We start from the raw sequence: 57254 nt of genomic DNA, 5'->3' as shown, positions 1-57254 counted from the left end.
AGCCGGTTGCGGCCGTATTTCTCGAATTCGGCCTCGCTGCCGTTGGCTTCCGGACCGCCCGCGCAGAACGTGCACTTGTCCATCTTGCCGCGCACGCCGAAGGTGCCGGTCGACGGGAACTGCGGCGCGCCGAACGGGCACGCATACGAGCAGTAGCCGCAGCCGATGCAGACGTCCTTGTCGTGCAGCACCACGCCGTCGTCGGTGCGGTAGAAGCAGTCGACCGGGCAGACCGCCATGCAGGGCGCGTCCGAGCAGTGCATGCAGGCCACCGAGATCGATTTCTCCGCGCCCTGCACGCCGTCGTTGACCGTCACCACACGGCGCCGGTTGACGCCCCACGGTACCTCATGCTCGTTCTTGCAAGCGGTGACGCAGCTGTTGCACTCGATGCAGCGCTCGGCGTCACAGATGAATTTCATGCGTGCCATTGTGTTCCCCTTACGCGAAGCGCTCGATCTGGCAGACCGTCGTCTTGGTTTCCTGCATCATCGTCACCGCGTCATAGCCATACGTGGTCGCCGTGTTGACCGCCTCGCCCCGCACGATCGGATGCGCACCGTCCGGGTAGTAGTCCAGCATGTCCTTGCCCTGCCACCAGCCCGAGAAGTGGAACGGGATGAAGGCGGTATCCGGGCCGACGCGCTCGGTCACCAGCGCGCGCACCTTCAGCGTGGCGCCGGTCGGCGTCTTGACCCAGCAGTAGTCGCCGTTGCGGATGCCGCGTGCGGAGGCCGCGCGCGGATTGATCTCGACGAAGTTCTCCTGCTGCAGCTCGGCCAGCCACGGGTTCGAACGCGTTTCCTCGCCGCCGCCCTCGTATTCGACCAGACGGCCGGAGGTCAGGACGATCGGGAACTTCTCGTGGACCTTGTTCTCGATGTTGCGCTGCTGCACGGTCTTGTACAGCGTCGGCAGGCGCCAGAACGCCATCTTGTCGTCGTGGGTCGGATACTTGGCGACCATGTCCGGACGGGTCGAGTACAGCGGCTCGCGGTGCTGCGGAATCGGATCCGGGAAGTTCCACACGACGGCACGCGCCTTGGCGTTGCCGAACGGGTGGCAGCCGTGCACCTTCAGCACGACGCGCTGGATGCCGCCCGACAGGTCGGTCTTCCAGTTCTTGCCCTCGGCCGCCTGCTTCTCGGCATCGGTGAGGTCGTCCCACCAGCCCAGCTTCTTCAGCAGCACGTGGTCGAACTCGGGATAGCCGGTGGTGATCTCCGCGCCGACCGAGTGCGAGCCGTCCTCGGCCAGCAGGCTGACGCCGTCGCGCTCCACGCCGAAGTTCGCGCGGAAGTTGCCGCCGCCGTCCATCACGTGCCGGGTGGTGTCGTACAGGTTCGGCGAGCCCGGGTGCTTCAGTTCCGGCGTGCCGTAGCACGGCCACGGCAGGCCGAAGTAGTCGCCGGTCAGGTCGTAGCCGGTGGCCGCGTCCTTGCCGCCCTTGCAGCGCAGCGTCTTGACGTCGAACATGTGCATGTTCTTCATATGCGCCTTCAGCCGTTCCGGCGACTGGCCGGTATAGCCGATGGTCCAGTTCGACTTGTTGATCTCGCGCAGGATCGACTCGGGCTCCGGCTCCATCCAGGTACGGCCGGCGCGCTTGACCTCGATCATCTTGAAATTGCGCGACAGCTCCTTGCCGAAGCCCAGCTTGTCGGCGAAGGCCTGCATGATCGTGTGGTCGGGCATCGATTCGAACAGCGGCTCGATGACCTTCTCGCGCCATTGCAGCGAGCGGTTCGACGCGGTGCACGAGCCCGAGGTCTCGAACTGCGTGGCGGCCGGCAGCAGATAGACGGCGCGGTTCGGATTGACCTTGTCGCCCTCGGCCGGCGGCATGTTGGCCATCGCCGCGGTGGCGGACGGATACGGATCGATCACGACCAGCAGGTCCAGCTTGTCGAGCGCCTTCTTCATCTCCAGGCCGCGCGTCTGCGAGTTCGGCGCATGGCCCCAGAAGAACACACCGCGGACGTTGTTGTCCTGGTCGATCAGGTCGCTCTTCTCGGTGACGATATCGATCCAGCGCGACACCGTGGTGCCGGACTTCTCCATCATCGCCTGCGAGGGGAACTGCGACTTGATCCACTCGTAGTCGACGCCCCAGACCGCGGCGTAGTGCTTCCACGCGCCGGTGGCCAGGCCGTAGTAGCCCGGCAGCGAGTCCGGGTTCGGGCCGACGTCGGTCGCGCCCTGCACGTTGTCGTGGCCGCGGAAGATGTTGGCGCCGCCGCCCGACACGCCGATGTTGCCCAGCGCCAGCTGCACGATGCACGAGGCGCGCACCATCGCATTGCCGATCGTGTGCTGGGTCTGGCCCATGCACCAGACCAGCGTGCTGGGCCGGTTCTTGGCCATGGTCTCGGCGACCTTGTAGACCTGTTCCTCGGGCACGCCGCAGGCCTCTTCCACCTTGTCCGGCGTCCACTTGGCCAGCACTTCCTCGCGCACCTTGTCCATGCCATAGACGCGCTGACGGATGTACTCCTTGTCTTCCCAGCCGTTGTTGAAGATGTGGTACAGCACGCCGAACAGGAACGGAATGTCGGTGCCCGAGCGGATGCGGACGTACTGCTCGGCCTTGGCGGCGGTGCGGGTGTAGCGCGGATCGACCACGATCACCTTGCAGCCGTTCTCCTTGGCATGCAGCAGATGCAGCATCGATACCGGGTGCGCCTCGGCCGCGTTCGAGCCGATATACAGCGCCGCCTTGGCGTTCTGCATATCGTTGTAGGAATTGGTCATCGCACCGTAGCCCCAGGTATTGGCCACGCCCGCGACGGTGGTCGAGTGGCAGATGCGCGCCTGGTGGTCGGTGTTGTTGGTGCCGAAGAACGACACCCACTTGCGCAGCAGATACGACTGCTCGTTGCTGTGCTTGGACGAGCCGATGAAGAACATCGAATCCGGGCCGGTCTCCTGGCGGATCTGCTTCATCTTCGCGGTGATCTCGTCCAGCGCCTGGTCCCAGCTGATGCGCTGGTACTTGCCGTTGACGAGCTTCATCGGGTATTTGAGGCGGTACTCGCCGTGGCCGTGCTCGCGCAGCGCCGCACCCTTGGCGCAGTGCGCGCCCATGTTGATCGGCGAATCGAACACCGGCTCCTGGCGGACCCAGACGCCGTTCTGCACGACGGCATCTACCGCGCAGCCGACCGAGCAGTGGCCGCAGACGGTGCGGCGCACGACGATGTCGCCCTTGCCGTTGCCGGCGGCCTTGCCGTCGGCCGCGTCGGCCTTGCGGATCAGCGTCAGTTGCGAGGCCGCGAGGCCCGCGCCGACGCCGATGCCGGAGCGCTTCAGGAAGCTGCGGCGGTCCATCGTCGGCATCGCGCCGGCGAGGCTCGTGGCCAGTCGTGCCGACAGGCGTGCGGACGAAGCGGCGGCCGGCTGAGCGGACGCGAGTCGATCAACGCGCTGCGCAGGGGCGCCGCCCTGGGCCGCGTGCTTGCGGGTCAGAATCATGTGTCACCTCGGGAAAGGTACGAAGCGGGTAAAGGCGATATCGCGAGATGCGGCCGCGCCGGGATGACTGGCATCACGGCGAACCGGCAAATCGCGGGGCTTATACCAGCGTCGTCCGGTAATACTTCCGTACGTGTTCAGAGACACGGTAACCGTTGCTGTCGGCAGCAGTGGGTTCCGGCGCGGGAATCGCACCGGCGGGGGCGGCAGGAGTGCGCGCGGTCAGGGCCGCGGCACCCGCGGCGGCGGCGACGACGCCAGCGCCCGCGAGGAAATGGCGACGTGCGACCCGGGTTTCCTTCTCTTTCATGGGGGGGCTCCTCGGTAATATTTACCGATTACCAATCTAGTTATGCATTGTTTTGCGTATTGTAGATCGATATGCACGCAATGACCATGCTGACCGCGGGTTTATCCTGATTTTCCGTAATCATGGCGCTGTGCATCAAATGTCTTGAGACATGTCGTTGCACACCACACGCTGGCACCCGCATCCGCATCGCGACATCTCGTTCCGCACGCCAACTCGCGTTTATCGGCTCGCCGAGCCGCCCGCTTTAGCGCTGTCACGCATATCAATGCATCTCCATCGCGACCGCCTCGACGGCCGCGAACGACTTCAGCAATTCCGCCGCACGCGCATAGAAGCGCGCGCCCGGATGCGCGATCACCGCATCGCACAGCGACTCGACCCACGGCTGCAGATGGCGCGCGAAGAAACGCTGCTGCTCGCCGAGGTTCGACACCGAGAGGTCGTCGCCGGCGATCAGGAAGCGCATCACCTCGCATAGCGTCGCGATATGGTCCTCGGGTTCGCTGACGCCTTCATGACGCTCGAGCCCGTAGCGCGCCAGGTCCTCTCGCACCGCGACCAGCGGGCGCTCGTGCAGGAAGCCGGTCTGGTAGTACGAGCCGTACAGGAAGATGTCGGGCTTGCCGATGCCGACGAAGAGCTGCTGGTATTCGTCCGCGGCCTCCGCCTCGGTGGTGCCCGCCGCGGCTTCGCCCAGCGCATTCCACGCCTGGCCAAGCGGGCTGCCGGCATCGTCGGCAGGAGCGCGATTGGCGGCGATATGGTGCAGCAGCGCCGCGTCGGGGGCGCGATAGAACAGCGTGGCCAGCAGGCCGTAGAGGTCGGCGCGGGCGGTGTCTTCGGCCTGGTCCGTGGGAGCGGATTCGGTAAGGCGGATCGGTCGGGTATCGCTCATCGTTCGGCGGGTCGGGTCGTAGGCGGGGTTGAAAACGTTGGGGCGTGTCGTCGGCGGGGCTGCCTCTCCCCTGCCCCTCTCCCGCCCGCGGGAGAGGGGAGGCATCCGCATGCGCCATCGGATGGCCTTTCACTGTCCTCTCCCGCTCGCGGGAGAGGACCGGAGAGACGGTACGCCGCAGCGGATCGGACTACTGCAACGTCGCGCCGGTCGCGGCGCCGGTGTCCTTCTCGATCATGTCGACGACCCGGCAGTCGCTGCACATCTTCAGGCGATCGGCAGCGGCGCCGGCGAAGGCCGGATGGCCGGCCAGACGTCCCAGCATCGCCTCGACCATCTGCGCGGTGCCGAATGGCTTGGCGCAGCGGATGCAGTGGAAGGGCCTGGTCTCGTGCAGCGTGACGGGCTGGCGCACGCCATCGCCGGTCAGCAGCCGCGGCACCAGCGTGATCGCGTCTTCCGGGCAGGTCCGCTCGCACAGGCCGCACTGCACGCAGTTGCGCTCGAGGAAGGACAGTACCGGGCGCTCGCTGTTGTCGCGCAGCGCCTGCGACGGACAGGAGCCGACGCAGGCCATGCACAACGTGCAGCGGCCGGTGTCCACCTGCACCGCGCCCAGCGGCGCGCCCGCGGGCAGCGGCACGGTCTCGGCCGGCAGCGGCGCATGCGCGGCCAGGTGGTCGAGCGCGAAGCCCAGCGTTTCGCGCTTGGCCGCCGCGGCGTGGAAGGCGGCCGCGGGCAGCGCCGCCTGGTTTGGCTTCAGCGCGGCAAGCGCACGATCGAGCGAGCCGGCATCGGGGGCGTCGATCAGCGTAAGGAACTCGCCGCGATAGCCCAGTCCCGCAAGGATGGCCTGAGCCACGCCCATCTGCTCGGCCAGCGCCGTGCGATATTGCGGCGCCTCGTCGCCGGTCAGCATCACCGCGACGCGGTCCGCGCCCCAGGCGATCGCCGCCAGCCACAGTTCAAGGCCAACCGAGGCGGGATGGAACAGGCCAACCGGAATCACGTTCGGCGCGATGCCGCCGAGCCGGCCCGCGCGCGCCTCGCGGCCGAGCGCGAGAATGCGCGGGTCGCCGTGTTCCTGCCCATGCAGCAGCAGCACGGCATCGCGCCCGCCGGCCTGCCGGTAGGTCGACAGCAGCGTGCGCAGGCGCCGGCCCTGATGATCGGGCTTCGGATACGCATAGCTGATCGCGCCGGTCGGGCAGACCGTGGTGCACGCCCCGCAGCCCACGCACAGATTCGGCGCGACCTCGATGCGGCCCTTGCCGTCCTGCCAGCGCGAACCGATCGCCTCGGCCGAACAGACGTCGATACACGCCGAGCAGCCGGTGGTCCGGTTGCGGCCGTGCGCGCACAGCGATTCCTTGTACTGGAAGAACTTGGGCTTCTCGAATTCGCCGACCAGCTGCGTCGCGGTCAGCGCCATCCGCTGCTGCCGCAGCGGGTCCGCGCCCGCATGCAGATAGCCCTGCGGCGGCGCATGCCGGCCGAAGAACGGACTGTCGTTCAAATCGAAGACCAGGTCGAAGCGCTCGCTGACGGTGGCGGCGGGCCGGTCGAAGTCGATCGCCGCGGCCGCGCCGCACGCCTTGACGCAGTCGCGGTGCGCGGTGCAGCGGCTCAGGTCGATCTGGTAGCTGAAGTCGATCGCGCCTTCGGGGCAGGCGTCGATGCAGGCATTGCAGCGCGTGCACAGGTCCAGGTCGATCGGATTGGCGCGGCCCGCGCCGGTTTCCCAGCTGGCCTCGAAGGCGCCGAGCCAGCCGGTCAGCTTGTCGAGCCGGCCGCTGTGGACCGGATAGTCGCGCATTGCCGGCGGCGCCGCGCCGTCCAGAGCGCCCGCGCCGGCAGCACTCAGCAGCACCGTCACCTGCAGGCCCGCCTCGCCGAGACGGTCCGCCCAGGGCAGCGCCCGCGCGGCCGGACCGATCACCAGCACGCTGCCGGCCGAGCGGTATTCGACCACCGGCACCGGGTCCGGGTCGGGCAGCGCCGCGGCGGCGAGCAGCGCCGCGATCTTGGCGTTGGCGGTGCGCGGGTCCTTGTGCGCGCCGCGCGACCAGCCACCGGTCTCACGGATATTGACGAAGCGCACCGGCGCGGTGACGACGCCGTCGGCCTGCGTCTTCGCGGCCAGTTCGGTGAACAGCGGGCGTTCCTGCGTGCAGGCGACGATCACGTCTTCGGTGCCATCGAGCGCGGCGGTGAAGGCGCCGACCTCGCGGCGGCACAGCAGGCGGTGGACTTTCAGCGGGGCGGCGCCCGGCTGGATGGAGGCATCCGACAGTACCGCCCCGTCAAGCGGCATGGTGTCGTTGCAATTGCAGATCAGCGTCGGCATGGTCGGTACAGCTGGCCGGCTTGTCGGTCCGCTTCTGTCGAGCGGGTCCGCGCCGGCGGTTTGTGGGGGAGTGACATTGTAGGCCCGAGGCCGGGCCGGGGCTACGCAGGTTTGTCCGTAGCTGGTCCGGTATGCCGCACGGCCGCGGCGACATCGGCCGCCGGAGCGGGTGCGGTTTGCGCCCCGGCTTGCGCGCCGGTCTGCGCCTGCATGCCGTGCTCGGCGCCGTCGTCCGGGGCGGCCTGCCCCGTGCCATCCGGCTCGCCGGTGCCGTCCTCGGGGACATCAACGGACGATTCGGCCGGGGCTTGAGCGTCGTCGACTGAAGCCGGGTCCCGAGGGCCGGCTGCGGTGCCGGCCTCTTGCGCTTGCTCGATCGGATCGAACAGGCCCAGCGTCTCGGACTGGCGCAGGCGCCGCAGCACATCCGGCGGAATCGGGTCGGGCTTGCTGTAGTCGTCGATATAGATGTCGAGCCCGTCCATCACATTGAAATGCGGGTCGGCGAACAGCGTTTTCAGCGCGGCACGCTTGACGGTCTCGTCGACGCCCTGCGCGACGAAGCGGGCCACGCTGTCGCCGGGCTTGAGCATCGCCACGTCGGCCAGCGTCGGCGCAGGCGGCGCTTCGGCCTCGGGGACGACGGCACCGGCCGGCGCATCGGTCTTCGCCGGAACGGCAACCGGCGCGGCGGGCGGCGGCGCCGGTTCGGCCGCCACGGCCTTGCCCTCGCGCACGGCGGCCTTGCGGCGCGACCAGCGGGACAGGAAGGACGTTTCGGTCGGATCGCTCATGATGGAGAGTCAGGCGGCAAGGGGTCGGTCAGCGACATCCGTACCGCGGATTTCAGTAGCACGTTCAGAGGTGCGCTCGGCAGCGCGTTCGGTGGTGCGTTCAGTGGTGCGCGTTCAGTGGTGCGTTCAGTAGCGCGCCCGGTCCTGCGGCGACTTGAACGACTCCGGCCGCCGCCGCTTCTTCGGCTCGGGCCGGTAGTGCTCGGCCACATAGGCCTGCAGCCAGGCCAGCTGTTCGGGCGCGAGCGGCACGTTCTCGACCGTCTCGCCGGCGTCGAGCCAGCGTCCGGCCTCGTTGTACGACAGCGAGACGGTCACCGGCAGCGGCCGGCGCCGGTCTTCCGGCAGCGACTCGTCCATGCGCCACAGCACGAACCAGCACGGCGCGGTGGAGCTCAGGTTCAGATAGTAGCCCTCGGCTTCGTCGCGGAACAGCGCGACCGGGTAGCCGGGATACAGCCAGCGCGCGCCCTGGTCGTCCTCGTGCAGGCAGTGCGGCTCGGCGCCGAATGCGCCGAGGTCCGGCACCACCGCCTCGAGCTCCCATTTCCAGGGTTGCCAGCGGCTGGCCAGCGCGACCTTGCGCATCACCACCGCCATCGTCACCGCGGGACGGCTGCCGGCGGGCACCGGGACCTCGGACTGCATCGGTTCCATGATCAGGTGTTCTGCACGACGATGCTGGGGAACTTGCTGGTCATGTCGCGCGCCTTGTCGGCGACCTTGATCGCCACCTTGCGGGCGATGCCCCGGTAGAGCTCGGCGATCGGGCTGTCGGGCTCGGCCACCACCGTGGGCCGGCCGGAATCGGCCTGCTGGCGGATCGACAGGTTCAGCGGCAGGCTGCCCAGCAGGTCGACGCCATACTGCTCGCACATCCGCTCGCCGCCGCCCTCGCCGAAGATATGCTCGACGTGGCCGCAGTTCGGGCAGCAGTAGACTGCCATGTTCTCGACGATGCCAAGGATCGGGATGCCGACCTTCTCGAACATCTTCAGGCCCTTGCGCGCGTCCAGCAGCGCGATGTCCTGCGGCGTGGTGACGATCACCGCCCCGGTCACCGGCACCTTCTGCGACAGCGTCAGCTGGATGTCGCCGGTGCCCGGCGGCATGTCGACGATCAGGTAGTCCAGCTCGTGCCAGTTGGTCTGCCGCAACAGCTGCTCCAGCGCCGAGGTCACCATCGGACCGCGCCAGACCATCGGATTGTCCTGCTCGATCAGGAAGCCGATCGAATTGGCCTGCAGGCCGTGGCCTTCCAGCGGCTCCATGGTCTGGCCGTCGGCGGATTCGGGGCGGCCGTCGATGCCCAGCATCATCGGCAGGCTCGGGCCATAGATGTCGGCATCCAGCATGCCGACGCGCGCGCCCTCGGCCGCCAGCGCCAGCGCGAGGTTGACGGCGGTGGTCGACTTGCCGACGCCGCCCTTGCCGGAGGCGACCGCGATCACGTTCTTGACGCCGGGCAGCAGCTTGACGCCGCGCTGAACCGCGTGGGCGACGATATGCATCGTCACGGTCACGCTGACATTGGTGACGCCCGGCAGGGCGCGCAGCGCCGCGATCACCAGCTTGCGGATCGGGTCGAGCTGGCTCTTGGCCGGATAGCCGAGTTCGACGTCGAGCGAGACATCGCCGCCATCGACACGGATATTGCGGGCGGAGCGCGTGCTCACCAGATCCTTGCCCGTGTTGGGATCGATCACGGCACGCAGGGCTTCGGTAACCTGGTCAACGGTAAGGCTCAAGACAATCTCCGCTACTTGATATGTGGGGGAAGGCGCGTACTGTATCAAAGAGTGGCCCCGCGGCTCGGCAACCGGCCGGAAGGGCTCGATTACCCCTGCGGTGTACAAGGGATTACACGCGCTTACAACTTTCACAGCGTCGCGCTTGTGCACGGGGCGGCATCTCCCTATTGTAGTGCCCCGATACGTCGGCTCGCCCAGGATCCGGTCAGGGACGTTGGCAGGGCCAGAAGGCTGCCTGCAACGCCACTTGACGCTTGCATTTTTTGGAAGCTGCTGGCGCAATTAGGCCAGTGCGTCACAATGCCCCAACCCGGGGCGCAGGCAGCCGCAGTTGAAGCACAACAATCGACAGAAGGAGAAAGCATGAAACTCAAGCTCGTCAGCCTTTCGATCGTCGCCGCACTGGCCGCCGGCTGTGCGACCGAGCAGGGTACGCACACCGCCGTCGGTACCGGCGCGGGCGCGGCGGTGGGCGCCGGCCTGGGCAACCTGATCGGCGGCAATACCAAGGGCACCGTGATCGGCGCCGCCGTCGGCGCGGCCGCGGGCGGTGCGCTGGGCTACAACTGGAACGCGATCCGCGGCAAGCTGAGCCGCGATACCGCGGGCACGGGCACCCAGATCACCGAGCAGCCGGACGGCTCGCTGAAGGTCAATATCCCCAGCCAGGTGACGTTCGATACCGACAGCGCCACCATCAAGCCGTCGTTCCGTTCGGTGCTGGACCAGGTCGCCCAGACGCTGAGCCAGCATCAGGATGTCAACGCCACGGTGATCGGCCATACCGACAGCACCGGCAACCCGACCTACAACATGCAGCTGTCCCAGCGCCGCGCCCAGAGCGTGGCCGGCTACCTGGGCGACCGCGGCGTCGCGCGCAACCGGCTCAGCGCCGAAGGCCGGGGCCAGTCCCAGCCGATTGCGGACAACGCCACCGAGGCCGGCCGGGCCCAGAATCGCCGGGTCGAAATTTTTTTGAAACCAATTCAAGGATGATGGAGTCATAGAAACAGGTACCGCTTGCCACCGTTGCTGGCTCGCGATGGGTGGCTGACCTCCCGGGCGGTACCTGATTTCTCCTCCTTTTCCGTTGTGGAAAGCTGCGCCGGCTCTGACCGGCGCTTTTTTTTTGGCCGCGCGGTCCGCAACGGCGTCCGTACCGGCGCCGCCGCCGGTGGCCGCCTGCCCCGCTTGCTAGAATGGCGGTTTTCCGCGCCGGCCCGCCCGCGCAGCGGAACACCGATATCCAACCGCTTCCCGACCGGCATTCCCCATGACAGCACGTCGCATCCTCGTCACATCTGCCCTGCCTTACGCCAACGGCCAGATCCATATCGGCCACCTGGTGGAATACATCCAGACCGATATCTGGGTCCGCTTCCAGCGCATGATGGGGAACGAGGTCTATTACGTGGGCGCCGACGATACGCACGGCACGCCGGTGATGCTGCGCGCGGAGAAGGAAGGCATCACCCCGAAGCAGCTAATCGACCGCGTCTGGAACGAGCACAAGCGCGATTTCGACAGCTTCCTGGTGTCGTTCGACAACTACTACAGCACCGACTCCGAGGAGAACCGGCTGCTGTGCGAGAAGATCTACCTGGCGCTGAAGGCCGAGGACCTGATCGCCGAGCGCGAGGTCGAGCAGTTCTACGACCCGGTCAAGAACATGTTCCTGCCGGACCGCTTCATCAAGGGCGAGTGTCCGAAGTGCGGCGCCAAGGACCAGTACGGCGACTCCTGCGAGGTCTGCGGCACCACCTACGTGCCGACCGACCTGAAGAACCCGTACTCGGTGGTGTCGGGCGCGACGCCGGTGCGCAAGTCCTCGACCCACTATTTCTTCAAGCTGTCCGACCCGCGCTGCGAGAGTTTCCTGCGCGAGTGGGTGGCCGACCTGGCCCAGCCGGAGGCCAGCAACAAGATGCAGGAGTGGCTGGGCAGCGACGGCGAGGCCTCCACGCTGTCGGACTGGGACATCTCGCGCGACGCGCCCTACTTCGGCTTCGAGATCCCCGGCGCGCCGGGCAAGTTCTTCTACGTCTGGCTGGACGCGCCGATCGGCTACTACGCCAGCTTCAAGAACCTGTGCGAACGCAAGGGCATCGACTTCGACGCCTGGGTCGGCCCGCATTCGACCGCCGAGCAATACCACTTCATCGGCAAGGACATCCTGTACTTCCACACGCTGTTCTGGCCGGCGATGCTGCGCTTCTCGGGCTACCGCACGCCGACCAATGTGTTCGCGCACGGCTTCCTGACCGTCGACGGCGCCAAGATGAGCAAGTCGCGCGGCACCTTCATCACCGCGCAGAGCTATATCGACACGGGCATGAACCCGGAATGGCTGCGCTACTACTTCGCCGCCAAGCTCAACGCCAGCATGGAAGACCTGGACCTGAACCTGGACGACTTCGTCTCGCGGGTCAACAGCGATCTGATCGGCAAGTACGTCAATATCGCGAGCCGGGCCGCGGGCTTCCTGGTCAAGCGCTTCGACGGCCGCGTCGACGACGCCGCGCTGTCGCACCCGCTGCTGGAGCAGCTGCGCCAGGCCGCGCCGCAGATCGCGGAGCTGTACGAGGGCCGGGAATACAGCAAGGCGCTGCGCCTGGTGATGGAGCTGACCGACGCCGTCAACGCCTTCGTCGATGCCGAAAAGCCGTGGGAGCTGGCCAAGGACGAGGCCAAGCGGGCCGCCCTGCACGCGGCCTGCTCGGTATCGCTGGAAGCGTTCCGGCTGCTGACCGTCTATCTGAAGCCGGTGGTGCCGAACGTCGCGGCCGGCGTCGAGGCCTTCCTCAATGTCGAGCCGCTGGACTGGCGCGCGATCGACCGCCAGCTGAGCAGCACCAGCCCGATCAAGCCGTACTCGCACCTGATGACCCGGGTCGACGCCAAGCAGATCGACGCGCTGCTCGCGGCCAATCGCGATTCGCTGCAGGCCACCCCCGCCGCCGGCGCCGAGGCCGGGTCCGGCAATGGCGCGGCCGGCGCAGGCATCGAGCCGATCGCCGACACCATCACGATCGACGACTTCGCCAAGGTCGACCTGCGCGTCGCGCGCATCGTCGAATGCCGCAAGGTCGAGGGCTCGAACAAGCTGCTGCAGCTGACGCTGGACCTGGGCGAGGGCAAGACCCGCAACGTGTTCTCGGGCATCCAGTCGGCCTACCAGCCGGAGCAGCTGGTCGGCAAGCTGACCGTGGTGGTCGCCAACCTGGCGCCGCGCAAGATGAAGTTCGGCCTGTCCGAAGGCATGGTGCTGGCGGCCTCGGCGGCCGACGAGAAGGCGGCGCCGGGCCTCTACATCCTCGAACCGCATGCGGGCGCGGTGCCCGGCATGCGGATTCGCTGAGCAGCAGCGCATCGACCTGTCGTCCCCGCGCAGGCGGGGACCCAGTGCCTGACCAGGCGCTCGTGGAAAGCCGCTGGGCCCCCGCCTGCGCGGGGGCGGCAGACCTCGGTCAGCCGCCCTGCACCTTCGACGGATCGTCGCTGCGCGAGGTATGCGTGACGAGCCCGTCCGTGCCGAAGTGCACGTTGAAGAAGGCCTTGTCCTGCGAGGTCTCCCACCAGCGGTAGCCCCACACGGTCTCCTGCTTCAGGCGGAAGGCCTCGATCTTGGTCGGCTTGCCCAGCATGCGGCGGACGCTGTCCTGGCTCATGCCGGCGCGCACGCGCTGAAAGTTCTCCGCGGTCAGCACCTGCTCGATCGCGCCGACCTTGCCATCGGCACCGATCGTCACCATCCAGGTGGTCGCGCCCTCGGGCCCGCGCGGATACTCGAGACGGCGCGCGCCGTTTTCCTCTTCCCATACGATCTCGGGCTTGCCGGCCTGGCGGCGGACGTCGTCCTCGCTGGAGACGCCGGGCTCGATCCCCTTGAACAACTGGCTGTCGGGCTGGATCGTTTGCCAGGCCGAGCGCGCGGCATCGCCCGCCTTGTTCAGCGCCTCGTCGACCTTGCGCTGGTCGCAGCCGAACAGCGCCAGCACCGAAGCGATCAGTCCCATCGCTGCGATCCCGCGCGCGGACCGGCGGCCGCTGCCCACGCCGCTGCCCGGACCATGGCCGCCGTCATCGCTTGATGGCCTCGGCAGGCCCTTCCGGTGCCGTGGGTGGCGTGGGCGGATTGTCGGCGTCCCCGTCGGTGCTTCCGGTGCTTGCATCCTGCTCCCTCCTGGCGCCCTCGCGCCGTGTTGTCGATCCTGAAAACAGCTGGCTCCAGCTGTCGAAGCGGCGGTTGAACAGCAGCGACAGCCCGTTGATCGAGCCGCCGCGCGCGATCAGCGACCAGCGCCGCGAGAAGGCCCAGGTCAGCTTGGCGACGTTGGCCGCCGAGGTCAGGCTCTGCTCGTAGCCGACCGAGATCTTCTCGCTGACGGCCTTGCCGACGCTGACCACCTGCTGATCGCTGAGGCCCGCCGTGCTGGGGCCGATCGAGAACTCGTCGATGCCGAATCGCTGCACGATGCCCTTGCCCGCCTTCGAGCCCAGCATGCCGAGCGCCGCGCCGCCCAGCGCACCGCCGCTCAACTGTTGTTGCTGCCCCGCCGCTGCGCTCTCGGCGCCGTAACCGAACATCAGCCATGACAGCTTGTCCTCGTCTGGAACATTGGGCTCGGACACCAGCCGCACCCGCGGCAACCGTACCGTGCCGGTGACCTCGACCCCCGCCTCGACTTCCTGGTTCAGCCGCATCGCGCGGATATTCAGGTTCGGATTGCCGACCGGGCCGTTGAAATTGACGATGCCGCGCGTGATCTGCAGACGGCGGCCGAAGGCTTCGTAGGTGCCGTCGACCACCCGCACGGTGCCGGTGACGCGCAGCGGCGTCAAGGGCTCGCTGTTGACGCCCAGGCGTCCGGCCAGCAGCAAATCCGCACCCGCGCCGCGGAAGCGGAAGCGGTCGCCGAGGTCGACCGACAGGTCGATCACCGGGGCGAAGCGGCTGGTCGGCTGCGACTCGGGCACCGCCGGCGTGGCGGCGGTACGCACGTCGCGCTCGGCGCGCCGGTCGGACTTGCGCACGATCACCACGTCGTCGCCGAGCACCGGTGCGCCGGCCTTGGGCAGGTCGAACAGTCCGCGGTCGACGCGGAACTTGCCGCGGATCACGAACTGCCGGTTCTCGTTGGCCATATCGGCATTGCCCGACACCACCAGCGTGCGCTCCGGGCTGGCGAACAGTTCGAGCCGCTCGGCGACGATGCGCGCGCGCAGCGTGGGGTCGGCCTCGCCCAGCCGCACATTGCCGCTGGCGGTCAGCGTGCCGTCGCCGCCGCGGAACCGCACCTGCCGCAGCTCGATCACGTTGCGGTCGAGCACGATGCGGACGATGCCATCGGTCAGCCGGATCCCGAGGTCGTACAGCGTGACGCCCAGATCGTCGCCGTTGACCGTGCCGGTCAGCACCGGCGCCCCTACCGTGCCGGCCAGCTGCATCGCCGCCGCCAGCCGGCCCTCGAACGCGTACTGCGGTCCGGTCAGCGCCTCCAGCGCCTTGAGGCGCGGCACGTCGAAGGCAACCTGGCCGCCCAGCGCCGAGGCCGGCGTCACCGTCAGCACGCCTTGCTCCGGCATCAGCCCGGCGAATGCGTCGACCTTCGCGTTGCCCAGGCGCGACGACACCACGCTGCCACGCAGCTGCAGGCGGTTGCCGGCGGCCTCGGCGCGCAGCACGGTCTGGCCCAGTCCCATCGTGGTAAAGCCGCGGCCCGCATTGACCGACAGGTCGCCGCTGCGGCGGCGCAGTTCGGCAAAGCCGGCCGCGGTTTCGGCCAGATTCAGGTTCCATTCGCCATCGAGCACCAGGTCCGAGCGCAGCGGCGGCGCCTCGCCGGTGAAGATCTCGGCCAGTTCCAGCAGATGGCCGACCTGCAGGCCGCTGAGCTGGCCCCTGGAGCGGATGCGGCCGCGGTCCCAGTCGAGGCTGTCCAGCACGATGGTCGAGCGCTCCAGCTGCAAGCGGGTGGCGCCCAGCGTCAGCCGCTGCGAGCCGGCGCTGACGGCCACCGGCGTCAGCAGGCGCAGTTCGACGGTGCTGCGCTCCTCCAGCGTATCGAGCGTGCCGGTCCAGGTGCCGTTCTTCCAGCTGCCTTGCCCGGCGGCCTGCAGTTGCAGCGGCCGGCGCCGCACGCGGCCCTCGCCCTGGACGCGGAAGCTGTGCCTGGCCTGGGTGCCGTCCAGGCTTGCCTGCAGCGTGCCGATCGTCAATTGGGGGCCGCGATAGCCGCGCGCGTCGAGCCGCAAGCGCAGCGGACCATCGATGCCGCCGCGCAGATCGGCGTTGCCGCTGGCGCTGTCGACCCGATGCGGGCCCATCGACAGCGCGCGCGCATCGTAGGTCGCGGTGACCTCGGGCCGTTGCCAGGTGCCGCTGACCTGGGCGTCGAGCTTGAGCGTGCCGCCCACGCCGAACTTCAGGCGGTCGAGCTGCGGCGCGTCGACGGCCACCGTCATGCGGTCGCCGCGCGCACCGAAGCTGCCGCGCAGGTCGGCGCGGTTGCCCGCCATCGACAGCGTCGCCTCGCTCGGCAGCAGCCGCTGGCCGGCCAGCCGGACCTTGCCGCCGCCGGTCATCGGCAGCCCCGCGTATTCGCTGTCGCCGATGGAAAAGTCCGCCGCCACGCGCGGCTCGCCGGCCAGCGTGCCGGAGGCGTCGATGTTCGCGTTGATGCGCCCCTTGGCGACGCTGGCGAGCCGCGCCGGGTCCAGATCGGTGATGCGGCCCTTGAAGCTGAACGGCTGCTGCTCTTTCAGTCCGAGCCTGCCCTCGGCGTGCAGGCTTCCCTGCGCGACGCCCAGGCGCAGCGCGGCCAGCGTCACCGCATCGGCGTCGATGCGCGCGTCGGCGAACAGCTTGAGCTCGCCGCCGCCCAGGTCCAGCGCCACGCTCTGGCGGCCGGGCTCGAGCCGCACGATCACCGGGCCGGACAGCCGCGCGCTGCGCAGCTTGCCGTGCAGCGCATGCGGGTCGAGCCGGCGCACGTCCAGATCGAAGCCGCCGCGGCCCTCGCGCAGCGAACCGCTGCCGGCGATCTCGCCATTGCCGGCCAGCGCCACGCGCAGGTCGCGGACATGCTGGGCGGCCTCGCTCAACTCGACCGTGGCGCGCACCGACTGCACCGGCAGCCGCTCGGCGTCGAGCGGCCCGGCTTCGTGATTGCGGATGGATACCTCGCCGGCCACGGTCAACGGGGCGGCGCCCGGGGCGGCCGATGCCGACGATCGAGGAGCCGAGGCGGCCGGCACACTGGCCCCAGGGGGCGAGGGCGCCGGCGCTGCCGGAACATTGGCCGGCGCGGACGCGGCCCCCGGCGCAGCGGGCGCCGCTGCGCCGCCGCTGCGGTCCACCGGCCGCAGTTCCGCATGCACCGACAGGTTCGCCTGCGGCGCGGCTGGATTGAACAGCCTGGGATTGATGCGCTCGCCATCGACCCGCAGGCGCGTGAACGGCACCGGCCCGAACGGCGTCAGCTCGACCTCGCCGCGGCCGCGCAGCCGGTCGCCGCTCGCCTCGATATCGGCACGCAGCGCCTGCAGCGTGCCGTCGGCGCGCGCGCTGACGTTGTAGGCCTCCTTCTGCCATTCGCCTTCGAGCAGCGCCTCGCCGTTCAGCGCGAACGGCGCCTCGCCGGCGAGCTGCGCGTTGGCCGACAGCTTGCCGTAGGGCGTGACCAGGCGATCGACGGTCAGCCGATGCCGGCTGCCGTCCGTATGCAGCGCCGCCGACAGATCGGAAAACACCAGCGGCGACGCGGTCGCCTCGGGCCCGCGCAGGATCGACAGCCGCGCCAGCGTCAGCGCATCGATGTCGATCGCCAGCGGCAGCGACAGCGAATCGGGCAAGGTCGGCGGCGGCTGGTCGGGCTTGTCCTCGGACGGGGGCAGCCGGACGTCGACGTTGCCCAGCCGCAGCGCGGCCACATGCAGCCGCGCCCGGCCGGGCCCGAGATGCCAGGCCAGCGACCAGCTGCCGTCCAGGCGATCGACGCCGACCCGGGTATCGCCCTGCGCAAATACCACGTCGCGCAGCTGAAGACCGTGCGCGAAGGTGCCGCCCTGATACTGGCCGGCCAGCACGCCGGCGGACAGCCGCGTCGCCAGCGACCACAACTCGCGCGAGCCGCGCTCGGTGCGCAGCGCCGCGCCGAGCGCCACCGCCAGCAGCACGATCAGCGCCACCAGCGCGAGCAGCACGATGCCGAACACGCACAGCCAGCGCCGGCGCCGCGGCTGCGGCGCGCGCGGCGGCTCGCTGCCGCGGGCGGGAACGGAAGGCAGGTCGGGCGTGCTCATGCGCCGGGGCTCGGGAAGGCGGCAGGGACGGTGGCGAGCGATGCGATCCGGGCGCTCGGCAGATGCACCGGTGCCGGCCGGCACGGAGGACGCATCGCCATCAGAATGCCACTCCCAGCGAGATATGCGGCCGGAATTGCCGCTCCTGGATGCCGTAGCCGACGTCGAGCTGGACCGGCCCGACCGGGCTGCGCCAGCGCGCGCCGATGCCGACACCGTGGTAGATGCGCACGCCGTCGGGGTTGTTGGTGGCGGTGCCGGCGTCCCAGAAGATCGCCGCGCCCCAGTCGGGCTTGAACCAGTACTGGTACTCCAGGCTGGTGGTGGCCAGGTACTTGGCCGGCAGCACGCTGGCGCCCCGCCGCGTGCCGATCGACTGGTAGCCGTAGCCGCGGATCGAATCGGTACCGCCGGCGCGGAAGCGCAGCGTGGCCGGGATCTTGTCGGCGCTGCCGCTGGTCAGGTCCGCCCCGAGTTCGAGCCGGGCCACGATCAGGTCGCGCGTGCGTACCGGAATGTATTGCCGGATGCGGCCGTAGAGGCGGACGAAGGTCTGGTCGGTCAGCAAGCCTTCGACCGCCGCGCCGACCTGCGTGTTGATGATATTGCCGCGGCGCGGGAACACCGGGTTGTCGACATCGCGCCGGGTCCACGCATATTGCGGCACCAGCGCCTTGCTCAGCTGGCGCGGCTGATCGTAGGGCCGCAGGTCGTCGTAGTAGAAGTCCAGCGACAGCGCGGTGTCGTAGCGCTCGCGCGTGCGGGAGCGGCGCACACCGGTGCGCCAGCTCCGGGTATCGGTGTTCTCGATGTCGGTGGTGCGCTCGTAGCTGCCGTAGACGCTGTTGCGATAGGTCTTGCTGTCCGGCGGCATCGCGATCTCGGCGAAGGCGTACTGGCGCTTCTGCTCGATGCGGGCCTGCGAATCGAAGATCCAGGCGCGGTTGAACAGGTTGTAATAGGCGTAGCGCCCCTCGACCTGCGCGCCGGTATCGGTGTTGTAGCCGACGCCGGAAACGATCCGATGAACCGGATACTCGCGCACCCGCACATTGACCGGCGCGGTCACCGTCTCGCCGTTGCCGTCGGCATCGGCGACCGGATCGCCGAGCTCGACCTGGACATTGGAGAAATATGGCTGGTTCTGGATCGCGCGCTGCAGTTCCAGCAGCCGCTCGACACGGTAGGGTTCGCCGACGTACAGCGGATTGACGTTGTGGACGATCTGCTCGGGATAGCGGCGGGTGCCGCGCACCGTCAGCGCGCCCATCCGGTAGGCGGGGCCGCTGTCATAGCTCGCGCTCAGATCGGCGGCGCGCTCCTCGGGCTCGATGCGCGCCTGCGAGGCAGCCAGCCTGGCGCCGTAGTAGGCGTTGCTCTGCAGCTCGACCAGCGCGTCCTCCTTGGCCTTGTCCCAGTCGGACTGGCGGAACGGCTCGCCGACCGGCAGGCCCCACTTCTCCCGCATCGCGGCGACCTGCTCGGGCGAGCGCGTGGCGGCCGGCCCGCGCACATCGACATCGACCGCGCGGATCAGCGTGCGCGCGCCCGGGTCGACCGTCACGTGGATCACGCGGCTGTCGCCGCTGCCCTCGACGCGGGTGGTGGTCTGCGGATCGAACCAGCCTTCGGTGGCGGCAAAGGCCCGGACCTGGTCGCCGACCGTCTCGATCATGTAGGCGATCTGGTCCTCGCCCAGGTCGGCGCGTTCGCGATAGCGGACCAGGTCCAGATGCTCTTCCAGGATGTCCTTCAGCGGCTCGGGCGCCTCCACCTGGACCCGGTAGGCCGCCTGGACCGGCGCCGGCAGCATGGCGAACAGCAGCGCCAGCGGGAATGCCAGCAGCGGGAATGCCAGTATCGGGGCCAGCCGCCGCGAGGCCGGCGAGGGCGCGGGCGCCGCCGCGCCGCAGGCCCGGGGGCGGCGGAATCCGAGGCGCATGATCCCGAGGTCCAATATCATCCGTCGTTGCGATCCGGCAAAGTCGCTATTTGACCACACCCGGCCGCCCGATCCGCAAACCCCGAGCGCCCGGGGCCGGCAAAGCCCGCCGCGGCATGGCAATACGGTAGAATCGCGGCAGTTTTCCATTCCCCTTTTGCATTCTGTATAGCTTTCCTGCCATGGCCATGTACGAATCCGACATCACCCAGTTCCTGAAGGCGCTCAAGCAGGAGCGCCCGTCGCTGGAGGCGGAACAGCGCCAAGGCCGCGCCCTGCTGTGGGACAAGGCCCCGATCGACCTCGAGGAGCGCCAGCGCGCCGAGGCATCGCGGGTCCCGCAGAAGCCCTACGTCTACTCGCTGGACTGATGCCGGCACGCATCCCGGCGCCGCAGTCCCTGCCGACGACCGCGATGCGTGCAGATCCGCCCCACTCATGAACCATAGCGAACAGGACAAGCTCGCGCTCGCGCTCGAGCTGCCCAGCGTGGCGCCCGATGGCACCTCGCCGGAGACGGTCGACGGCATGGCGTTCGCGCGCCTGTACGGCGAGCCGCTGTTCCAGCTGCCCCAGGACCTGTATATCCCGCCCGACGCGCTCGAGATCTTTCTCGAGGCGTTCGAAGGGCCGCTGGACCTGTTGCTGTACCTGATTCGCAAGCAGAATTTCAATGTGCTCGACATCCCGATGTCGCAGGTCACGCACCAGTACCTGGCGTATGTCGAGCAGATCCGCAAGAGCAACCTGGAGCTGGCGGCCGAATACCTGCTGATGGCCGCGATGCTGATCGAGATCAAGTCGCGCATGCTGCTGCCGGTCAAGAAGGCCGACAGCGACGAGGACGCCGAAGATCCGCGCGCCGAGCTGGTGCGCCGGCTGCTCGAATACGAGCAGATGAAGCTGGCCGCGCAGAAGCTCGACCAGGTGCCGCAGCTGGGCCGCGACTTCCTGCGCTCGCAGGTCTTCATCGAGCAGAGCCTGGCGCCGCGCTTCCCCGACGTCGACACCACCGATCTGCAGGCCGCCTGGGCCGACGTGCTCAAGCGCGCCAAGCTGAACCAGCACCACAAGATCTCGCGCGAGGAACTGTCCGTGCGCGAGCACATGAGCCAGATCCTGCGCCGCCTGCAGCATGCCCGCTTCATGGAGTTCACCGAGCTGTTCGAGGATGCGATCCGCTCGGGCAAGGGCGTGCCGGTGGTGGTGGTCAATTTCATCGCGATGCTGGAGCTGTCGCGCGAGTCCCTGGTCGAAATCACCCAGGCCGAGCCCTATGCGCCGATCTACGTGCGCCTGGCCTATACCCCCGCATAGCCCCGGCACCGCCGCGCGCTTTTCCTGACGAGCAGTACACGCATCCATGAAAGTCATTTCCTCCATTCACGAGCTGCGCGACCAGTTGCGCGGCCAGAACCGGATCGCCTTCGTCCCGACCATGGGCAATCTGCACGAAGGCCATCTGTCGCTGATGCGGCTGGCGCGCCAGCACGGCGATCCGGTGGTGGCCTCGATCTTCGTCAACCGGCTGCAGTTCGGTCCGAACGAGGATTTCGACAAGTATCCGCGCACGCTGCAGGACGACATCGAGAAGCTGCAGAAGGAAGGCGTCTACGTGCTGTTCGCGCCGACCGAGCGCGACATGTATCCGGAACCGCAGGAATACCGCGTCGACCCGCCGCATGACCTGGGCGACATCCTCGAGGGCGAGTTCCGGCCCGGCTTCTTCAATGGCGTCTGCACGGTGGTGATGAAGCTGTTCTCGTGCACGCAGCCGCGCGTCGCCGTGTTCGGCAAGAAGGACTACCAGCAGCTGATGATCGTGCGGCGCATGGCCAACCAGTTCGCGCTGCCGATCGACATCGTGCCGGCGGAAACGGTACGGGCCGAGGACGGCCTGGCGCTGTCGTCGCGCAACCGCTATCTGTCGGCCGACGAGCGGGCCGAGGCGCCGACGCTGTACCGCACGCTGCATCAGGTGCGCGACCAGGTGCTGGCCAATGCCGGCGGCGGCACCGAGCTGAGCGCGGTCGAGGCGCAGGCGCTCGACGCGCTGAAGGCCCGCGGCTGGAAGCCCGACTACGTCTCGATCCGCAAGCGCAGCAACCTGCAGGCACCGAGCCGCGACGAATACGCGGCCGGCGAACCGCTGGTGGTGCTGGCCGCCGCCAAGCTCGGCGCCACGCGGCTGATCGACAATCTGGAAATCTAGCCAGACGGACCGCTGCGCCCGCGCGCGCTCGCACGCGCGGGGCACGGCATCAGCGGCGGGCCGCCTGCCGCTGCTCGGTCTTTTTCAGATGGCGCCGGTGGCCGCGCTGGCGCTTCCACCAGATCAGCACGCCGGTCAACGCGAACAGCAGCGGCGCCAGCCCGAACGCGGAAATGAAGATGCGCCCCGGCATGCCGAACGCCTCGCCGGTATGCAGCGGGTACATCCAGTTCAGCACGGTGTCGCCGGCCGGCGCGGCGAGCGGATCGCGCACGCCGAGGCGGGCACCGGTATAGGCATCGAGCCACAGCCGCGTCGCGCCGCTGCCCTGGCGCACCTCGCCGGGCTGGCGCAGCCGGATCTCGTAGGCGTCGGTCGGCTGGCGCGGGAATGACACGCGCGACACGATCGCCTGCGGATACAGCGCCTGGGCCGCCGTGACGGCCTGCTGCACGCCCATCGGCATGGCACCCTCGTAGGGCGGCGTGGAAGCCGGCCGCGCGGGCGCGGTGACCGTCATCACGCTGCCGACCAGCGGCGTGACCCACTTCGGCAGATTCAGATACCAGCCGGAAAACGCGATGGTCGCGAGCACCGGCGCGGCCAGGATGCCGCCAGCGCGATGCAGCGAATAGTTCAGCCGCCACCATGAACCGCCGTGCGTGATGCGGAACGCCTGCACGATCGCACGCACCTTCAGCTTCGGCCACCACAGCGCGATGCCGGCCAGCACCGTCAACAGCAGCAGCATGCCGCCGACGCCGGCCACGGTCTTGCCGGTATCGCCGGCCAGCAGATAGTGATGCAGGTGGAACAGCGTGGGCATCAGCAGCGGGCGCGACAGCCCCGGCTGACCCCAGACCCGCTCCCCCTTGATCGCCAGCGTGACCGGGTCGACCATCACCTGCCGCGAGCGCCCCGGCACCACGCTGCCCGTGCCGGGCTCCTTGACGTGGTACCAGGCGATGAAGACGTCGCGCTCCGACACCGGCAGCATCAGCATCCTGGGCTTGCCGTACTGCGGGTCGGCCTTCAGCCGCGCCACCACCTGCTGCACGGTGTCCGCCCGCAGCGGCAGCGTGACCGATTCCGAGGCCACCAGCAGTTCGGGATTGAGCGCGGCGTCGATCTCGTGGCGCCACGACAGCACGGTGCCCGTCAGCCCCAGCAGCACGAACAGCAAGCCGAGCCACAGGCCGATATACAGATGGAGTTTGACGAGCAGGACGCGCAGGCGGCCGGTAACCATGGTGCGGAACGATGGCGCGGCCCGATGACCGGCGCGCTGGAGGGCTGACAAAGCCGACAAGTGTAGCAGGCCGGTCCTTGCGGGACCGTGTCACCCGGGGCCCGGGCCTGAAGCGTCAGCCCGCATGCCGCAGCGGCGCGAGCAAGGCCGCCAGGTCCAGATGCGCGGCCATCGTATCGGCCAGCCGCTCGAGCGAGACTTCGCGCAGCGCGGCGAGGTCGACCCCGTCGGCGCCGTCCAGGCCGGCCCAGCGCAACAGCGCGGCGCAGCCCGCCGGATCGTCGAACAGGCCATGCAGATAGGTGGCCAGCACCTGCCCATCGTCGGACAGCGCGCCGTCGGCGCGGCCGTCTTCGAGCCGCAGCGCCGGCCGCGCCAGCGCCGGCCCCTCGGTGACGCCCAGATGGATTTCGTAGCCGGCAACGCTGGCGTCCCCCTGAGGCAGCGCCAGCGTGCCGCGCGCCTGGCGCAGCTGCTTGTCGGCCGCCAGCACGGTGGCGAAATCGAGCAGGCCCAGGCCGTCGCTGCCGCCGGGCGCGCCTTCGCGTCCGTCCGGGTCCTCGATGCGGCGCCCCAGCATCTGCATGCCGCCGCAGATGCCGACGACCTTGCCGCCATAGCGCAGATGGCGCAGCAGCGCCCGGTCCCAGCCCTGTTCGCGCAGGAAGGCCAGGTCGGCGCGCACGCTCTTGCTGCCCGGCAGCACGATCAGATCGGCCGGCGGGATCGGCGTGCCGGGCCCGATCCAGCACAGGTCCACGCGCGGATGGGCCCGCAGCGCATCGAAATCGGTATGGTTCGAAATGCGCGGCAGCACCGGCACGATCACGCGCAGGCGCGGCGCGCCGTCGTCCTTGGCCGACTGCGAGGCCGCCACCGCGTCCTCGGCATCCAGATGCAGCCCGTGCAGATACGGCAGCACGCCCAGCACCGGCTTGCCTGTGCGCTGACGCAGCCAGTCCAGCCCCGGTTCCAGCAACGAGATATCGCCGCGGAAGCGATTGACGATGAAGCCCTTGACGCGTGCGCGCTCGCTCGGCGACAGGCAATCGAGCGTGCCGACCAGATGCGCGAACACGCCGCCGCGATCGATATCGGCGACCAGCACCACCGGACAATCGACCGCCTCGGCAAAGCCCATGTTGGCGATGTCGCGCTCGCGCAGGTTGATCTCGGCCGGGCTGCCGGCGCCTTCGACCAGCACCACGTCGTAGCCCTCGCGCAGGCGCCGGTGCGAGGCCAGCACCGCCTGCATCGCGACCGGCTTGTATTCGTGATAGGCACGGGCATCGAGGTCCAGCCGCGCGCGGCCGTGGATGATGACCTGCGCACCGGTGTCGCTGCTCGGCTTGAGCAGCACCGGGTTCATGTCGGTGTGCGGCGCCAGCCCGGCCGCCTGGGCCTGCAGCGCCTGCGCGCGGCCGATCTCGCCGCCGTCGGCGGTGACCGCGCTGTTCAGCGCCATGTTCTGCGGCTTGAATGGCACGACCCGCACCGCCGCACGCGCCAGCAGCCGGCACAGGCCGGCCACGACGGTGCTCTTGCCGGCATCGGAGGTGGTGCCCTGGATCATCAGCGTGCCACGCAGCGCGGACCACGGCACGGAGGCTGGCGCAGGGCCGGCAGGGTCAGCGGGCTTGGCAGGCGTGGCGGATTGGGGAAGGGCTTGCATCGCGGCGATTATCGCATCGGCCCGAGCGGCCATTGCCGGCGCCGGCTCATTCCGCGCCGATCCCACGTGGATCCGCCCTGTCGGCATGCGATGCGGCCGCTACAATACCCGGATGGAACCCAAGGTCCCTCCTCACGCCGCTGGCACCGGCCCAGCCGATACGCCGTCCGATGTCGCGCTGCCCGCCGGCGAGGCGGCCATCGCGGTAGCGACCCAGGCGGCCGTCGGCCTGCCCAGGCCCGGCCCGCGCGAACTGACGCTGGTGCTGGGCGGCGCCCGTTCCGGCAAGAGCCATTACGCCGAGCAGCTGGCGACCGATCACGCGGTGGCCACCGGCGGGCCGGTGACCTATATCGCCACCGCACGCGAGGATCCCGACGAAACCGACGAGGAGATGCAGCTGCGCATCGCGCTGCATCGCGCGCGCCGCCCGGCCGACTGGAATCTGGTCGAGGAGCCGCTGCGTCTGGCCGACGCGCTGTACGCGCATGCCCGCCGGGACGGCTGCATCCTGGTCGACTGCATGACGGTCTGGCTCAACAACCTGATCTTTCTCGACAAGCGTCCCTATCCCGAACACGGCGTGATCACGCCGCCGCCGGCCTTCACCGAGGAAATGGACGCGCTGCTGGCCGCGCTGCCGACGCTGCCCGGCCATGTGATCCTGGTCTCCAATGAGATCGGCTTCGGCGTGGTGCCGATGGGCGCGATCACGCGCTTCTACGTCGACGAGCTCGGCCGCCTGAACCAGAAGCTGGCCGCCGCGGCGGACCGCGTGCGGCTGCTGGTCGCCGGTCTGCCGGTTGCGATCAAGGGACCGGACCCGGCATGGTGAATTCGCTGTGGCCCGCGGCGCCGCTGGCGCCGGGAGCCGCCATTGCGCTGACGGCCCTCGCCGGGGCGGGACTCGACCGCTGGCTCGGCGAGCCGCGCCGCCGGCATCCGCTGGTCGGCTTCGGCCGGCTCGCCGATGCCGCCGAGCGCTGCCTGAACCGGCCGGGACCGCGCTGGCGCCAACGCGGCATCGGGCTGGCGGCCTGGTTCGCGCTGGTGCTGGGGCCGGCGGCGCTGGCCGCGCTGCTGATCGCGGCCGCCACCGAGTTCGCCGGCGGGTGGCTGGGCTGGCTGCTGCAGGCGCTGGGCCTGTATGCCACGCTGGGCGCGCGCAGCCTGTGCCAGCATATCGAACCGATCGCCAGTGCACTGGCCAGGGACGACCTCCCGCAAGCGCGCCAGCTGACCGCGCGCATCGTCTCGCGCGACACCGCGGACGCCGATGCGCCGGCGCTGGCCCGGGCCGCCTGCGAATCGGCGCTCGAGAACGGCAACGACGCGATCTTCGGCGCGCTGTTCTGGTTCCTGATCGGCGGCGCCCCGGCGGCGATCGCCTATCGGCTCGCCAATACGCTCGATGCGATGTGGGGCTACCGGACCGAGCGGCTGCTGCATTTCGGCTGGGCCGCGGCCCGCCTCGACGATCTGCTGAACCTGGTGCCGGCCCGGCTGACCGCGCTGTCCTACGCGCTGCTGGGCTCGACCGCGCGCGCGCTGCGCTGCTGGCGCATGCAGGCGCCGGCCTGGTCCAGCCCGAACGCCGGTCCGGTGATGGCCGCGGGCGCCGGTGCGCTGGGCGTCGCGCTCGGCGGCCCGGCCCGCTACCACGGCCAGTGGGAAGCGCGCCCGCCGCTCGGCGAGGGCGAGCCGCCCGGCGCCGCCGACGTGCTGGCCAGCCTGCGGCTGGTGCGGCGAACGCTATGGTTGTGGCTGGCCCTCTGCGTCGCGTACGGCATCGTCGACCAACTGCTGGCGCTGTCGCGATGAATCACCCGCATTCCCTTCCCCCTCCGATCCGCCACGGCGGCAATCTGCTGGCCGCCGCGCGCCGCTATGGCCGCGATCCGTCCGACTGGCTCGACCTGTCGACCGGCATCAACCCCGACGGCTATCCGGTGCCGCCGTTGCCGGCCGATTGCTGGCAGCGGCTGCCGCAGGACGACGATGGTCTCGCACAGATCGCCGCCCGCGCTTACGGCGCGCCGCATGCGTTGCCGGTCGCCGGCTCGCAGGCCGCGATCCGCACGCTGCCCGCGCTGCTGCCGGCGGGCCGCGTCGGCATCGCCGCGCTCGGCTACAGCGAATACGCGCCAGCCTTCGCCGCCGCCGGTCATCGCGTGGTGCCGCTGGACGAGGCGGACTTCTCGTGCCCTGCGCTCGCCGATGGCCTCGATCATCTGGTGGTCGTCAACCCGAACAATCCGACCGGGCGCATCGTGCCACGCGAGCGCCTGCTGGGCTGGCATGCCGCGCTGGCGGCGCGCGGCGGCACGCTGCTGCTCGACGAGGCCTTTGCCGATGCGTCGGCTGGCGAAGAAGGCGGTGCCTCGCTGGCGGCGGACAGCGGCCGTGCCGGCCTGATCGTACTGCGCTCGCTGGGCAAGTTCTACGGACTGGCCGGCGTGCGCTGCGGCTTCGTGCTGGCGCAGCCCAAGCTGCTGCAGACACTGGCCGAACGCCTTGGCCATTGGACCGTGTCCGGACCGGCACGCGCGGTGGCGCGGCTGGCGCTGTGCGACACCGATTGGCAGGCCGCCACGCGGGCTCGTCTGCGCCTGGCCAGCGCGCGTCTGGACGCGCTGCTGCGCCGGCATGGCCTGGCGCCGGTCACCCTGCCGCTGTTCGCCTGGGTGCCGCATGCGGACGCCGCGCGGCTGCATCAGGCGCTGGCGCATGTGGGCGTCTGGACCCGGCTGTTCGATGCACCGGCGCCGTCCCTGGCGTCGCCGCCTTCCACCGGCCTGCCGAGCCTGCGCTTGGGGCTGCCGCCCGACCGGGAGGCCTGCTGGCAGCGGCTTGCCGACGCCCTCGCCACCACTGTTCCGCTCTGACGTTCCGATCCGATATGCCCGTATTGCCGTTCCCGTTCCGCCGGCGCCGGCCGCGCGCCGCCACGCGCCTCGCCGCCATCGTCTCGCTTGCCGCGGCGCTCGCGGCCATCCTGCCGATCGACGCGCGCGCCGCGGTCTCCGTCGTCGACGACGCCGGCCAGACCATCACGCTGGCGCAGCCGGCGCGCCGCATCGTGTCGCTGGCCCCGCACGTCACCGAGATGCTGTTCGCGGCGGGCGGGGGCGAGCGCATCGTCGGCACTGTCAACTACAGCGACTATCCGCCCGAGGCGCGCGCGATTCCGCGGGTCGGCGACAACAAGGCGCTCGATCTCGAACGGATCGCCGCGCTCAAGCCCGACCTGATCGTGGTCTGGCGGCATGGCAACGCGCAGAAGCAGACGGAGCGGCTGCGCGCGCTGGGCCTGCCGCTGTTCCACAGCGAGCCGCGGCGGCTGGCGGCGGTGCCGGACAATATCGAGAAGCTCGGCGTGCTGCTCGGCACCGGCCCGACCGCGCATGCCGCGGCCGAGCGCCTGCGCGCGCGCATCGCCGCGCTGGGCAAGGCCCATGCCGCACGGCCGCCGGTGTCGGTGTTCTATCAGGTCTGGCAGCAGCCGCTGATGACGCTCAATGGCCAGCATATGGTCAGCGACATGCTGGCGCTGTGCGGCGGCCGCAATGTATTCGCCGACGAGACGCCGCTGGTGCCGACCATTTCGGTGGAAGCGGTCATCGCCCGCAATCCGGAGGCCATGATCACGGCCAGCATGGGCGCGACGCCGGCGGACCGGCCGCTGGCGGACTTCGCGCAATGGCAGCGCTGGCCGCAGCTGACGGCGGTGGCACGCGGCAATCTGTTCACGATCGACGGCGACCTGATCAATCGGGCGGGACCGCGTGCGATCGATGCCGCGGGGATCGTGTGCCGGCAGCTGGAGGTCGCACGGAGCCGGCGGCCCGCGCAGTAGCACGGCGCGGGCCTGGCCTTCAGTGCGGGGGGCAGTGCGGAGCCCGGTGCGTCGGCCCTCGTTGGCCCTCGTTGGCCCTCAACCCGCCGTGCGGTTCCACCACAACAGACGCCCCGGCCGCGCGGCGCCCCGATCGAGCCGGACGCCGCAGCTCGCGCCCCAGCCGAGCTGCCACTCCAGCGTGACGGACAACGGCAGGCCGAGCCAATGCGCGGCGAGCATTCGCATCGGGCCGGCGTGGCCGACCACCCACAGGCAGCGCTCGGCGGCGGCGGCAGGCGCTTGCAGCGAGTCAGCCCATTCTGCAACGCGCGCGTACGCGGCGCGCGCCGATTCGCCGCCGTGTGGGCGCGCATCCATCAGGTCGGCCGCCCATTGGTCCAGGCCGGCGCGCGGTACCGCGTCCCAGCGCTGGCCCTCCCAGGCGCCGAAATCAAGTTCGTGAAGACGTGCATCGGCGTCAAGCGCGAGGCCCTCTCGCCCGGCTTGCGCGGCGCAGGCCTGCACGATCCGCTGCGCGGTGACATGGGCGCGCTGCGCGGGACTGCAGACGATCCGCGCGGGAGCCGGCACGCCGTTGGCCGATGCCGCCGCCGACGCGGCGCGCACGATCGCATCGGCCGCCGGCGACATCGGCTCCATCAGTGGCAGGTCGAGCCGGCCATAGCAGACCCCGTCGTCGACCGCGGGATGCGCGTGCCGGATCAGGACCAGATCCATGCCGCCGCCAGCAGATAGATCAGCAGTTCGCCAAGCTGCTGGGCCATGCCGAGACAGTCGCCGGTATAGCCGCCGATGCGGCGCACGAAATAGCGCCCGAGCACCAGCCGCAGCAGCGCCAGCGCGGCGATCGCGGCGACACCGAAGCCCGGCGCGACCGCCAGCAACGGCAGCGCGCCGCAGGCGAGCACCAGCGCCAGCCCGCGCGGCGACAGCCGCTGCGCGACCGGCTTCGCCTTGCCCTCGGCACGTACGTAGTCCAGCGTCGCCAGATAGCTGACCGCCATCGCGCGGCTGGCGGCATGCGCGGCCACCAGCACCAGCAGCAGTTCGCGCAGGCCGCCGCGCTGGCCCAGCGCCAGCAGCAATTGCCATTTCAGCAGCAGGGCCAGCACCAGCGCGAGCGCACCGAAGGCACCGATGCGCGAATCGTGCATGATGCGCAGCACGTCCTCGCGCCGATAGCCGCCGCCAAACGCATCGACGCAATCGGCCAGGCCGTCCTCATGAAAGGCGCCAGTCAGCAGCAGCGTCGCGCCGATGCCGATCAGCACCGCGACCGCGGGCGGCCACAGCAGCCACGCGGCCAGCGTCGCCAGCGCGCCGACGGCGCCGACCATCAGGCCGACCAGCGCAAACCAGCGCGCGGCGGCATGCAGATAGTGCGGGGCGAAGCCGACCCAGGCGGGCACCGGCACGCGCGTGAAATAGCCGACCGCGGTCAGCAGGTAGCGCAGTTCGTCGCAGGGCCGCTGCAGCAGCGGATGGGTCGGCCGCCGAGGTTGCTCGGCTTGCTGGTCTCGCCGATCCTGCAGCGGCTCGGGCGTGGGCTCGGTCGGCATGTTGGTCATGGTGCGGATGGCGACAGCTTGGCGCGAGTCTATCGCGGCGGCGCGCTGCCGGTTGGGGTGTTGGTCGCGGTGTTGGTCGCGGTGTTGCCTGCACCGTCGGCCGCGCTGGCGGTGCTGACCCCCGCCCCGCCGAAGGTCGCCATCTCGCGCAGAAAGGCCACCGCCGACGCCACCAGCGGATACGCCAGCGCGGCGCCGCTGCCCTCGCCCAGCCGCAGGTCCAGCGCCAGCAGTGGCCGCGCGCCGAAGTGCTCGAGCAGCGCGCGGTGGCCCTGCTCGTGCGAGCAATGCGAGAACACGCAGTACGACAGCACCTCGGCATCGAGGCGGCTCGCGACCAGCAGCGCCGCCGAGGCGATGAAGCCGTCGACCAGGATCACCATCCGCCGCGACGCCGCGGCGAGGAAGGCGCCCGCCATCATCGCGATCTCGAAGCCACCCAGCGCGGCCAGCGCGTCCAGCGGTTCGACCGCATCGGCATGGCGCACCAGCGCCCGCTCGAGCAGCGCGAGCTTGCGCGCGAGTCCCGCATCGTCCAGGCCGGTGCCGCGCCCGACGCAGGCCGCGATCGGCAGGCCCGCCAGCCGGCTGACCAGGCAGGCGGCGGCCGACGTGTTGCCGATGCCCATCTCGCCGAAGCCGATCACATTGGTCCCCTGCGCGGCATGGTGCATCACGCGCGCGGCGCCGGCCGCCAGCGCGGCCTCGGCCTGCTCGCGCCGCATCGCCGGTTCGTCGATGAAGTTGCGCGTGCCCGCATCGATTCGGCAGTCCACCAGACCCGGCGCCGCGCCCGGCGGCACGCGCACGCCGGCATCGACGACCTCGAGCACCATGCCGTGCTGGCGTGCGAACACATTGATGGCCGCGCCCCCTGCGGCGAAATTGCGGACCATCTGCACCGTGACGTCGGCCGGATAGGCGCTGACGCCGGCATCGGCGATGCCATGGTCGGCGGCGAACACGATCATCGCCGGCCGCCGCAGCACCGGCTCTGCGGTGCGCTGGATCAGCCCGATCTGCAGAGCCAGCGACTCCAGCCGGCCCAGCGCGCCGAGCGGCTTGGTCTTGTCGTCGATCGCGGCCTGCAATGCAGGGCGCAGGGTGTCGTCCAGCGGTTCGATCGCGGGCGGAGCGAATTTCGCCGCGGTGTTCGATACGGTCGCCATGGCTTACATCTCGATGCCGCGCTGGGCCTTGATGCCCTGCTGGAATGCATGCTTGACCGGCGTCATTTCGGTGACGGTATCGGCGGCGTCGATCAGCGCCTGCGGCGCGCCGCGGCCGGTGATCACCACGTGCTGCATCGGCGGACGCGCGCGCAGATCGGCGATCACGGTATCGACGTCCAGGTAGTGCAGCTTCAGCGCGATATTCAGTTCGTCGAGCAGCACCAGGCCGATCGACGGATCGCGCAGCAGCTGGCGCGCGACCTGCCACGCGGCCTCGGCCTTGGCCACGTCGCGCGCCCGGTCCTGGGTCTCCCAGGTATAGCCCTCGCCCATCACGTGGAACGCGCACTGTTCGGGAAAGCGCCGCAGGAACATTTCCTCGCCACTGGGAAACGCGCCCTTGATGAACTGCACCACGCCGGCCTGCATGCCGTGACCCAGCGCGCGGATCACCATGCCGAAGCCCGAGCTGGACTTGCCCTTGCCATTGCCGGTGGTGATCACGATCACGCCGCGCTCGTCCTGCGCGGCGGCGATCTTCGCATCGATCACCGCCTTCTTGCGGACCATGCGCGCCTTGTGGCGTTCATCGCGGCCCTCGGTGTCGTTGGTGTCGTGGGTGTCGTTGGTGTCGGTCTGGTCGGAGTCGTGATGGCTCGTCATTGCGCGGAGCGGTATCGGTGAGGGGTAAGCAGCCCGGCCCTGCCTCATGCCGGGCCATTGGCGATCAACGCCGTATGCGCGCCCTTCGCGACGGCGACGATCGGTGTGCGCAGCGCGCGCGAACAGTGGGCGGGCGTCAGGATCTGGTCCGCCGGGCCGTGCAGGCATTGGCCGTCCTCGGCCATCAGCAGCGCATGCGTGGCATAGCGGCGCGCCAGGTTCAGGTCGTGCAGGATCAGCATCGCGGCATGGCGCCCGGCTTGCGTCAGGCGCGCCAGCGTGTCCAGCACCAGGATCTGATGGCGCAGGTCCAGGTGCGCCAGCGGTTCGTCGAGCAGCAGCAGCGGCGCCTGCTGCGCCAGCACCGCGGCCAGCGACACGCGCTGGCGCTCGCCGCCGGACAGCGTCAGCACATCGCGGCCTGCCAGGCCCGCCAGATCGAGGGCTGCCAGCAGGTCCGCCACCACCGCATCGTCGTCGCAGCCGCTCCAGCCCCATCCCGACAGATGCGGATGGCGGCCGACCGCGACCGCGTCGTGCACCGACATCGAGAACGTATCGTGAATGGCCTGCGGCAGATAGGCGCGCTGTCTGGCCAAAATCTCGGGGCGCCGGCGCGCCAGCGCGGCGAGCGGCTCGTCGTCGAGCCGGACGTCGCCCCGCTCGGCTTCGCGCAGCCCGGCCAGCACCGCCATCAGCGTCGATTTGCCGACGCCATTGGGGCCGAGCACACACCACAGCTCGCCGGGCCGCATGGTCAGCTCGAGCGCGTCGAACAGCGTCCTGCCGCCGGCACGCAGGCTCAGGCCGCGCAGCGACAGCCGCGGGCACGGCACGGTCGGAACGGTCCAGTCGGCAGCGGTCGTCATTGCGGATCCCCTATCGCGGCCGGCGCAGCAGCAGGAACAGGAAGGTCGGCACGCCCAGCAACGCGGTGATCACGCCGACCGGCAATTGCGCCGGCGCGATCGCGGTGCGCGCGATCAGGTCCGCCGCCATCAGCAGCGTGCCGCCCAGCAACGCCGCCGCTGGCAGCAGCAGGCGCTGATCGTTGCCCCACGCCAGCCGCACCAGATGCGGCACCACCAGGCCGACGAAGCCGATCGAACCGGCGGTCGTGATCGACGCCGCGATCGCCAGCGACGCCACCAGGTAAGCCGACAGCCGTACCCGGCCGACGCGCACGCCCAGCGATCGGGCCACGGTCTCGCCGAGCAGCATCACGTTCAGCGCGCGCGCCATCGGCAGCGTCAGCAGCAGCGCCAGCACCAGCGTGCCGAGCGCGAGCCCGTAGCTGGCGGTGCCGCCAAGATCGCCGGTCAGCCAGAACAGCATGCCGCGCAAGCGGGCCTCGGGCGCGATGCTCAGGATCAGCGTGATCACCGCACCCCAGCCGGCGGCCAGGATCACGCCGGTCAGCAGCAGCCGCGAGCCCGCTTCATGATGGCCGCCCTGGACCTGCGGATGCAGCAGATCGCGCCGCGCCAGCGTGGCGACCAGCACCATCGACATCAGCGCGCCGCCGGCTGCGCCGGCCTGCACGGTCCACAGCGGCGCCAGCGCCAGCATCGCCAGCAACGCGCCGGTGGCCGCGCCGCCCGACACGCCCAGCACATAGGGCTCGGCCAGCGGATTGCGCAGCAGCACCTGCATCAGCGCGCCGGACAGCGCCAGCAGGCCGCCGCAGGCGAACGCCGCCGCGGCGCGCGGCAGCCGCAACTCGCGCACGATGGCGGCCGCGGTCTGGTCGGCCGCGCCGTGCTTGCCCGATACATCGGTCAGCCCGAACAGCGCGTGCCAGACCTCGCTCGGCGACAGGCCGACACTGCCGACCGCCAGCGACAGCAGGAACACTGCCACGGCAGCGCCGGCCAGCAGCGTGCAGACGGCCAGCGCGCGCCGCATCTCAGCGGCGCCGCGCATCGCCGTGCCCGCCGTCTTGCCCGCCGTCGCCGAGGCCGCCGTCCGCATCATGGTCGCTGGTCTGCGCGATGCCGCTCAGCGCTGGCGCCAGCCGAGCGTGATGAAGCCGGCCCGGCCCTGCGTGTTGTAGGGGTAGGCCAGCTGGTAGTCCTTGTCGAACAGATTCTCGACGCGGGCGGCGATGAACCATTGCTTGTCGATGTTGTAGCGCGCGTTGAGGTTGACGATACCGTATCCGCCCAGCGTGCGCGAGCCGCTGTCCCGGCGCGACGACGACACGATCCACTGGCCGCCGAAGCGCCAGTTCCCGACATCGCGGCCCAGGTCGAGCGCCGCATGCCGCCGCGCGCGCCGCATCAGCTGCGTGCCGGTCTGCTCGTCGACCGGGTTCTGCATCGTGACGCTGGCGGTCACGTCGGTGCCGAGCAGCCGCGCGCGCCACGACGCCTCGACGCCCTCGACCTTGGCGCTGCTGACGTTCTGCGCCAGAAACATGCCGTTCGGCTGCAGCGCCGACGTGATCAGATTGTCGTACTGCGTGCGGAAGGCCGTCACGCGCAGCAGGCCCGCGCCCTTGCTGTCGTACTGCGCGCCGATCTCGACCGAGCGCGCCCGCTCGGGCTGCAGGTTCGGCTGGCCATAGTTCGGGTAGTACAGCTCGTTGAAGGTCGGCGCGCGGAACGCATTGCTGGCGTTGGCCAGCAGCTTGAACTGCTCGGTCACGTAGTAGCCGTAGCCGGCGAAATAGCTGCCCTTGTCGCCGAAATCCGAATAGTGGTCGTTGCGCAGGTTCAGCTGCAGCTGGTGCTTGCCGATGCGGCCGTCGTAGCCGCCGAACACCGACACCACGTTGCGGCCGGGCGCGCCATACGAGTTCGAGTCGAACTGCTGCTGCAGATATTCGGTGCCGAACATCAGCTGATGGCCCTTGGCGAGCGCGTATTCGTTCTGCCAGGTGAACTGGCGCGTGCGGGTCTTGAAGCGGCTATCGAACACGCCGTTCAGCCAGTTGTCGCTGTCGTCCTCGCTCTGCGCGACCTTGAAGCGCGTGGTCCAGTCCGGTGCCAGCTTGCCGTTGACGAAGGCGGACAGCGTATAGAGCTCGCTGTCGCTGCGCCAGTCGTCGGTGGGCCGGCCGAACGTGCTGTCGTAGGACAGCTTGCTCTTGCTGTAGTAGGCCGCGACGCCCGCCTCCCAGTCCGGCGCGAAGCGATGCTTGACCTGGCCGGAGACGCTCTTGTTCTCGTACGGGTTGTCGTTCGGATTGGCGCGCGGCTGCAGGCGCGTGTTCACCGCCGAGAAGCCGTCGGTCTTGAAGATCGAGCCGGTCAGGTTGAACGAGGTATCGCCGACCTGGCCGCCGTAGCCGACCGTCGCACGGCGCGTATTGTCGCTGCCGTATTCGACCTGGGCGTTGGCGGCGGGCGGCTTGCCGGCTCCGCTCCTGGTGAAGATCTGCACCACGCCGCCGATCGCGTCGGAGCCGTACAGCGCCGATACGTTGCCGCGCACGATCTCGATGCGGTCGATCTCGTCGGGCAGGATATTGGCCAGTTGCGCGGTGCCGCTGCTGGCCGAGGCGATGCGCACGCCGTCGATCAGGATCAGCGTCTGGTTGGAATTGGCGCCGCGCATGAACAGCGTGGTGTTGGCACCCATGCCGCCGGTGGCGGCCAGTTCCACGCCCGCCTGCGTGCGCAGCAGCGAACGCAGGTCCGGTGCCTGGCTGTTGGCGATCTCCTGCTGCGTGATCACGGTGGTATGGGGCAGCGCCTCGTCCAGCGGCTGCGCGGTGCGCGTGGCGCTGACGACGACCGGGCTCAGCGTGGCGTCCGACGACGGCGGGGACTGCTGCGCCACCGCGGGCCACGCGCACAGCGTGGCGGCGGACAGCAGCGCGGCCTGCGCCGGGGAGCGGACGGCGGCGCGGGCAAGATCGCGCGCAATATCGCCGGCAGTATCGACGGCAAGGGCTTGGGCGCGGACGCGCGCGGTCGGGCGCGCGGCTGGCGATGCCAGGCGACGCGACCTCGAAGACGATGAAAGCATGGTGCTCGAGCGGAAGTGAAAGCCTGGCCCGTTCCCCCGCGGACCGTCTGGCGGTGAGGCTGCGCGAGCGCGATGGCGGCCGGCATGCCCGCATCCAGGCCGGTATCCGGGCTGGCGATCGGCACCGTCCGCCTTCCCGGAACCATCGGTCCAGTGGCATCGTGGGACGGTGAGGCGAGGCCGGCGGGCGTGGAGACGATCGTGCCGATCGGCTCGGGCGCGGCGGCGAACGCAATCGCTTACCGTTGCGGGGGCAGCACAGGTTGGACCGGCATCGCGCGGCGGCGTGGCGGACTCCCTGTTTCCCGTTTAACTGCGATCCGATGGGGACCGGATCGCGAGCACCTGAAAACGCGCGTGAGTGTAGGCAGTTTGACGGCCCCCGTCAAATCGGCGGCGCCCGCGGCCCATTGCGCCGCCGCGTGCCCCTGCGGGGCAGTCATTGCGGCCATTGACCGACGATCGATGCAACTTCGAGGGGAATGCACGGTCACAATCGCTTCCCGCAGTGATGACGCGGATCATGCATCGGCTAGAATCCCGTTACCTGACACCCTGAGACACGACAGGCCCATGCTGACCGAACTCGAACAACTGGCCGCCAAGATCGGCCGCGTGCTGCACCACGCGGATACGCTGGCGGCGGAAAACCAGCGGCTGCGCGAGGAGATCGAACGCCTGCAGGCGGAGGCCGCGCAGCTGCGCAGCGATCGCGAAGCGATGGCTGCCGATCGCGAACTGCTGAACATCAAGATCGAGGAGGCGCAGTTGCGCATCCAGTCGATCCTGGACAAGCTGCCCACGGCCACCGATGCGCGCCAGCTGGATCTGCTCGACGAAGGGGAGCTTCCCGCCGAGCGCATCCAGGGAGAACCGCGCGGCGCCCAGCCTTCCGGAGAACACGCATGAGCGGCAACAAGCAAGTCGAAGTCCATATCGCGGGGCAGCCTTACCGCTTCGCGATCGCCCCCGAGAACGAGGCCGCGCTGCTCGAAGCGGTGGCGCTGGTCGACGACCAGATGACGCGGATCAAGTCCGGCGCTTCCACCAAGGGCGTCGAACGGGTCGCGGTAATGGCCGCGATCAGCATCGCGTCGGATCTGCTCGCGCTCAAGCGCAAGCAGCAGGAGGACGGCGCGATTCCCGTGGACGCGGTGCGCGCCCGCATCCGCGAGCTGAACGAGCGCGCCGACGAGGCGCTGCGCCAGTACGCGCATGTCGGCACCAGCATGGTCGGCGGCATCGGCAATCCCGCCGGCAGCCCCGCCGGCAGCCCCGTTTCGCCGACGCAATCGTGACCCCTTGAATTGCCCCGGCGGACCCGCATATGGGTCCTTGTGCAAGGGCCTTCACCATGGCGATATAGCGCGATATGGGCGATGTGAAGACCGTGCCGCGCATGCCACGCAAAATGTAACGACAAGCCGGGACACGCTTGGTATGCGAGAAACCCCGGTGTATAGTGGAGCCACTGCACGGGGGTACCAAGGTGCAGAAACATGGTCGGGTTATCGCGCCCGGCCGCCGTTCTCCTCCCATCCTAGTTAGAAACGGCAAACGTCTGACCTCCCCCGGACTTCGAGTCCGGGCCAAACTGGATAGTCAGACGTTTGACAGTTTCCCTGCCTGGTTCGCGAAGGTCATAACTCCTTGAACCGATATGCATTGCATGGTGCGGGATGATGCCGTGTGGGCGAGCGCGTCACAGTGTTCATAGCGCAGGTCTCGAACCTGGGCTCCCTGAATAGGTGATGTACCCGAAATGCGGCTTCCGCAGCCACACTGAACCTCACTTGGGTTCAGGATGCCGACCCAACGGCCGAGGCGGGGACCCCATGCAAGAGGCGATGGTCTTTGGACCATCGCCTCTTTTTTTGCCCGTGTTTTGCGCCCGCGACGCCAATGCGGGCGATGATGGCGCTTTCACGGTATGCTTGCCGCGTCGCGCCGCCGCTGCCAGGCCCTCGCCGCGTGCTCGCGATGCCGTTCCGACCATCCAAGACGTGCGAGCATGAGTCCCTCCGACAAGAAGGCGGCCACCAAAGCCGCCGACAGACCGGCCGCCGGCGCGTCCCGCGCGCGCCAGTACTGGCTGATGAAATCCGAACCCGACGAAGCCAGCATCGATACGCTGGCCGAGCAGGGGCGTCTTCCCTGGACCGGCGTGCGCAACTACCAGGCGCGCAATTTCATGCGCGACGCGATGCGCATCGGCGACGGCGTGCTGTTCTACCACTCGTCGTGCCCGCAGCCCGGCATCGCGGGCCTCGCCGAGGTCTGCTCGACGCCCTACCCCGATCCCACCCAGTTCGACCCCGACAGCAAGTATCACGACCCTGCGTCCAAACCCGAGCATCCGCGTTGGGAGCTGGTCGACGTCAAGTTCGTCGACAAGTGCGAGCTGATCTCGCTGGCGGCACTGCGCGAGCATCCGGAGCTGGCCGACATGGTCGTGCTGCGCCGTGGCAACCGGCTGTCGATCACGCCGGTCACGCCGCAGGAATGGCAGTTCATCACCACGCGGCTGATGGGACGCCGCTGAACCGCGTGCGATCCACGCGGGCAAGACACGAGCCGCCCGCGCAATAAACAAAACGAAAAACATCACGAAGCGATCCACGCATGACTCTCTCCCTGATTCCCGCGCTGCTGCTGCTCGGCGCGTTCACCGGCTTCTGCGCCGGGCTGCTCGGCGTCGGCGGCGGTATGATGATGGTGCCGTTCCTGACGCTGACTTTCAGCTGGCTGGCCTTTCCCGAAGAAGCGATCGTCCATATGGCGATCGCCACCTCGATGTCCACGATCCTGTTCACCTCGCTGTCGTCGGTGCGTGCCCACCACAAGCAGGGCGCGGTGCGCTGGAAGATCGTATTGGCGCTGGCGCCCGGCATCCTGCTGGGCGGCATGATCGGCGGCGGCAAGGTGTTCGCCGCACTGAAGACCGGCTGGCTGTCGCTGCTGTTCGCGCTGTTCGTCGGCTTCTCGGCCTCGCAGATGCTGCGCAACCGCAAGCCGTCGCCGAGCCGGCAACTGCCCGGCTTTCCCGGCATGTTCGGCGCCGGATCGGCGATCGGCTTCCTGTCCAGCCTGGTCGGCGCCGGCGGCGGCTTCGTGTCGGTGCCGTTCATGACCTGGTGCAACGTGCCGATCCACCATGCGGTCGCCACCTCCGCCGCGCTGGGCTTTCCGATCGCGGCGGCCAGCGTGATCGGCTACGTCTGGAGCGGCTACCAGATGACCGGGCTGCCGGCCGGCTCGCTCGGCTATGTCTATCTGCCCGCGCTGGCGGTGATCGCGATCGCCAGCGTATTGACCGCGCCGCTGGGCGCGCGCACCGCGCACCGGATGGAGGTCCGCAAGCTCAAGCGGATCTTCGCCGGCATGCTGTTCTGCCTGGCCGCCTACATGCTGTGGAAGGCCTGGCAGGCATTCTGAACGAGCCGACCGCGGCGCGATGCGGGCGCCGGCTCGGTAATACGCCGATACAAGCGCCCGGCGTGGCAAGGGAACCCCACGCTGCCAGTGACCGTCTGATCACCATCACATTGTCATGGAGAACTCGATGAAGCAATTGCTCGCCGCTACCCTGCTCGGCACCACCGCACTGGCCGCGTCGGCACAAGGCGGGCCGATGCCGCCCGAAGGCTGGCAGCCCCCCGCGGGCGTGCTGTCGCTGTCGGCGGAGGCCGTGGCCGAGGTGCCGACCGACGTCGTGCGCGTGACGCTGGCTGCGGAGCAGGAAGGCGCCGAGCCGTCCGCGATCTCGTCGGCGCTGTCGGCCAAGGCCCAGCAGGTGATCGAGCGCGCCAAGCGCGTATCGGGCATCCAGGCCGAATCGGGCGGCTTCACGATCTATCCGAGCACCGACCGCAACGGCCGCATCAGCACCTGGCGCGGACGCGCCGAGGTCGTCCTGCAGTCGCGCGATTTCAGCGCGGCCTCGAAGTTCGCCGGCGAGCTGGCCAGCCAGATGCAGGTACAGAACATCAGCTTCTCGCTGTCGCGCGAGGCGCGCCGGGCGGCCGAGAGCAAGCTGACCGAGCAGGCCGTCGCCGCGTTCCGCGACAAGGCACAGACCACGACCCGGCTGTTCGGCTATGGCAGCTACACGATCCGCAGCGTGCAGGTCGGCGAGGCCGGTGCCGTGACGCCGATGCCGCGCATGTACGCCAAGGCCGCGATGGCCGCCGCCGAGGCCGCGCCGGTACCGATGGAGGGCGGCAAGGCCCAGGTCACGGTGACCGTCAATGGGTCGGTGCAGATGCTGAAGTAAGGCGCCGCGAAGACAGGACACCGCCCCATGGTGTTCTCCCCCTCCCTCTCAGCGGAGAGGGTCGGGGAGAGGGAGATGGCTTCAAACGGCGCACGCATGGCCAGCATCGGCCCCTCTCCCGCATGCGGGAGAGGGCGCAAGACTCCCCCAGACTCGATCAACCGCCGAACCTTTCCCGCAGCAGATTCTTCTGCACCTTGCCCATCGTATTGCGGGGCAGTTCATTGACCAGGTGGATCCGCTTGGGCACCTTGAAGTTGGCGATCCGGTGCTTCAGCGTGCCGATCATCGCCTGCTCGTTCAGCTCGGCGCCCGGCTTGCCGACCACCACCGCCACCACCGCCTCGCCGAAATCCGGATGGGGCACGCCGATCACCGCGCTCTCCTGCACACCAGGCATCTCGTCGAGGAAGCTCTCGATCTCCTTCGGATAGACGTTGTAGCCGCCGGAGATGATCAGGTCCTTGCTGCGTCCGACGATGGTCAGGTAGTCGTCCGGCACCTTGCGCTCGCCCGACATGCCGACGATTGCGCCGCCGAAGCGCCCCATGTCGCCGGTCTTGAACCAGCCGTCCGCGGTGAACTCTTCGCGGGTCTTCTCCGGCATGCGCCAGTAGCCCTTGAACACATTGGGCCCCTTGACCTCGACCGCGCCGATCTCGCCGGCGGGGCAAGGTTTGCCATCGCCATCGACCACGCGCACCGACACGCCCGGCAGCGGACGGCCGACGGTGCCGCCGATCCGTTCGCCCTCGCCGGCGTCATAGGGATTCGACACCAGCATCACCGTCTCGCTCATGCCGTAGCGCTCGAGAATCGTATGGCCGGTGCGCTCGCGGAACGCCTCGAAGGTCTCGAGCAGCAGCGGCGCCGAGCCCGACACGAACAGCCGCATGCGGCGGCACGTGTCCTCGTCGAAGCGCTGATCCTGCAGCATCCGCACGTAGTAGGTCGGCACGCCCATCATCACGGTCGAGCGCGGCAGGAAGCGCAGCACCTGCTCCATGTCGAACTTCGGCGCCCAGATCATCTTGGCGCCGGCCAGCAGCGCGCCGTGCGAGGCGACGAACAGCCCGTGCACATGGAAGATCGGCAGCATGTGCAGCAGCACGTCGTCGCTGCGCCAGCCCCAGGCCTTGTGCAGCGTCTCCGCGTTCGACGACAGGTTGCGATGCGTCAGCATCGCGCCCTTGCTGCGGCCCGTAGTGCCGGAGGTATAGAGGATCGCCGCCAGGTCGTCGGGCCCGCTTTGCACGGTGTCGAAGCGGTCCGGCTGCGCGGCGGCGCGCGAGAGCAGCGTGCCGCCGCGGTCGTCGTCGAGCGTGAATACATGCCCGGTGCCATGGCGGAACGCCAGCTTCGACACCCAGCCGAAATTGGCGCTGCTGCAGACCACCACCGCGGGCTCGGCATTGCCGATGAAATAGTCGATCTCCGCTTCCTGATACGCCGTGTTCAGCGGCAGATAGACGTAGCCGGCGCGCAGCGTGGCCAGGTACAGGAACAGCGCCTCCGGCGACTTCTCGACCTGCACCGCGACGCGCGCGCCTTCGGGCAGATCGAGCGAAGCGAGCAGATTGGCCAGCTTGGCGGTGGCGCGATCGAGATCGTCCCAGCTGTAGTACAGGCCGTCGTGCGTCTCGATGCAGCAGGCCTCGCGCTTGGCGGGGAAGCGGGATTCGAACAGGGCGAACAGATTGGCGTTCATGCGATCAGCGGATAAAAAGCTTGGGGGATAAAAAAACGGGGTACGGCAATGACGGCGCCGGGCGCCCTACTGCCCTTCAAAACGGGGCGGCCGGCGCGCCAGGAAGGCGGCGACGCCCTCGGCATGGTCGCGGCTGGCCGCGTAGGAGAAATGGGCATCGAGCTCGGCAGCCGACAACGGCGCCGGCTGCGGCGACAGGCGGGCGATCGTGGCCTTGTTGATGCGGGCGGCCAGCGGCGCGCCGGCGGCGATGCGGCGCGCGGTGGCCATCGCCTCCGCGGCGACGTCGCCGCGCGGTACCACGCGCGTCAGCAAACCCTTGGCCTGCGCCTCGGCGGCATCGAACACCCGGCCTTCGAGCAGGATCTCCAGCGTCGCCGCGCGGCCCGCCAGCGCCAGCAGGCCCTGCAGCTCGCCCGGCGCCATCGGGAAACCCAGCTTGTTGATCGGCACGCCGAAGCGGCTGTCCGTTGCCGCGATGCGCAGATCGCAATGGCAGGCGATCTCCAGGCCCCCGCCGACGCAGACGCCCTCGATGCAGGCCACGGTCGGATGCAGGCAGCCGGCGATCGCGGCCAGCGCCGGCGCCAGCAGCTCGACGTGGTAGGCGCGCACCGAGGCCGGATCGCCGCGCAGCCGCGGAAACTCGGCGATATCGGCGCCGGCGGCGAAGTTGCCGTCGGCGCCGCGCAGCACCACGCAGCGCAGCGTGCGGTCGGCCGACAGGCGCGCAAAGCCGTCCGTCAGCGCGCGCCACATCGCCTCGGAGATCGCGTTGAGCTTGCCCGGGTTGGACAGCGTGACCAGCGCGATGTCGCCATCGCGCTCGAAGCTGACCGCGCCGCTCACAGCGCCTCCTGCGGCTTGAACATGGCCATCAAGGTCCTCGCCAGCATCATCGCCATCAATCCATCTTGGCGCCGGACTGCTGCACCACCTGGGCCCAGCGCTTGATCTCGGCACGCTGGAACTGCGCGAACTGGTCCGGCGTGTACGACGGCGTCTCCGAGCCGTTGTTCAGCCAGATCTGCTTGAGCTCCGGCGTATTCAGGGCCTTGTTGACCTCGGCGTAGAGCTTGTCGCTGATCTCCTTGGGCGTGTTCTTCGGCACCCACAGCGCATACCAGGTCGATACCTCGTAGTTCGGCACGCCCGCCTCGGCCGCGGTCGGCACGTCGGGGAACGCCGGCGAGCGCTTGGGCGCGGCCACCGCCAGCGCGCGGATGCGGCCGCCGCGGATATGCTGGGCCGACGAACCCAGCCCGTCGAACACCATGTCGACCTGGCCGGCGATCAGGTCGGACAGCGCCGGGCCCGCGCCCTTGTACGGGATATGCGTGATGAAGGTCTTGGTCTGGATCTTGAACAGCTCGCCGGCCAGATGGTGCGACGACCCGTTGCCGGCCGAGCCGTAGTTCAGCTTGCCGGGATTCTGGCGCGCGTAGGCGATCAGTTCCTGCAGCGTCCTGGCCTGGACCTTGGTCGGGTTGACCACCACCACCTGCGGCGGCTGCGCGATCACGGTGATCGGCACGAAGTCCTTTTCGATGTCGTAGTCGAGCTTCTTGTAGAACGAGGGCGCGATCACATGGTGCGCGCCGCCGATGAAGATCGTGTAGCCATCGGGCGCGGCCTTCGAGGCGAGGCTGGCGCCGACCGTGCCGCCCGCGCCGCCGCGGTTGTCGATGACGAACTGCTTGCCGAGCTGCTTGGACAATTGCGCCGCCAGCGGGCGGGCAAAGGCATCGGTGCCGCCGCCGGCCGGGAACGGCACGACGATCGTGACCGGCCTGGACGGCCACGGTTCCTGCGCCGCCGCCGGGGCGAGCGCCATCATCGCGATGCCGCCGGCCACTGCCAACATCGTTGCCGTCCGCTTGAACTGACTACGTTCCATGGTGTGTCTCCTCGCTTTGTCTTATGAAAATGCGATGTGAACTGCTGGTGTGAACCGCGTTGGAACTTCCCGTCGAAAATGCACTGCGAAACTGGATCAGGCGGTGATGCGATGCGTCGATGCCGGCCGACGCCGGTGCGCCCCCTCAGGAACGCGCCAGCAGCTTGGCGACCGAGCGGCTGATGCGCGGATTGCCCTCGCCGAGCTTGGCCAGATTGTCGTCGAGCGCCTCCGGCACGTACAGGTAATTGACCATCATGCCGCAGGACTGCGCGCGCCCCTTGCTCGACAGGTCCGCGCCCCAGTTCAGCCGTTCGACGCAGGCGCCATTGCCGAGATGGAAACGCGCCACCGGATCGGCTGGCAGCGCGCCGTTGCGCGCATGCACGAGGAAGTGCGCGGCCAGCGCCAGGCCGCTGTCGCGCACCAGCGCATCGTCGGAGCCCGCGCTCAACGCGGCCAGCCATTCGGCACCGGTGGCCGGCACCGCGGGCGGCGTGGTCTCGCCGGTGGCCGGCGCACGCGCGCCCCAGCGCTGCATGCACTTGCCGCCCAGCACCTTGGCCACGGTATCGCCGTCCTGCTTGCGCAACCAGTCGGCGAAACCCGGGATCGGCGACAGCGTGGCGAACTGCTTGACCTTGGGGAATTCGCGCTGCAATTCCTCGATGACGCGCTTGAGCAGGAAGTTGCCGAAGCTGACGCCGCGCAGCCCGGGCTGCGTATTCGAGATCGAATAGAAGATCGCCCATTTGACGCGGCGCAGGTCTTCCTGCGGCGCCGCCTCGTCGAGCAGGCTCTGCACATTGGCCGCCATCTCCGGCACGAAGGCCACCTCGACGAAGATCAGCGGCTCGCGCGGAATGCGCGGATGGAAGAACGCGTAGCAGCGGCGATCCGAATCGAGCCGGTTGCGCAGATCGGCCCAGGAGGCGATCTCGTGCACCGCCTCGTAGCGGATCAGCTTCTCCAGCAGCGACGCCGGCGAGTCCCAGGTGATCCGCTGCAGCTCCAGCAGGCCGACGTCGAACCAGTTCGACAGCAGGCCCTCGAGGTCTTCGTCGAGCGCGCGCAGGCCGGGAATCTTCTTGTACCAGCGCAGCATGTCCGCGCGCAGGTGAATGATGAAATGCAGGCCGCAGACCGACTTCGCGCTCGGGCCGTGCAGCCCGGCCAGCCGCTTGAAGAAGCGGATGCGGGCGCTCGACAGCGCATGGCTCAGGCCCGAGCCGTTGCGCCCCGCCTTGCCGCCCTCGTCCGCGGCGGCACCATCGCCGCCGCCCTGCGCGCCGCTGCCGGCGACCTCCGCCAGCAACGTCAGCATGGCCTGGCGGGTCGGCTCGCCGGCGGCCTCGTATTCGTTGCGCCACGCCTGCGCGGCCGCGTTGGCGGCGCCATCGGTCAGGCGGGCATCGAAGCACAGCCGCAGTTCCTCCCGCTGGCGGCGCTGCACGCGCGCGCTCAGCGTGGCCGGCTCCGCGGCGCGGGCCTTGCCGTCGTTGGCCGCGGCCGCCTCGGCCGGACCGCCCTTGCGGTTCCACCAGCGGCCGAAGCGCGCCAGCAGCGTGCCGCCGGCGGTGTCGGGACGGGCGTCGCCCAGGGTTTCGCTGGCGCCAAGCGGCGCGCTGACGGTCTTGTCTCCGGTCTCGAAAGAAGTCATCGAACTACCTGTTGGGCAAAGGATGGAGCGAACTCGGAACGGGATGGTGTGCGTGGTTCAGGTGGTCATCGGGTCAGTGGTCCGACGCGGCCTTGGCGGCGAGGCGCAGCCGGCTGTGGCGCCGTCGCGCGGAGGCCTCGGGTTCGGGCGCCGCGGCTTGCGCGTCCGCGTCCAGCGCCTTCAACGCGGCGCGCTGGCGCAGCAGGTGGGTCTTCATCATCGCCTCGGCGCCTTCGGGATCGCGCGCCTTCAGCGCGGCGAAGACCGACAGGTGCTCGGCGCAGGATTCGTCGATGCGGCCCGGCAGCTGCAGGCTCTTGTGCCGCGACAGCCGCAGCACCTTGCGCAGATCGCCGATCAGCCCGGACAGCCAGCGATTGCCGGCGAGCCGCTGGATCGCCTCGTGAATCTGGTAGTTGGTTTCGTAATAGGCATCGATCTGGCCGGCGCGGGCATAGCGCGCCAGATCGCGATGCAGGTCCTCGAGCGCGTCGAGATCGGCGGCGGTGGCATTGCGGGCGGCCTCGTAGGCGCAGCGGCCTTCGAGCAGCGCCATCAGCGGAAAGATCTCGTCGAGGTCCTGCTCGGACAGCTCGTTGACGAAGCAGCCGCGGCGCGGCTCCAGCCGCACCAGTCCCTCGGCGGCCAGCACCTTCAGCGCCTCGCGCAGCGGCGTGCGCGAAATGCCGAGCGTGGTGGCCAGGGCCGCTTCGTCGATCCAGGCGCCAGGCACGAGCGTGTGCTCGTCGATCATGGCGCGCAGGCGATCGGCGACTTCGAGATACAGCGCCTGCTGGACGATGCGCATGGGTGCCTCCCGCTGCGATGGATGGAGCGCGCGATGGGCGCAGCCCGGCGGGCGGGCCCTCGCAATAATTCATAATTATGAATAACGGCGAGGGAATGGCAAGGCGTTTCGATGTTGCACAGCGTCATGCGCGCCGGACCGCGTCATGGCGGGCAATTAACGCGCCACTAACGCACAACTGACGCAGCAAATATCGCGGCAAATATCGCCGCAATGACGTGGCAACTCCGGCGCTTCAACCGGCAGCCAGAATGCGCCGCGCCCGCTCCAGCACCGGGCGATCGACCATCTTGCCGTCCACCGCGACGGCGGCGCCGTCTGCGGCCGCGGCGGCCTCGACCACGCGCCTGGCCCAGGCCAGTTCCGCCTCGGTCGGCGCGAGACCGGCGTGGACCGGCGCCACCTGGGCCGGGTGGATCAGCAGCTTGGCGCCAAAGCCGAAGGCGCGCGCACGCGCGGTCTCGGCCGCCAGCACCGTGGTGTCGCCGAGCGCGGTGCAGACGCCGTCCACCGGCGCGGGCAGCCCCGCCGCGCGCGAATGCAGCACCAGCAGGCTGCGGAACGCATGCAGCGGCTCGCCCTCGTCGCCGACGCCCAGATCGCCCATCAGGTCGATGCTGCCGAACAGCAGCCGGACCACGCCGGGCTGCGCGGCCAGTTGCGGAAGCTCGGCGAAGCCCGCCGCGGTTTCCAGCAGCGCGTGGCATTGCACGGCCGGCAGCGCCTGCCGCAGCCCCCGCATCGCCTCGGCATCGGCCTTGGGCAACACCAGTGTGTCGACGCCGAGCCCGCGGCACCAGGCGATATCGTCGTCGTGGTACGGCGTGCCGGCCGCGTTCACGCGCACCAGCAGCAGCACGCCGGCGTCAAAGGCCTGCTGCGCCAGCGCGGGCCATGGCGCGCGCAACCCCTGTCGCGCAGCGGCCTTGTCGGCCGGCGCCACCGCATCCTCGAAGTCGACGATCACCGCGTCGGACCCGGCGGCGAGCGCCTTGCCGATCCGCTCGGGGCGGTTGGCCGGAACGAACAGGTAGCTGCGCGGCAGCCGCGTGCCCGGCGTCGTCATCGCGCTCTCCGCCGTCATACCGCGCCGGCCGCGCGCATCGCGGCGATCTGTTCACCCGCGATGCCGAGCTCGGCCAGGATCGCGTCGGTATGCTCGCCCAGCGCAGGCACAGGATCCATGCGCGCGTCGGTCATGCCGGGCGGCAGCAACGCCGGGATCGCGCCCGCAGGCGTGTCGACCTCGCGCCAGCGCTGCCGCGCCGCCAGCTGCGGATGGGCCCAGACGTCCGCCATCGTATTGACCTGCGCGTTGGCGATCTTTGCCGCTTCGAGCCGCGCGCCGACCTCGTCGGCGCTCCATTGCGAGAAGGCCGCGACGATGCGCTCGCGCAGCGCGCCGCGGTTGGCGCTGCGCAGGCTGTTGCTGGCGTAGTCGGGATGCGTCGCGAGCTCGGGCTGCTGCAGCACCGATTCGCAGAACACCGCCCATTCGCGTTCGTTCTGCAGGCCCAGCATCACGGTCTTGCCATCGCCGGTCGGGAACGGCCCGTACGGGTAGATGGTGGCATGCGAGGCGCCGGCCCGCGGCGGCGGGGAAGCGCCATCGAACGCGTAGTACAGCGGGAAACTCATCCACTCGACCATCGATTCCAGCATCGAGATATCGATGCGCTTGCCACGGCCGGTCTGCCCGCGCTCGATCAGCGCGGCCAGGATGTTCGAGTAGGCGTACATGCCGGCGGCGATATCGGCGATCGATGCGCCAGCCTTGACGCCCTCCTCCGGCGTGCCGGTCACCGAGACGAAGCCGGACTCGCTTTGCACCAGCAGGTCGTAGGCCTTCTTGTCGCGATACGGACCGTCGGCGCCGTAGCCCGAGATATCGCAGACGATCAGCCGCGGAAAGCGCTCGGACAACGCCGCATGATCGAGCCCCAGCCGGGCGGCCGCACCTGGGGCGAGGTTCTGCACCAGCACGTCGGCGCGCGAGAGAAGCGCCTCGAGCACCGGCGCCGCGCCGTCGTGCTTGACGTCCAGCGTCAGGCTCTCCTTGCCGCGATTGGTCCAGACGAAATGCGACGACAGGCCGCGCACGCGATCGTCGTAGGCCCTGGCGAAATCGCCGGCGCCCGGACGCTCGATCTTGATCACGCGCGCGCCGAGATCGGCAAGCTGGCGTGTGCAGAACGGCGCGGCGATGGCCTGTTCGAGGGAAACGACGGTGATGCCTGCAAGCGGTCGGGTCATGGCGGTGGCCTGGCGGAGGACGATAGGAAGGAATGGGCGGCCGGGTTGGCGCGATGGCATCAATCTAGCCGCGATCGCCGCCGCGCGGAAATACGGAATCGCGAGCCAGCCATAAGTACAATCAATACCTTCGGCTTTCACTGGTCATTGGGGCGGGACATGGATATCCGGGGCATGCGCTATTTCGTCGCGATCGTCGAGCACGGCAGCCTGACCCGGGCCGCGGAGATCGCCCATGTCGCCCAGCCGGCCTTGAGCCAGCAACTCGCCGCGCTTGAAGCGGAACTGGGCGTGGCGCTGGTCCATCGCGGCGCCAAGGGCGTCAAACCCACGGAGGCAGGCCGCACGCTGTACCGGCACGCGCGCTCGATCCTGAAACAGGTGGAGATGGCGCGGGCCGACGTCAAGGTCGCGGGGGCGGACATCGCCGGCAACGTGGCGATCGGCCTGCCAACCACCGCCGCCGCGGCCTTCGGCATGCCGCTGGTGCGGGCGGTCCGCGAGCGCTATCCGGGCGTGCGGCTGCAGCTGTTCGAGAGCATGAGCGGCTATATCGCGGAGCTGCTGAACAACAACCGGCTCGATTTCGCGATCCTGTTTCGCCAAACGCCGTCGCGCGCGGTCGAGCTCGAGCCGCTGGCCAGCGAGGCGCTGTATCTGGTCGGCACGCCGCCGATCGCCGTGGAACCGAAGCGGCGTCGCGCCGCATCGGGCAAGGAAGCGACCATTGCGTTGAAGTCGCTGGCCGATATTCCGCTGGTGCTGCCGAGCGGGGCGCAGGGGCTGCGCGAAGTGCTGGAGCAACACGCCAGCGGCGCGGGCATCCGGCTGCAGGTCGTCGCGGACCTGGACTCGCTGCCGATCCTGCTGCAGACCGCGCGCGAAGGGCTGGCCTGCACGATCCTGCCCGCGTCGTCACTGAGCCGCGAGCCGGAGGACGATGCGCTGCCGACACGGCTGATTCTTCCCGAGCTCGGCCGCACGCTGTCGCTTTGCTGGCCGCGTGCGCTGCCGCGGACCGCCGCGGCCGAAGCCGTGGCCGAGGCGTTGCGCGAAATCGTTGCCGCCAAGATCGCGGAAGGCGGCTCGTTGAAGGCCCCGCTTGCCTAGCGCCGGGTTACAGCGAAGGCGACGGCGACTGCGCCGTCGGCGGATCCTGCCTCAATTCCCGCTCCATGATCGCCGCGCGCGAGGCGATGGGCCGGGCGAAGAACCGCATCGCTCTCTCGAGCGTCAGGCCCCGGAAGGTTCGCTGGAACACGGAAGCGCAGACGTCGTCCAGTTGGCGGACCAGCGCGCCGGCCTCGGCAATGGCCGCGTTCCAGACCTGGCTGGCCTCGGCCCGCTCCGTGGGACTCGGCAGATCATCGAAGCGCAGGCTGTTGCCGTCGTCGAACAGCGCGCGTAGTCCGGTCACGTGATTGCCAAGAAACCAGCCGCGTTCCATCGACATCGTGACGGCCAGCTGGTTCATCGCCCGGGCGGTGGCAAAGCGGCCGGCATGCAGGCCGCCCATTTCCTCGAGCGCCAGCATCTCGCTGCGTACCTTTTCGAGCAACTGGAAGGCGCACAGAGCCTCGACCATGACCTCCTCCTTGTTCCCGGCCCCTTCGATCCGGTTCGGATAGGGCTGCGCGAGCGCCGTCGAAAGGTGCTGCACATATCTCGCCGCCGTCCGTATACGGCTCTCCGCCCAGGCCCGGCTCGCCTCCCACTGTGGCCGTACGTCAATCGGCGGCGCCTGCACCGCTTGCACTGACTGCACTGCCGAGGTCCCTGGGGCGCCCGCGTCGTCGACCACTTGGACGGTATCGTGCAGGGTCTGCGAGGCGCTGTCGCCGATCCCGAGGCCATAGGCGGACGGATCGCCCAGCCCGTCCGGGCCCTCCTCCATGTCGACCGAGTTGTACGACCCAATGGTCGAGGTGGATACCGTTCGGCTCAACCTGCGGTCGCTGGCCGGATCGCTTCCATTGTCGGCCGACGTGTCGACCGGCGTGTCGACCGCCGTGTCGACCGCCGTGTCGACCGGCATGTCGACCGGCATGTCGACCGGCGCCGCGTCCGCGGGGCGCTCCGCCGTGCCCGATGGATTCTTGCGCTCGAAGCCGAGGCGGTGCCACAGCTGTTCGTTCATCTGATCGTGATCCAGGACTTCGTCCCAATCGCTGTCGTCATTGTCCACCACGTCGTCAGGCGCGTCGTCTGCGCTCGGATCGGGGGAGATCAGCCGCGACGATACGGTGCGCGCCAGGCCGCCCTGCGCCGGCGCCCGCTCGCTGCCATGGTCGACCAGGCGCTTGGCCGCATCGCACAGCTTGCTGTCCCGCACTGCCGCGCAAAAGTGGAACGCACCGATGTCGCCGCCACAGAGTTCCGTCAGCACGTCCGGCGGCAGCGGCGCCGAGAAGCCCGGATTGGCCTCGAGCCAATGGCTCATCCGGTTGCCAAGCTCGTCTATCAGACGGGCGAGATCCGGCTGCTGGTCAGGAAAGTGGCGATAGGCCTCCGGCCTGGCGAACACTTCCGCTGCGCCGAAGATGGTCGCGATCACGCCCACGGCCGCCGATGCACCGGTTCCCGCCGCACAGGCCGCGGTCAGCAGGAAGGACCCGCCCAGCGCAACGCCGGTCACGGCCACCGGCCACAGGATCACCGCCAGCGTGGCGGCACCGGCGATGCCCAGCAGTGCGCCCACGGCGAGCGCGATGATTTTGCCGATGCTGCGCTTTTGCACGTGGGGCGCGATCTCGTCTTGCAGCGACTGAAGCTTGTGCATCAGCGCCTGGCATTGCGTCGCGAGCTTCAGGTTGCGTGCCATCACCACGGCGGTGTGCCGCTGCTGCGCCTGCGCGCCCGCCTCCCATGGCATGGTGGCGCGATGCTCGAGCTGCACGATGTCGCGCGCGGTGTTCAGCAGCGCCTCCAGGTCCTTGCCGCATTCTTCGAGTGTCTTTCTCAGCGGCTGCTTCTGGCTGGCCGGAATGGCCAGCGCGTCGATCGTTCGTTTCAGTTGCTGCAAATGCTGTGCGCAGTCCGCTGTCACCGCGCCGCCGATCGCGCCTTCCGCCTGCGCGAGCGTGTCGATCGGCACCTCGGGGGATGACGGGCCGGTCCGGTCGCCGACATGGTGTCGGCCGCCGGAAGTCAGGGACGGAAAGAGAATCGTGGTGATGGCGGGAGCGGACAGGGAGGGCACGATGAATCCGGAAGCGGGCGGTTGACGAAGCGAAGCGAAAGCAAAAGCCAGGAAGACGACGACGGGAATGCCATCGCCGATGCGCCGCAGGATCGCGCAAGTTATGTGCAATGGCTTTCATAAATCAACAAGCAACTCGCGATAAGTGACACATGTCTCTTGAGCCATGCCGAGCCGTGGACGCATGCTGCTCGTCCGCCCTCTACCGGAGAACGTCATGCTGACTGCCTTCCCCCCCGCGAAATCGCAACCCGTGGTGGTGCGCTGCGCCGTGCCCGAGGCGCTGCGCGTCCGTGACGTGCGCCGGCTATTGTTGGCTCAAGGGGGTTGGCTGCAATGTGGAAGCGATCGCTTCCGGATCCGTTGGGAAAACCAGCAGATCGTTGTGCGCAGCGCGACAGCGACCAAGCCGCAACGGCAGGCGTTGGCCGCGCTGCTGACCGAGAGGTACCACCAACGGTTCGAGGACCGCTTCCACTGGAAAACAGGCACCGACCGGCGGGTGCGGCTCAATGGCCGGGTCGCCTTCGCGCGTGGTCGCCCGTGCGGGCCGATTGCCTGCCGCCATCTGGCCGTCTTCTGGCTTGGACTGTTCCTCGAGGACCGGCCTGACGGCCCCGACTACTCCCGGCTGGCAACCGCACAGGCACTGCGGGACAACGTCCCGGTGGACTACGACTACAGGGTGGTGCCGAACGCGGTGCAGCTCGGCAAGCTGCGTGTGGTGATGAACGGGGACTGGGGCAAGGAGTTCGTCGCGCGGCTGGCCGACCTGGAGCGCCGCGGCGAAACGGCCACGACCCTGCTGGTGCTGACACCGGACCACGCGATGGCCGTCGGGCTGCGCATCGTGCGTCAGCCGCATCGCACGCTCCATGTGGTCGCCTTCTACGATCCCAACTACACGGCCACGCATCTCGAGGCCCGCTTCGACGACCTGGAAGCGGTACGCGCGCTGGAGGCGCGAGGCTTCACCGAGTTCGCGCCCGACTACCCGGCCTTCCTGCTGAAAACCCAGCCCGTGAACACGGTGGACGCCATGCTGATGATCGAGCTGGATAGGGCGACGCTGCGGCAGCTGGGCGACATCGACGTGACCCTGCCCGCGCAGCCGCGCCAATTGTCCGGCGCGTTGCCGCCGCTGACGGCCGATGCGTTGTGGTACCTGCTGCGTTATGGCTGCGATGACGCGGTCCGTCAGCTGGCGCCCGCCCTGCGCGCGCTGCCTGAGCAGGAACGCATCCGGCGGCTCGGTACCAACCGCTCCACCCAGCTGTTCTACGACATCATGTCGCTCGGCTTGCCATCGTCGGCCAGACTGTTTGGGGAGCTGATCACCGACCTTCCGCTGGAGCAGCGGATCCACCTGCTGCAATCGCGGGCGGATTGCGGCACCACGGCCTTCGGTTACGCCGTGAAGGCGGGGCGCACCGAGATGTTCCGGCCATTCCTCGAACTGCTGCAGGCGCTGCTGCCGCCGGACCATCACTACGCCATGCTGGTCGCGGCCATGCCCGACGGCACCTCGGCCCTGTATCACGCGTTCAAGCACGGGCGTTTCGATACGCCGCCGGCGTATGCCGCCGCCTTGTCGTCGCTGCCGCCGATGCTTCTCGCTTCGCTGATGTGCGCCCGTTCGGCCGACAACGAAACGGGCCTGGAGGCGGCCGTGCGGAACGACGATCTGCTGACCGTCGGCAGTGTCGACAAGGTGCTGCCGCTGCTGCCGCCGCAGGCCTGCGTCTATCTGCTCAAGCCCGCGTGGCGGCTGATTCGACGGCTGAACGCGCAGGGGCGCCAGCAGTGGCTCGTCGAACGGAGGATGCGATCGCATCTGGAGCGGTTCGCCCCGTCGCTGCTGCCGGGCAACGGCAGCGGTCGGGGCGGCCGCGCCAAGGCACCCTCCAAGGGGTGGTTGCGCTGGGACTGGAAACTGGGCTGACGCCGAACCGCCCTGAACCGCTGTCAGGACGATATCCGCCGATATCAGGCCGACAGTTGCGGCTGACGCCGATACGCCCACCACATCATCGCCGCGCCGCCGACGATCATCGGCAGGCTCAGCCACTGCCCCATCGAGAAGTTCAGCGCCAGCAGGCCGAGGAAGTTGTCCGGTTCGCGCGCGAATTCGGCCAGGAAGCGGAACACGCCGTAGCCGAGCAGGAAGGCGCCCGAGACCGCGCCCATCGGCCGCGGATGGCGGGCAAACAGCCACAGGATCACGAACAGCGCGACGCCTTCGCCAGCGAACTGGTACAGCTGCGACGGATGGCGCGCGATGTTGTCGCCGGCCTGCGGAAAGATCATGCCCCACGGCAGATCGGTCGGACGGCCCCACAGCTCCCCATTGATGAAGTTGCCCAGGCGCCCGGCGGCCAGCCCGCACGGAATCATCGGGGCGATGAAGTCGGTCACTTCCATCCAATGCCGGCCGCGCACCTTCGAGAACACCCACATCGCGATCACGACGCCCAGGAAGCCGCCGTGGAACGCCATGCCGCCCTCCCACACCTTGAAGATATCGAGCGGATGCGACAGGTAGAACGACGGCTTGTAGAACAGCACGTAGCCGAGGCGGCCGCCGAGGATCACGCCGAGCACGCCGTAGAACAGCAGGTCGTCGATGTCGCGGGTGCTCCAGCCCTGTGCCGCGACATGCGGCTGACGCAGGCGGATCCGGCCGAACCACATGAACATGATGAAGCCGGCCAGATACATCAGCCCATACCAGCGGATCGCCAGCGGGCCCAGATGGATGGCGATGGGATCGAAGTTCGGATGAATCAGCATGCGGGTCTATCGCTTGGGGTTGTCGGATGTTGTCGGAGGAATGGAATCGGGATCAGAGGCCGGGCTTCTGCTTCGGCTCGGGCTTCGGCTCGGGCTTGGCCTTCGAGTTCGAGGCGGGCCCCGCTGTGCGGCGCTTCGCTGTGCCGCCGCCGGGCCGCGCGGCCGGCGCCAGCGCCGATGCGATCTCGATGAACGAGCGCAGCACCGGACTGGGTCCGGCCGCGCCGTTGTCGCGCCAGGCGAGGCCTGTCTCGATCTGCGGCACCGCGCCGCGCAATGCCAGATAGGACACGCCGGTGCGCCGCAGGTTGCATAGCGAGGCGGGCACCAGCGCGACGCCGATGCCGGCGGACACCAGGCTGACGATGGTCTGCATCTGGATCGCTTCCTGCGCGATCACCGGCGCGAAGCCGTCGCGCGCATAGTAACCGGTAATGATGTCATGAAACGCCGGCGCGCTTCGGCGCGGGAACAGGATCAGCGGCTCGTGCGCAAAATCGGCCAGCGCAACGGCGCCCGACGGCGCGCCATCCGGCCGTGCGGCATCTGCCTGCGCAGCGTGGCCGCGCCTGCCCGGCGGCCGCCAGTCCTGCGGCACGGCCAGCACCAGCGGCTCGCGCACCAGCGGCAGGTACGACAGGCCGTGCGGCAAGGCCGGCATCTGCGGGCGGATCACCAGCCCCGCGTCGATCTGCCCTTCGGCCAGCGCATCGAGCTGGATATCGCTGGTGGCCTCGCGCAGCTGCAGCTGGACTTCGGGATGCCGCGCGCGAAAGCGCCGCAGCAGGTCGGGCAGGATGCCGTAGTCCGCGGTGCTGACGAAGGCCAGCGACAGCGTGCCGACCTCGCCGCGGGCCAGCCGCTGCGCCAGCGCGGGCAGGCCCGCCGCGTCGGCCAGTACCCGCCGCACTTCGGGCAGCCACTGCTGCCCGGCCGGCGTCAGCGCGACCGAGCGCCGCGTCCGTACGAACAGCTGCACGCCGATCTCTTCCTCCAGCGCCTGGATCTGCTGCGACAGCGGCGGCTGCGTCATGGCCAGGCGCGCGGCGGCGCGGCCGAAGTGCAATTCCTCGGCAACGGTAACGAAATAGCGCAGCTGGCGCAGATCCACGCGGCTCCCGGCGCGGCGACAAGCCACGCGCTTGATAGTAAAAACGACTCAATAAGGCACGAATAATATATTTGACACACAAAAAGGCAAGCGGCATGCTGTCGCCCACAACAAAGGCAGCGCCCGCGGGCGCGACGCATTCCATTCCCGGAGATCCCCATGGCCTACAACCGACGCTCGCAGAACATCACGCAAGGCGTGGCGCGCTCGCCCAATCGCTCGATGTATTACGCGCTGGGCTATCAGAAGGAAGACTTCGACAAGCCGATGGTCGGCATCGCCAATGGCCACTCGACCATCACGCCGTGCAACGCCGGCCTGCAGCGACTGGCCGACGCCGCGGTCGATGCGATCAAGGCGTCCGGCGCGAATCCGCAGATCTTCGGCACGCCGACGATCTCGGACGGCATGTCGATGGGCACCGAGGGCATGAAGTACTCGCTGATCTCGCGCGAGGTCATCGCCGACTGCATCGAGACCGCGGCGCAGGGCCAGTGGATGGACGGCGTGGTCGTCATCGGCGGCTGCGACAAGAACATGCCCGGCGGCATGATCGCGCTGGCGCGCACCAATGTGCCGGGCATCTACGTCTATGGCGGCACCATCAAGCCGGGCAACTGGAAGGGCAAGGACCTGACCATCGTGTCCTCGTTCGAGGCGGTCGGCGAGTTCACCGCGGGCCGGATGAGCCAGGAGGACTTCGAGGGCGTCGAGAAGAACGCCTGCCCGTCGACCGGCTCTTGCGGCGGCATGTATACGGCGAACACGATGAGCTCGTCGTTCGAGGCGCTGGGCATGTCGCTGCTGTATTCGTCGACGATGGCCAATCCCGATCAGGAGAAGGTCGACAGCGCCGCGGAATCGGCGCGCGTGCTGGTCGAGGCGATCAAGCGTGACATCAAGCCGCGCGACATCATCACGCGCCAGTCGATCGAGAACGCGGTCAGCCTGATCATGGCGACCGGCGGCTCGACCAACGCGGTGCTGCACTACCTGGCGATCGCGCACGCGGCCGAGGTCGAATGGACCATCGACGATTTCGAGCGGATCCGCCGCAAGGTGCCGGTGATCTGCAACCTGAAGCCGTCGGGCCAGTACGTCGCCACCGACCTGCACCGCGCCGGCGGCATTCCGCAGGTGATGAAGATCCTGCTGAACGCCGGCCTGTTGCACGGCGACTGCCTGACCATCACCGGCCGCACGCTGGCCGAGGAACTCGAGCACGTACCCGACCAGCCGCGCGCCGACCAGGACGTGATCCTGCCGATCGACAAGGCGCTGTACAAGGAGGGCCATCTGGCCATCCTGAAGGGCAACCTCGCCGAGGAAGGCGCGGTGGCCAAGATCACCGGCCTGAAGAACCCGGTGATC

47 protein-coding genes and 1 riboswitch (2 of these 48 cut by a window edge) are annotated in these 57254 nt (G+C 69.2%); of the genes, 17 read left to right on the top strand and 30 right to left on the bottom strand.

Annotation, left to right across the window (positions count from 1 at the left end):
- The 8 genes from fdh3B to apbC form a co-directional block, all read right to left on the bottom strand.
- Positions 1–431: the 5' portion of a formate dehydrogenase FDH3 subunit beta gene (gene fdh3B / locus FOB47_RS12730; protein WP_053821148.1), read on the bottom strand. 259 nt of this gene lie to the left of the window's left edge; 431 of the gene's 690 nt are visible here — the first part of the coding sequence; its start codon is at positions 429–431; the stop codon falls past the left edge of the window.
- 10 nt (positions 432–441) lie between these two features.
- Positions 442–3471: a molybdopterin-dependent oxidoreductase gene (locus tag FOB47_RS12725; protein WP_053821147.1), complete on the bottom strand. Its 3030-nt coding sequence runs from the start codon at positions 3469–3471 to the stop codon at positions 442–444.
- A 100-nt stretch (positions 3472–3571) separates the two neighbouring features.
- Positions 3572–3781 carry a hypothetical protein gene (locus tag FOB47_RS12720; RefSeq protein ID WP_006579351.1) on the bottom strand — a complete coding sequence of 70 codons (210 nt, stop codon included), beginning with the start codon at positions 3779–3781 and terminating at the stop codon, positions 3572–3574.
- A 265-nt stretch (positions 3782–4046) separates the two neighbouring features.
- Entirely contained in the window at positions 4047–4679 is a 633-nt protein-coding gene (locus FOB47_RS12715; RefSeq protein WP_053821146.1) for a TorD/DmsD family molecular chaperone, read from the bottom strand.
- A 190-nt stretch (positions 4680–4869) separates the two neighbouring features.
- Positions 4870–7026 carry a 4Fe-4S binding protein gene (locus FOB47_RS12710; protein ID WP_174781242.1) on the bottom strand — a complete coding sequence of 719 codons (2157 nt, stop codon included), beginning with the start codon at positions 7024–7026 and terminating at the stop codon, positions 4870–4872.
- 101 nt (positions 7027–7127) lie between these two features.
- Positions 7128–7820, bottom strand: a complete 693-nt coding sequence (locus tag FOB47_RS26020; protein ID WP_217488931.1) for a DUF3306 domain-containing protein — start codon at positions 7818–7820, stop codon at positions 7128–7130.
- Positions 7821–7946: 126 nt separating this feature from the next.
- Positions 7947–8477, bottom strand: coding sequence for a DUF3305 domain-containing protein (locus tag FOB47_RS12700; RefSeq protein WP_390884813.1), 531 nt, complete (start codon positions 8475–8477; stop codon positions 7947–7949).
- A gap of 2 nt (positions 8478–8479) precedes the next feature.
- Entirely contained in the window at positions 8480–9568 is a 1089-nt protein-coding gene (gene apbC / locus FOB47_RS12695; RefSeq protein WP_053821144.1) for an iron-sulfur cluster carrier protein ApbC, read from the bottom strand.
- Between the two features lie 366 nt (positions 9569–9934).
- Here apbC and FOB47_RS12690 point away from each other — a divergent pair, with 366 nt between their 5' ends.
- Both FOB47_RS12690 and metG read left to right on the top strand, forming a co-directional pair.
- On the top strand, positions 9935–10567 hold the full coding sequence (locus FOB47_RS12690; protein ID WP_023263915.1) for a YiaD family glycine zipper/OmpA-like lipoprotein: 633 nt from the start codon (positions 9935–9937) through the stop codon (positions 10565–10567).
- Positions 10568–10844: 277 nt separating this feature from the next.
- Positions 10845–12929, top strand: coding sequence for a methionine--tRNA ligase (metG, locus tag FOB47_RS12685; protein WP_174781241.1), 2085 nt, complete (start codon positions 10845–10847; stop codon positions 12927–12929).
- A 109-nt stretch (positions 12930–13038) separates the two neighbouring features.
- Here metG and FOB47_RS12680 read toward each other — a convergent pair whose 3' ends face one another.
- From FOB47_RS12680 to FOB47_RS12670, 3 genes are all read right to left on the bottom strand, one after another.
- Entirely contained in the window at positions 13039–13587 is a 549-nt protein-coding gene (locus tag FOB47_RS12680) for an outer membrane protein assembly factor BamE domain-containing protein (RefSeq protein WP_006578135.1), read from the bottom strand.
- 64 nt (positions 13588–13651) lie between these two features.
- Positions 13652–17875, bottom strand: a complete 4224-nt coding sequence (locus tag FOB47_RS12675) for a translocation/assembly module TamB domain-containing protein (RefSeq protein WP_174781240.1) — start codon at positions 17873–17875, stop codon at positions 13652–13654.
- Positions 17876–17975: 100 nt separating this feature from the next.
- Positions 17976–19817 carry an autotransporter assembly complex protein TamA gene (locus FOB47_RS12670; RefSeq protein ID WP_174781239.1) on the bottom strand — a complete coding sequence of 614 codons (1842 nt, stop codon included), beginning with the start codon at positions 19815–19817 and terminating at the stop codon, positions 17976–17978.
- 182 nt (positions 19818–19999) lie between these two features.
- Here FOB47_RS12670 and FOB47_RS12665 point away from each other — a divergent pair, with 182 nt between their 5' ends.
- From FOB47_RS12665 to panC, 3 genes are all read left to right on the top strand, one after another.
- Positions 20000–20188, top strand: coding sequence for a DUF3460 family protein (locus FOB47_RS12665; protein WP_006579309.1), 189 nt, complete (start codon positions 20000–20002; stop codon positions 20186–20188).
- A 67-nt stretch (positions 20189–20255) separates the two neighbouring features.
- Positions 20256–21134: a segregation and condensation protein A gene (locus tag FOB47_RS12660; protein ID WP_053821142.1), complete on the top strand. Its 879-nt coding sequence runs from the start codon at positions 20256–20258 to the stop codon at positions 21132–21134.
- A gap of 46 nt (positions 21135–21180) precedes the next feature.
- Positions 21181–22029: a pantoate--beta-alanine ligase gene (panC, locus tag FOB47_RS12655; protein ID WP_053821141.1), complete on the top strand. Its 849-nt coding sequence runs from the start codon at positions 21181–21183 to the stop codon at positions 22027–22029.
- 49 nt (positions 22030–22078) lie between these two features.
- Here panC and FOB47_RS12650 read toward each other — a convergent pair whose 3' ends face one another.
- Together FOB47_RS12650 and FOB47_RS12645 are read right to left on the bottom strand one after the other, a co-directional pair.
- On the bottom strand, positions 22079–23278 hold the full coding sequence (locus FOB47_RS12650; protein ID WP_053821140.1) for a PepSY-associated TM helix domain-containing protein: 1200 nt from the start codon (positions 23276–23278) through the stop codon (positions 22079–22081).
- A gap of 115 nt (positions 23279–23393) precedes the next feature.
- Complete coding sequence (locus tag FOB47_RS12645) at positions 23394–24851, bottom strand: cobyric acid synthase (protein WP_174782410.1); 1458 nt, start codon at positions 24849–24851, stop codon at positions 23394–23396.
- A 211-nt stretch (positions 24852–25062) separates the two neighbouring features.
- On the opposite strand from FOB47_RS12645, the gene cobU reads away from it, so the two are divergent.
- Genes cobU through FOB47_RS12625 form a run of 4 tightly spaced genes read left to right on the top strand, consistent with a single transcriptional unit; the run spans position 25063 to position 28806 of the window.
- Positions 25063–25785, top strand: coding sequence for a bifunctional adenosylcobinamide kinase/adenosylcobinamide-phosphate guanylyltransferase (gene cobU, locus FOB47_RS12640; RefSeq protein ID WP_174781238.1), 723 nt, complete (start codon positions 25063–25065; stop codon positions 25783–25785).
- Complete coding sequence (gene cbiB / locus FOB47_RS12635) at positions 25779–26771, top strand: adenosylcobinamide-phosphate synthase CbiB (protein WP_174781237.1); 993 nt, start codon at positions 25779–25781, stop codon at positions 26769–26771. The genes cobU and cbiB overlap by 7 nt, the downstream gene beginning before the upstream one ends.
- A complete protein-coding gene (gene cobD, locus FOB47_RS12630) occupies positions 26768–27835 on the top strand; it encodes a threonine-phosphate decarboxylase CobD (protein WP_174781236.1) in 1068 nt (355 codons plus the stop codon). Before cbiB ends, cobD begins: the two co-directional genes overlap by 4 nt.
- Positions 27836–27849: 14 nt before the next feature.
- Entirely contained in the window at positions 27850–28806 is a 957-nt protein-coding gene (locus FOB47_RS12625) for a cobalamin-binding protein (RefSeq protein WP_174781235.1), read from the top strand.
- A gap of 78 nt (positions 28807–28884) precedes the next feature.
- On the opposite strand, the gene FOB47_RS12620 is transcribed toward FOB47_RS12625, so the two are convergent.
- The 7 genes from FOB47_RS12620 to FOB47_RS12590 form a co-directional block, all read right to left on the bottom strand.
- Positions 28885–29526 (bottom strand): histidine phosphatase family protein, encoded by a 642-nt coding sequence (locus FOB47_RS12620; protein ID WP_174781234.1) that lies wholly within the window; start codon positions 29524–29526, stop codon positions 28885–28887.
- Complete coding sequence (locus FOB47_RS12615) at positions 29511–30377, bottom strand: adenosylcobinamide-GDP ribazoletransferase (RefSeq protein ID WP_226994823.1); 867 nt, start codon at positions 30375–30377, stop codon at positions 29511–29513. Before FOB47_RS12615 ends, FOB47_RS12620 begins: the two co-directional genes overlap by 16 nt.
- A gap of 29 nt (positions 30378–30406) precedes the next feature.
- Positions 30407–31546, bottom strand: a complete 1140-nt coding sequence (cobT, locus tag FOB47_RS12610) for a nicotinate-nucleotide--dimethylbenzimidazole phosphoribosyltransferase (RefSeq protein ID WP_174781233.1) — start codon at positions 31544–31546, stop codon at positions 30407–30409.
- Positions 31547–31549: 3 nt separating this feature from the next.
- Positions 31550–32119 (bottom strand): cob(I)yrinic acid a,c-diamide adenosyltransferase, encoded by a 570-nt coding sequence (gene cobO, locus FOB47_RS12605; RefSeq protein WP_232963058.1) that lies wholly within the window; start codon positions 32117–32119, stop codon positions 31550–31552.
- Positions 32120–32256: 137 nt separating this feature from the next.
- Positions 32257–33081 carry an ABC transporter ATP-binding protein gene (locus FOB47_RS12600; RefSeq protein ID WP_174781231.1) on the bottom strand — a complete coding sequence of 275 codons (825 nt, stop codon included), beginning with the start codon at positions 33079–33081 and terminating at the stop codon, positions 32257–32259.
- A gap of 10 nt (positions 33082–33091) precedes the next feature.
- Positions 33092–34117: a FecCD family ABC transporter permease gene (locus FOB47_RS12595; protein ID WP_144425872.1), complete on the bottom strand. Its 1026-nt coding sequence runs from the start codon at positions 34115–34117 to the stop codon at positions 33092–33094.
- A 93-nt stretch (positions 34118–34210) separates the two neighbouring features.
- Positions 34211–36184 carry a TonB-dependent receptor domain-containing protein gene (locus FOB47_RS12590; protein ID WP_174781230.1) on the bottom strand — a complete coding sequence of 658 codons (1974 nt, stop codon included), beginning with the start codon at positions 36182–36184 and terminating at the stop codon, positions 34211–34213.
- 80 nt (positions 36185–36264) lie between these two features.
- Positions 36265–36534, bottom strand: a riboswitch (cobalamin riboswitch).
- 223 nt (positions 36535–36757) lie between these two features.
- Between FOB47_RS12590 and FOB47_RS12585 the strand changes: the two genes are divergently transcribed.
- From FOB47_RS12585 to FOB47_RS12565, 5 genes are all read left to right on the top strand, one after another.
- Positions 36758–37093 carry a hypothetical protein gene (locus FOB47_RS12585; RefSeq protein WP_053821133.1) on the top strand — a complete coding sequence of 112 codons (336 nt, stop codon included), beginning with the start codon at positions 36758–36760 and terminating at the stop codon, positions 37091–37093.
- Entirely contained in the window at positions 37090–37482 is a 393-nt protein-coding gene (locus tag FOB47_RS12580) for a cell division protein ZapA (RefSeq protein WP_174781229.1), read from the top strand. The genes FOB47_RS12585 and FOB47_RS12580 overlap by 4 nt, the downstream gene beginning before the upstream one ends.
- 797 nt (positions 37483–38279) lie before the next feature.
- Positions 38280–38726: an EVE domain-containing protein gene (locus tag FOB47_RS12575; protein ID WP_053822983.1), complete on the top strand. Its 447-nt coding sequence runs from the start codon at positions 38280–38282 to the stop codon at positions 38724–38726.
- Positions 38727–38806: 80 nt separating this feature from the next.
- The gene (locus FOB47_RS12570) at positions 38807–39619 is read left to right on the top strand and encodes a sulfite exporter TauE/SafE family protein (RefSeq protein WP_053821131.1); all 813 of its coding nucleotides are present in this window, start codon (positions 38807–38809) and stop codon (positions 39617–39619) included.
- A 127-nt stretch (positions 39620–39746) separates the two neighbouring features.
- Positions 39747–40457, top strand: coding sequence for an SIMPL domain-containing protein (locus FOB47_RS12565; RefSeq protein ID WP_174781228.1), 711 nt, complete (start codon positions 39747–39749; stop codon positions 40455–40457).
- Positions 40458–40614: 157 nt separating this feature from the next.
- On the opposite strand, the gene FOB47_RS12560 is transcribed toward FOB47_RS12565, so the two are convergent.
- The 7 genes from FOB47_RS12560 to FOB47_RS12530 all read right to left on the bottom strand — a co-directional run bounded on the left by FOB47_RS12560 (position 40615) and on the right by FOB47_RS12530 (position 48783).
- Positions 40615–42165, bottom strand: coding sequence for a malonate--CoA ligase (locus FOB47_RS12560; protein ID WP_174781227.1), 1551 nt, complete (start codon positions 42163–42165; stop codon positions 40615–40617).
- 66 nt (positions 42166–42231) lie between these two features.
- Positions 42232–43014: an enoyl-CoA hydratase/isomerase family protein gene (locus tag FOB47_RS12555; protein WP_174781226.1), complete on the bottom strand. Its 783-nt coding sequence runs from the start codon at positions 43012–43014 to the stop codon at positions 42232–42234.
- A 55-nt stretch (positions 43015–43069) separates the two neighbouring features.
- The gene (locus FOB47_RS12550) at positions 43070–44062 is read right to left on the bottom strand and encodes a Bug family tripartite tricarboxylate transporter substrate binding protein (RefSeq protein ID WP_053821128.1); all 993 of its coding nucleotides are present in this window, start codon (positions 44060–44062) and stop codon (positions 43070–43072) included.
- 145 nt (positions 44063–44207) lie between these two features.
- On the bottom strand, positions 44208–45722 hold the full coding sequence (locus tag FOB47_RS12545; protein ID WP_174781225.1) for a malonyl-CoA decarboxylase domain-containing protein: 1515 nt from the start codon (positions 45720–45722) through the stop codon (positions 44208–44210).
- Between the two features lie 73 nt (positions 45723–45795).
- On the bottom strand, positions 45796–46530 hold the full coding sequence (locus FOB47_RS12540) for a GntR family transcriptional regulator (RefSeq protein WP_244959410.1): 735 nt from the start codon (positions 46528–46530) through the stop codon (positions 45796–45798).
- Between the two features lie 235 nt (positions 46531–46765).
- On the bottom strand, positions 46766–47596 hold the full coding sequence (locus FOB47_RS12535; protein ID WP_174781224.1) for an HpcH/HpaI aldolase/citrate lyase family protein: 831 nt from the start codon (positions 47594–47596) through the stop codon (positions 46766–46768).
- A gap of 14 nt (positions 47597–47610) precedes the next feature.
- The gene (locus FOB47_RS12530) at positions 47611–48783 is read right to left on the bottom strand and encodes a CaiB/BaiF CoA transferase family protein (protein WP_174781223.1); all 1173 of its coding nucleotides are present in this window, start codon (positions 48781–48783) and stop codon (positions 47611–47613) included.
- 159 nt (positions 48784–48942) lie between these two features.
- Between FOB47_RS12530 and FOB47_RS12525 the strand changes: the two genes are divergently transcribed.
- Positions 48943–49893 (top strand): LysR substrate-binding domain-containing protein, encoded by a 951-nt coding sequence (locus FOB47_RS12525; RefSeq protein ID WP_174781222.1) that lies wholly within the window; start codon positions 48943–48945, stop codon positions 49891–49893.
- A 7-nt stretch (positions 49894–49900) separates the two neighbouring features.
- On the opposite strand, the gene FOB47_RS12520 is transcribed toward FOB47_RS12525, so the two are convergent.
- Positions 49901–51982, bottom strand: coding sequence for a hypothetical protein (locus FOB47_RS12520; RefSeq protein WP_174781221.1), 2082 nt, complete (start codon positions 51980–51982; stop codon positions 49901–49903).
- A 184-nt stretch (positions 51983–52166) separates the two neighbouring features.
- Between FOB47_RS12520 and FOB47_RS12515 the strand changes: the two genes are divergently transcribed.
- Entirely contained in the window at positions 52167–53924 is a 1758-nt protein-coding gene (locus FOB47_RS12515) for a ShET2/EspL2 family type III secretion system effector toxin (protein ID WP_174781220.1), read from the top strand.
- A 44-nt stretch (positions 53925–53968) separates the two neighbouring features.
- On the opposite strand, the gene lgt is transcribed toward FOB47_RS12515, so the two are convergent.
- The gene (lgt, locus tag FOB47_RS12510) at positions 53969–54772 is read right to left on the bottom strand and encodes a prolipoprotein diacylglyceryl transferase (protein WP_174781219.1); all 804 of its coding nucleotides are present in this window, start codon (positions 54770–54772) and stop codon (positions 53969–53971) included.
- Positions 54773–54824: 52 nt separating this feature from the next.
- Positions 54825–55883 (bottom strand): LysR family transcriptional regulator, encoded by a 1059-nt coding sequence (locus tag FOB47_RS12505; RefSeq protein ID WP_174781218.1) that lies wholly within the window; start codon positions 55881–55883, stop codon positions 54825–54827.
- Positions 55884–56042: 159 nt separating this feature from the next.
- Here FOB47_RS12505 and ilvD point away from each other — a divergent pair, with 159 nt between their 5' ends.
- On the top strand, positions 56043–57254 hold the 5' portion of the coding sequence (gene ilvD, locus FOB47_RS12500; RefSeq protein ID WP_174781217.1) for a dihydroxy-acid dehydratase. Its footprint extends 462 nt past the window's final position; 1212 of the gene's 1674 nt are visible here — the first part of the coding sequence; it begins with the start codon at positions 56043–56045; its stop codon lies beyond the right edge, outside the window.

It is taken from the genome of Cupriavidus gilardii, from assembly GCF_013347325.1.
GTDB classification, from domain to species: domain Bacteria; phylum Pseudomonadota; class Gammaproteobacteria; order Burkholderiales; family Burkholderiaceae; genus Cupriavidus; species Cupriavidus gilardii.
Note: the sequence above shows the minus strand (reverse complement) of the source record. Positions and strands in the feature narration are given on the sequence as shown.

Excerpts from the sequence above, each read along its gene's own strand:
- cobT (WP_174781233.1), bottom strand. The coding sequence starts at position 31,546 with ATGGCGACCGTATCGAACACCGCGGCGAAATTCGCTCCGCCCGCGATC.
- metG (WP_174781241.1), top strand. The coding sequence starts at position 10,845 with ATGACAGCACGTCGCATCCTCGTCACATCTGCCCTGCCTTACGCCAAC.
- FOB47_RS12540 (WP_244959410.1), bottom strand. The coding sequence starts at position 46,530 with ATGCGCATCGTCCAGCAGGCGCTGTATCTCGAAGTCGCCGATCGCCTG.
- FOB47_RS12650 (WP_053821140.1), bottom strand. The coding sequence starts at position 23,278 with ATGGTTACCGGCCGCCTGCGCGTCCTGCTCGTCAAACTCCATCTGTAT.
- FOB47_RS12715 (WP_053821146.1), bottom strand. The coding sequence starts at position 4,679 with ATGAGCGATACCCGACCGATCCGCCTTACCGAATCCGCTCCCACGGAC.
- FOB47_RS12560 (WP_174781227.1), bottom strand. The coding sequence starts at position 42,165 with ATGAACGCCAATCTGTTCGCCCTGTTCGAATCCCGCTTCCCCGCCAAG.
- FOB47_RS12615 (WP_226994823.1), bottom strand. The coding sequence starts at position 30,377 with ATGACCAACATGCCGACCGAGCCCACGCCCGAGCCGCTGCAGGATCGG.
- FOB47_RS12535 (WP_174781224.1), bottom strand. The coding sequence starts at position 47,596 with ATGACGACGCCGGGCACGCGGCTGCCGCGCAGCTACCTGTTCGTTCCG.
- FOB47_RS12575 (WP_053822983.1), top strand. The coding sequence starts at position 38,280 with ATGAAATCCGAACCCGACGAAGCCAGCATCGATACGCTGGCCGAGCAG.
- FOB47_RS12570 (WP_053821131.1), top strand. The coding sequence starts at position 38,807 with ATGACTCTCTCCCTGATTCCCGCGCTGCTGCTGCTCGGCGCGTTCACC.
- cobD (WP_174781236.1), top strand. The coding sequence starts at position 26,768 with ATGAATCACCCGCATTCCCTTCCCCCTCCGATCCGCCACGGCGGCAAT.
- FOB47_RS12565 (WP_174781228.1), top strand. The coding sequence starts at position 39,747 with ATGAAGCAATTGCTCGCCGCTACCCTGCTCGGCACCACCGCACTGGCC.
- FOB47_RS12645 (WP_174782410.1), bottom strand. The coding sequence starts at position 24,851 with ATGATCCAGGGCACCACCTCCGATGCCGGCAAGAGCACCGTCGTGGCC.
- cbiB (WP_174781237.1), top strand. The coding sequence starts at position 25,779 with ATGGTGAATTCGCTGTGGCCCGCGGCGCCGCTGGCGCCGGGAGCCGCC.
- FOB47_RS12530 (WP_174781223.1), bottom strand. The coding sequence starts at position 48,783 with ATGACCCGACCGCTTGCAGGCATCACCGTCGTTTCCCTCGAACAGGCC.
- FOB47_RS26020 (WP_217488931.1), bottom strand. The coding sequence starts at position 7,820 with ATGAGCGATCCGACCGAAACGTCCTTCCTGTCCCGCTGGTCGCGCCGC.
- FOB47_RS12670 (WP_174781239.1), bottom strand. The coding sequence starts at position 19,817 with ATGCGCCTCGGATTCCGCCGCCCCCGGGCCTGCGGCGCGGCGGCGCCC.
- FOB47_RS12725 (WP_053821147.1), bottom strand. The coding sequence starts at position 3,471 with ATGATTCTGACCCGCAAGCACGCGGCCCAGGGCGGCGCCCCTGCGCAG.
- FOB47_RS12585 (WP_053821133.1), top strand. The coding sequence starts at position 36,758 with ATGCTGACCGAACTCGAACAACTGGCCGCCAAGATCGGCCGCGTGCTG.
- FOB47_RS12515 (WP_174781220.1), top strand. The coding sequence starts at position 52,167 with ATGCTGCTCGTCCGCCCTCTACCGGAGAACGTCATGCTGACTGCCTTC.
- FOB47_RS12600 (WP_174781231.1), bottom strand. The coding sequence starts at position 33,081 with ATGACGACCGCTGCCGACTGGACCGTTCCGACCGTGCCGTGCCCGCGG.
- FOB47_RS12680 (WP_006578135.1), bottom strand. The coding sequence starts at position 13,587 with ATGGGACTGATCGCTTCGGTGCTGGCGCTGTTCGGCTGCGACCAGCGC.
- FOB47_RS12580 (WP_174781229.1), top strand. The coding sequence starts at position 37,090 with ATGAGCGGCAACAAGCAAGTCGAAGTCCATATCGCGGGGCAGCCTTAC.
- panC (WP_053821141.1), top strand. The coding sequence starts at position 21,181 with ATGAAAGTCATTTCCTCCATTCACGAGCTGCGCGACCAGTTGCGCGGC.
- cobO (WP_232963058.1), bottom strand. The coding sequence starts at position 32,119 with ATGGTCCGCAAGAAGGCGGTGATCGATGCGAAGATCGCCGCCGCGCAG.
- FOB47_RS12660 (WP_053821142.1), top strand. The coding sequence starts at position 20,256 with ATGAACCATAGCGAACAGGACAAGCTCGCGCTCGCGCTCGAGCTGCCC.
- FOB47_RS12690 (WP_023263915.1), top strand. The coding sequence starts at position 9,935 with ATGAAACTCAAGCTCGTCAGCCTTTCGATCGTCGCCGCACTGGCCGCC.
- FOB47_RS12710 (WP_174781242.1), bottom strand. The coding sequence starts at position 7,026 with ATGCCGACGCTGATCTGCAATTGCAACGACACCATGCCGCTTGACGGG.
- FOB47_RS12620 (WP_174781234.1), bottom strand. The coding sequence starts at position 29,526 with ATGGATCTGGTCCTGATCCGGCACGCGCATCCCGCGGTCGACGACGGG.
- FOB47_RS12550 (WP_053821128.1), bottom strand. The coding sequence starts at position 44,062 with ATGGAACGTAGTCAGTTCAAGCGGACGGCAACGATGTTGGCAGTGGCC.
- FOB47_RS12675 (WP_174781240.1), bottom strand. The coding sequence starts at position 17,875 with ATGAGCACGCCCGACCTGCCTTCCGTTCCCGCCCGCGGCAGCGAGCCG.
- lgt (WP_174781219.1), bottom strand. The coding sequence starts at position 54,772 with ATGCTGATTCATCCGAACTTCGATCCCATCGCCATCCATCTGGGCCCG.
- FOB47_RS12525 (WP_174781222.1), top strand. The coding sequence starts at position 48,943 with ATGGATATCCGGGGCATGCGCTATTTCGTCGCGATCGTCGAGCACGGC.
- FOB47_RS12720 (WP_006579351.1), bottom strand. The coding sequence starts at position 3,781 with ATGAAAGAGAAGGAAACCCGGGTCGCACGTCGCCATTTCCTCGCGGGC.
- cobU (WP_174781238.1), top strand. The coding sequence starts at position 25,063 with ATGGAACCCAAGGTCCCTCCTCACGCCGCTGGCACCGGCCCAGCCGAT.
- FOB47_RS12625 (WP_174781235.1), top strand. The coding sequence starts at position 27,850 with ATGCCCGTATTGCCGTTCCCGTTCCGCCGGCGCCGGCCGCGCGCCGCC.
- FOB47_RS12545 (WP_174781225.1), bottom strand. The coding sequence starts at position 45,722 with ATGACTTCTTTCGAGACCGGAGACAAGACCGTCAGCGCGCCGCTTGGC.
- FOB47_RS12590 (WP_174781230.1), bottom strand. The coding sequence starts at position 36,184 with ATGCTTTCATCGTCTTCGAGGTCGCGTCGCCTGGCATCGCCAGCCGCG.
- FOB47_RS12700 (WP_390884813.1), bottom strand. The coding sequence starts at position 8,477 with ATGGAACCGATGCAGTCCGAGGTCCCGGTGCCCGCCGGCAGCCGTCCC.
- FOB47_RS12665 (WP_006579309.1), top strand. The coding sequence starts at position 20,000 with ATGGCCATGTACGAATCCGACATCACCCAGTTCCTGAAGGCGCTCAAG.
- FOB47_RS12595 (WP_144425872.1), bottom strand. The coding sequence starts at position 34,117 with ATGCGGCGCGCGCTGGCCGTCTGCACGCTGCTGGCCGGCGCTGCCGTG.